Annotated in this window: 48 protein-coding genes, 1 pseudogene and 1 riboswitch (2 of these 50 only partly in view); of the genes and pseudogenes, 17 read left to right on the top strand and 32 right to left on the bottom strand. The window is 67.6% G+C overall.

Annotation, left to right across the window (positions count from 1 at the left end; genetic code table 11):
- The 4 genes in view from FB600_RS00670 to FB600_RS00655 are tightly spaced (at most 59 nt apart) and all read right to left on the bottom strand, a layout consistent with a single transcriptional unit that may run on beyond the window.
- Positions 1-1,340: the 5' portion of an acetyl/propionyl/methylcrotonyl-CoA carboxylase subunit alpha gene (locus FB600_RS00670; protein WP_145756052.1), read on the bottom strand. 706 nt of this gene lie to the left of the window's left edge; the window shows 1,340 of its 2,046 coding nt (coding positions 1-1,340); its start codon is at positions 1,338-1,340; its stop codon lies beyond the left edge, outside the window.
- A 59-nt stretch (positions 1,341-1,399) separates the two neighbouring features.
- Positions 1,400-2,185: an enoyl-CoA hydratase/isomerase family protein gene (locus tag FB600_RS00665; protein ID WP_103692122.1), complete on the bottom strand. Its 786-nt coding sequence runs from the start codon at positions 2,183-2,185 to the stop codon at positions 1,400-1,402.
- A 10-nt stretch (positions 2,186-2,195) separates the two neighbouring features.
- Positions 2,196-3,803, bottom strand: coding sequence for a carboxyl transferase domain-containing protein (locus FB600_RS00660; RefSeq protein ID WP_145756051.1), 1,608 nt, complete (start codon positions 3,801-3,803; stop codon positions 2,196-2,198).
- Between the two features lie 23 nt (positions 3,804-3,826).
- Positions 3,827-5,008, bottom strand: coding sequence for an isovaleryl-CoA dehydrogenase (locus FB600_RS00655; RefSeq protein ID WP_098152363.1), 1,182 nt, complete (start codon positions 5,006-5,008; stop codon positions 3,827-3,829).
- A gap of 238 nt (positions 5,009-5,246) precedes the next feature.
- Between FB600_RS00655 and FB600_RS00650 the strand changes: the two genes are divergently transcribed.
- Positions 5,247-5,972 carry a TetR/AcrR family transcriptional regulator gene (locus FB600_RS00650; RefSeq protein ID WP_013690310.1) on the top strand — a complete coding sequence of 242 codons (726 nt, stop codon included), beginning with the start codon at positions 5,247-5,249 and terminating at the stop codon, positions 5,970-5,972.
- A 100-nt stretch (positions 5,973-6,072) separates the two neighbouring features.
- The gene (locus FB600_RS00645; protein WP_098182942.1) at positions 6,073-6,465 is read left to right on the top strand and encodes a hypothetical protein; all 393 of its coding nucleotides are present in this window, start codon (positions 6,073-6,075) and stop codon (positions 6,463-6,465) included.
- 25 nt (positions 6,466-6,490) lie between these two features.
- On the opposite strand, the gene FB600_RS00640 is transcribed toward FB600_RS00645, so the two are convergent.
- The 8 genes from FB600_RS00640 to FB600_RS00610 all read right to left on the bottom strand — a co-directional run bounded on the left by FB600_RS00640 (position 6,491) and on the right by FB600_RS00610 (position 11,340).
- Positions 6,491-6,733 (bottom strand): hypothetical protein, encoded by a 243-nt coding sequence (locus FB600_RS00640; protein ID WP_046582762.1) that lies wholly within the window; start codon positions 6,731-6,733, stop codon positions 6,491-6,493.
- A gap of 61 nt (positions 6,734-6,794) precedes the next feature.
- Positions 6,795-7,064 carry a DUF3325 family protein gene (locus tag FB600_RS00635; RefSeq protein WP_409995280.1) on the bottom strand — a complete coding sequence of 90 codons (270 nt, stop codon included), beginning with the start codon at positions 7,062-7,064 and terminating at the stop codon, positions 6,795-6,797.
- Between the two features lie 11 nt (positions 7,065-7,075).
- A complete protein-coding gene (locus FB600_RS00630; protein WP_145756050.1) occupies positions 7,076-8,797 on the bottom strand; it encodes a PepSY-associated TM helix domain-containing protein in 1,722 nt (573 codons plus the stop codon).
- Positions 8,794-9,093, bottom strand: a complete 300-nt coding sequence (locus tag FB600_RS00625; protein WP_036056242.1) for a DUF3649 domain-containing protein — start codon at positions 9,091-9,093, stop codon at positions 8,794-8,796. Before FB600_RS00625 ends, FB600_RS00630 begins: the two co-directional genes overlap by 4 nt.
- A complete protein-coding gene (locus FB600_RS37030; RefSeq protein WP_155296513.1) occupies positions 9,090-9,251 on the bottom strand; it encodes a hypothetical protein in 162 nt (53 codons plus the stop codon). Before FB600_RS37030 ends, FB600_RS00625 begins: the two co-directional genes overlap by 4 nt.
- A 221-nt stretch (positions 9,252-9,472) precedes the next feature.
- Entirely contained in the window at positions 9,473-10,159 is a 687-nt protein-coding gene (locus tag FB600_RS00620) for a DUF799 domain-containing protein (RefSeq protein WP_145756049.1), read from the bottom strand.
- A 12-nt stretch (positions 10,160-10,171) separates the two neighbouring features.
- Positions 10,172-10,642, bottom strand: a complete 471-nt coding sequence (locus FB600_RS00615) for a DUF4810 domain-containing protein (RefSeq protein ID WP_145756048.1) — start codon at positions 10,640-10,642, stop codon at positions 10,172-10,174.
- 50 nt (positions 10,643-10,692) lie between these two features.
- A complete protein-coding gene (locus tag FB600_RS00610; RefSeq protein ID WP_373421855.1) occupies positions 10,693-11,340 on the bottom strand; it encodes a CsgG/HfaB family protein in 648 nt (215 codons plus the stop codon).
- Positions 11,341-11,562: 222 nt separating this feature from the next.
- On the opposite strand from FB600_RS00610, the gene FB600_RS00605 reads away from it, so the two are divergent.
- Together FB600_RS00605 and FB600_RS00600 are read left to right on the top strand one after the other, a co-directional pair.
- Complete coding sequence (locus FB600_RS00605; RefSeq protein WP_124076752.1) at positions 11,563-11,847, top strand: hypothetical protein; 285 nt, start codon at positions 11,563-11,565, stop codon at positions 11,845-11,847.
- A gap of 198 nt (positions 11,848-12,045) precedes the next feature.
- Complete coding sequence (locus tag FB600_RS00600; protein ID WP_096751136.1) at positions 12,046-13,425, top strand: amino acid permease; 1,380 nt, start codon at positions 12,046-12,048, stop codon at positions 13,423-13,425.
- A 67-nt stretch (positions 13,426-13,492) separates the two neighbouring features.
- Here FB600_RS00600 and FB600_RS00595 read toward each other — a convergent pair whose 3' ends face one another.
- The 6 genes from FB600_RS00595 to FB600_RS00570 all read right to left on the bottom strand — a co-directional run bounded on the left by FB600_RS00595 (position 13,493) and on the right by FB600_RS00570 (position 19,484).
- The gene (locus FB600_RS00595; RefSeq protein WP_013690304.1) at positions 13,493-14,005 is read right to left on the bottom strand and encodes a 6,7-dimethyl-8-ribityllumazine synthase; all 513 of its coding nucleotides are present in this window, start codon (positions 14,003-14,005) and stop codon (positions 13,493-13,495) included.
- A gap of 70 nt (positions 14,006-14,075) precedes the next feature.
- Positions 14,076-14,232, bottom strand: a riboswitch (FMN riboswitch).
- Positions 14,233-14,324: 92 nt separating this feature from the next.
- The gene (locus tag FB600_RS00590) at positions 14,325-15,206 is read right to left on the bottom strand and encodes an ABC transporter permease (RefSeq protein ID WP_025100323.1); all 882 of its coding nucleotides are present in this window, start codon (positions 15,204-15,206) and stop codon (positions 14,325-14,327) included.
- Positions 15,203-16,126, bottom strand: coding sequence for an ABC transporter ATP-binding protein (locus tag FB600_RS00585; protein WP_096751134.1), 924 nt, complete (start codon positions 16,124-16,126; stop codon positions 15,203-15,205). The genes FB600_RS00590 and FB600_RS00585 overlap by 4 nt, the downstream gene beginning before the upstream one ends.
- A 126-nt stretch (positions 16,127-16,252) precedes the next feature.
- Positions 16,253-17,308, bottom strand: coding sequence for an ABC transporter substrate-binding protein (locus FB600_RS00580; RefSeq protein WP_098152353.1), 1,056 nt, complete (start codon positions 17,306-17,308; stop codon positions 16,253-16,255).
- Between the two features lie 128 nt (positions 17,309-17,436).
- Positions 17,437-18,276, bottom strand: a complete 840-nt coding sequence (locus FB600_RS00575) for a TauD/TfdA dioxygenase family protein (protein ID WP_223997854.1) — start codon at positions 18,274-18,276, stop codon at positions 17,437-17,439.
- Positions 18,277-18,563: 287 nt separating this feature from the next.
- Positions 18,564-19,484 carry an NAD(P)/FAD-dependent oxidoreductase gene (locus FB600_RS00570; RefSeq protein WP_145756047.1) on the bottom strand — a complete coding sequence of 307 codons (921 nt, stop codon included), beginning with the start codon at positions 19,482-19,484 and terminating at the stop codon, positions 18,564-18,566.
- Between the two features lie 118 nt (positions 19,485-19,602).
- On the opposite strand from FB600_RS00570, the gene FB600_RS00565 reads away from it, so the two are divergent.
- The gene (locus tag FB600_RS00565; protein ID WP_096751130.1) at positions 19,603-20,049 is read left to right on the top strand and encodes an Rrf2 family transcriptional regulator; all 447 of its coding nucleotides are present in this window, start codon (positions 19,603-19,605) and stop codon (positions 20,047-20,049) included.
- Between the two features lie 120 nt (positions 20,050-20,169).
- On the opposite strand, the gene FB600_RS00560 is transcribed toward FB600_RS00565, so the two are convergent.
- The 5 genes from FB600_RS00560 to FB600_RS00540 all read right to left on the bottom strand — a co-directional run bounded on the left by FB600_RS00560 (position 20,170) and on the right by FB600_RS00540 (position 26,120).
- Complete coding sequence (locus FB600_RS00560; RefSeq protein WP_145756046.1) at positions 20,170-21,174, bottom strand: flagellin N-methylase; 1,005 nt, start codon at positions 21,172-21,174, stop codon at positions 20,170-20,172.
- Positions 21,174-22,001 (bottom strand): MetQ/NlpA family lipoprotein, encoded by an 828-nt coding sequence (locus tag FB600_RS00555; RefSeq protein WP_409995209.1) that lies wholly within the window; start codon positions 21,999-22,001, stop codon positions 21,174-21,176. The genes FB600_RS00560 and FB600_RS00555 overlap by 1 nt, the downstream gene beginning before the upstream one ends.
- A gap of 32 nt (positions 22,002-22,033) precedes the next feature.
- A complete protein-coding gene (locus tag FB600_RS00550; RefSeq protein ID WP_145756044.1) occupies positions 22,034-23,083 on the bottom strand; it encodes a formylglycine-generating enzyme family protein in 1,050 nt (349 codons plus the stop codon).
- Positions 23,084-23,093: 10 nt separating this feature from the next.
- Complete coding sequence (locus tag FB600_RS00545) at positions 23,094-25,085, bottom strand: arylsulfatase (RefSeq protein WP_145756043.1); 1,992 nt, start codon at positions 25,083-25,085, stop codon at positions 23,094-23,096.
- A 129-nt stretch (positions 25,086-25,214) separates the two neighbouring features.
- On the bottom strand, positions 25,215-26,120 hold the full coding sequence (locus FB600_RS00540) for a LysR family transcriptional regulator (RefSeq protein WP_025101401.1): 906 nt from the start codon (positions 26,118-26,120) through the stop codon (positions 25,215-25,217).
- A gap of 209 nt (positions 26,121-26,329) precedes the next feature.
- Here FB600_RS00540 and FB600_RS00535 point away from each other — a divergent pair, with 209 nt between their 5' ends.
- The 4 genes from FB600_RS00535 to FB600_RS00520 all read left to right on the top strand — a co-directional run bounded on the left by FB600_RS00535 (position 26,330) and on the right by FB600_RS00520 (position 29,612).
- Positions 26,330-27,070, top strand: coding sequence for an SDR family oxidoreductase (locus tag FB600_RS00535; RefSeq protein WP_145756042.1), 741 nt, complete (start codon positions 26,330-26,332; stop codon positions 27,068-27,070).
- 102 nt (positions 27,071-27,172) lie between these two features.
- Complete coding sequence (locus FB600_RS00530) at positions 27,173-27,394, top strand: tautomerase family protein (protein ID WP_013690291.1); 222 nt, start codon at positions 27,173-27,175, stop codon at positions 27,392-27,394.
- A gap of 73 nt (positions 27,395-27,467) precedes the next feature.
- Complete coding sequence (locus tag FB600_RS00525) at positions 27,468-27,920, top strand: DoxX family protein (RefSeq protein ID WP_096751124.1); 453 nt, start codon at positions 27,468-27,470, stop codon at positions 27,918-27,920.
- 156 nt (positions 27,921-28,076) lie between these two features.
- Complete coding sequence (locus FB600_RS00520; RefSeq protein WP_096751123.1) at positions 28,077-29,612, top strand: methyl-accepting chemotaxis protein; 1,536 nt, start codon at positions 28,077-28,079, stop codon at positions 29,610-29,612.
- 64 nt (positions 29,613-29,676) lie between these two features.
- On the opposite strand, the gene FB600_RS00515 is transcribed toward FB600_RS00520, so the two are convergent.
- From FB600_RS00515 to bcpA, 6 genes and pseudogenes are all read right to left on the bottom strand, one after another.
- Entirely contained in the window at positions 29,677-30,447 is a 771-nt protein-coding gene (locus tag FB600_RS00515; protein WP_013690288.1) for a hypothetical protein, read from the bottom strand.
- Between the two features lie 215 nt (positions 30,448-30,662).
- A complete protein-coding gene (locus FB600_RS00510) occupies positions 30,663-31,586 on the bottom strand; it encodes a glycoside hydrolase family 19 protein (RefSeq protein ID WP_096751122.1) in 924 nt (307 codons plus the stop codon).
- 385 nt (positions 31,587-31,971) lie between these two features.
- Positions 31,972-32,966: pseudogene (locus tag FB600_RS00505) on the bottom strand (ShlB/FhaC/HecB family hemolysin secretion/activation protein); the annotation flags it as partial.
- 41 nt (positions 32,967-33,007) lie between these two features.
- Positions 33,008-33,190 (bottom strand): CDI system lipoprotein BcpO, encoded by a 183-nt coding sequence (gene bcpO, locus FB600_RS00500; RefSeq protein ID WP_226809489.1) that lies wholly within the window; start codon positions 33,188-33,190, stop codon positions 33,008-33,010.
- Between the two features lie 70 nt (positions 33,191-33,260).
- On the bottom strand, positions 33,261-34,070 hold the full coding sequence (locus FB600_RS00495) for an immunity 49 family protein (RefSeq protein WP_145756041.1): 810 nt from the start codon (positions 34,068-34,070) through the stop codon (positions 33,261-33,263).
- Between the two features lie 9 nt (positions 34,071-34,079).
- Entirely contained in the window at positions 34,080-43,490 is a 9,411-nt protein-coding gene (gene bcpA, locus FB600_RS00490; protein ID WP_145756040.1) for a contact-dependent inhibition toxin BcpA, read from the bottom strand.
- 423 nt (positions 43,491-43,913) lie between these two features.
- Between bcpA and FB600_RS00485 the strand changes: the two genes are divergently transcribed.
- On the top strand, positions 43,914-44,861 hold the full coding sequence (locus FB600_RS00485; RefSeq protein ID WP_013690282.1) for a phosphodiester glycosidase family protein: 948 nt from the start codon (positions 43,914-43,916) through the stop codon (positions 44,859-44,861).
- A 145-nt stretch (positions 44,862-45,006) separates the two neighbouring features.
- On the opposite strand, the gene FB600_RS00480 is transcribed toward FB600_RS00485, so the two are convergent.
- Complete coding sequence (locus FB600_RS00480) at positions 45,007-45,678, bottom strand: GntR family transcriptional regulator (RefSeq protein ID WP_223996628.1); 672 nt, start codon at positions 45,676-45,678, stop codon at positions 45,007-45,009.
- Positions 45,679-45,840: 162 nt separating this feature from the next.
- On the opposite strand from FB600_RS00480, the gene FB600_RS00475 reads away from it, so the two are divergent.
- The 5 genes from FB600_RS00475 to FB600_RS00455 all read left to right on the top strand — a co-directional run bounded on the left by FB600_RS00475 (position 45,841) and on the right by FB600_RS00455 (position 52,168).
- A complete protein-coding gene (locus tag FB600_RS00475) occupies positions 45,841-46,572 on the top strand; it encodes an enoyl-CoA hydratase/isomerase family protein (protein WP_145756039.1) in 732 nt (243 codons plus the stop codon).
- Between the two features lie 70 nt (positions 46,573-46,642).
- Positions 46,643-48,046, top strand: coding sequence for an MFS transporter (locus FB600_RS00470; protein WP_145756038.1), 1,404 nt, complete (start codon positions 46,643-46,645; stop codon positions 48,044-48,046).
- A gap of 23 nt (positions 48,047-48,069) precedes the next feature.
- Entirely contained in the window at positions 48,070-49,581 is a 1,512-nt protein-coding gene (locus FB600_RS00465; RefSeq protein WP_103693113.1) for an aldehyde dehydrogenase, read from the top strand.
- Positions 49,582-50,008: 427 nt separating this feature from the next.
- Positions 50,009-51,121, top strand: coding sequence for a porin (locus FB600_RS00460; protein WP_145756037.1), 1,113 nt, complete (start codon positions 50,009-50,011; stop codon positions 51,119-51,121).
- Positions 51,122-51,133: 12 nt separating this feature from the next.
- Positions 51,134-52,168, top strand: coding sequence for a nucleoside hydrolase (locus FB600_RS00455; protein ID WP_145756036.1), 1,035 nt, complete (start codon positions 51,134-51,136; stop codon positions 52,166-52,168).
- A gap of 115 nt (positions 52,169-52,283) precedes the next feature.
- Here the strand turns inward: FB600_RS00455 and FB600_RS00450 are convergent, their stop codons facing one another.
- Complete coding sequence (locus tag FB600_RS00450; RefSeq protein ID WP_047839380.1) at positions 52,284-53,195, bottom strand: LysR family transcriptional regulator; 912 nt, start codon at positions 53,193-53,195, stop codon at positions 52,284-52,286.
- A 97-nt stretch (positions 53,196-53,292) separates the two neighbouring features.
- Between FB600_RS00450 and FB600_RS00445 the strand changes: the two genes are divergently transcribed.
- Positions 53,293-54,642, top strand: coding sequence for an NCS2 family permease (locus tag FB600_RS00445; protein ID WP_145756035.1), 1,350 nt, complete (start codon positions 53,293-53,295; stop codon positions 54,640-54,642).
- A 79-nt stretch (positions 54,643-54,721) separates the two neighbouring features.
- Positions 54,722-55,822, top strand: a complete 1,101-nt coding sequence (add, locus tag FB600_RS00440; RefSeq protein ID WP_145756034.1) for an adenosine deaminase — start codon at positions 54,722-54,724, stop codon at positions 55,820-55,822.
- A 167-nt stretch (positions 55,823-55,989) separates the two neighbouring features.
- Here the strand turns inward: add and FB600_RS00435 are convergent, their stop codons facing one another.
- A protein-coding gene (locus FB600_RS00435) for a DUF2239 family protein (RefSeq protein WP_145756033.1) crosses the window boundary here: on the bottom strand, positions 55,990-56,445 show its 3' portion. 195 nt of this gene lie beyond the right edge of the window; the window shows 456 of its 651 coding nt (coding positions 196-651); its start codon lies off the right edge, out of view — the gene reads right to left on this strand; it ends in the stop codon at positions 55,990-55,992.

Here is a 56,445-nt window from a genome sequence, read left to right as displayed (position 1 = left end):
TCGATCAGCCCCGTATCGAGATCGGCCGTGGCGAAGGGCTCGCTGGCCACGATCCGCTGCAGGAAGTCCACGTTGGTCGACAGGCCGACCGCCTCGCAGTCGCGCAGCGCGCGCGCCATGCGCTTGAGCGCCTCGGCGCGGTCGGCGCCGTGCACGATCAGCTTGGCGATCATCGGGTCGTAGAACGGCGTGATCGCATCGCCCTCGCGCACGCCGCTGTCGACGCGCACGGCGGTGCCGATGGTGAATTCCGCGCCTCGCGGCAGCCGCAGATGGCGCAGCGTGCCCGTCGACGGCAGGAAGCCGCGCGCCGGATTCTCGGCGTAGAGACGCGCCTCGATGGCATGGCCGTTGACGCGCAATTCGTCCTGGCGCAGCGGCAGCGGCTCGCCCGAAGCCGCGCGCAGTTGCCACTCGACCAGGTCCAGCCCGCTGATCATCTCGGTGACCGGGTGCTCGACCTGCAGGCGCGTGTTCATCTCCATGAAGTAGAACTGCTCGCCGGTGACGATGAACTCGACCGTGCCGGCGCCCACGTAGCCCACCGCGCGCGCGGCGGCCACCGCCGCATCGCCCATCGCGCGCCGCTGCGCGTCCGACAGGCCCGGCGCCGGGGCCTCCTCGAGCACCTTCTGGTGGCGGCGCTGCACCGAGCAGTCGCGATCGAACAGGTAGACGATATTGCCCAGCGTGTCGCCGAACACCTGCACCTCGACGTGGCGCGGGCGCTGCAGGTATTTCTCGATCAGCACGCGGTCGTTGCCGAAGCTGCTGGCGGCCTCGCGCTGGCAGGACGCGAGCGCGGCCGGGAAATCGGCCGAGCGCTCGACCACCCGCATGCCCTTGCCGCCGCCGCCGGCGCTGGCCTTGAGCAACACCGGGTAGCCGATCGCGTCGGCCTCGCGATGCAGCAGCGCCGGGTCCTGGTCGTCGCCGTGGTAGCCGGGCACCAGCGGCACGCCGGCCTCGTGCATCAGCGCCTTGGCGGCGGCCTTCGAGCCCATCGCCGCGATCGCCGCGACCGGCGGCCCGATGAAGACGATGCCGGCGGCCGCGCAGGCCTCGGCGAAGTCCTCGTTCTCGGACAGGAAGCCGTAGCCGGGATGGATCGCCTGCGCGCCGGTGGCGCGCGCGGCCTCGATGATGCGCTCGTAGCGCAGGTAGCTGTCGGCGGCCGCGGCGCCGCCGATCGGCACGGCTTGGTCGCAGGCCTCGACGTGCTTGGCCCGCGCGTCGGCGTCCGAATAGACGGCGACGCTCGCGATGCCGAGCCGGCGGCAGGTCGCGGCCACGCGGCAGGCGATTTCGCCGCGATTGGCGATCAGGATCTTGTCGAACATGGTGGTCGGATGTCGGTAATCGGGTTCGGAAGCGCCTTGGCGCACGCGGCTCGGTCGGCTCACTCGCGCCAGGACGGCGAGCGCTTGTCGAGGAAGGCCGCGATGCCCTCGCGCGCCTCGGCGCCGGCGCGGGTGGCCGCGATCCAGTCGGCGGTCTGCTCGATCAGCGCGTCGTCGAGCGCGCGGCCGGCCACCTCGGCCGCGAGCCGCTTGCAGGCGCGCACCGCGTCGGGCCCGTTGTTGCGCAGCGTCTCGGCCAGTTGCGCGATGGTGGCGTCGAGCGCCTCGGCCGGCACGGCCTCGTGGATCAGGCCGAGTTGCGCGGCGCGCGTGCTGTCGAACACCTCGGCGGTGGTGAAGTAGCGGCGCGAGGCGCGTTCGCCGAGCGCGCGCACCACGTAGGGCGCGATGGTCGCCGGGATCAGCCCGAGCCGCGCCTCCGACAGGCAGAAGCGCGCCGGCACGGCCGCGACGGCGATATCGCAGGCGGCGACCAGGCCCACCCCGCCGGCATAGGCGTCGCCGTGCACGCGCGCGATCACCGGCTTGCCGCAGCGATACACGGCCTCCAGCATGCGCGCCAGCAGCCGCGCGTCGGCGCGGTTCTCGTCGTCGCTGTAGCCGGCCATCCGGCGCATCCAGTTCAGGTCGGCGCCGGCGCAGAACGACGGGCCTTCCGCGGCCAGCACCACGGCGCGCACCTGCGCCTGCGCGTCGAGTTCGACGAAGGCGGCCGTCAGCTCGGCGATCATGGTTTCGTTGAAGGCGTTGCGCACCTCGGGCCGCGCCAGCGTGACCGTCGCGATGCGCGCTTGCTCGGTGATCCGGATCGTCTCGTATCGCATCCCTGCCTCCTTACATGCGGAACACGCCGAAGCGCGTGTCCTCGATCGGCGCGTTCATGGCGGCGGCCAGGCCCAGGGCGAGCACGTCGCGGGTCTGCGCCGGCTCGATCACGCCGTCGTCCCACAGGCGCGCGCTGGCGTAATACGGGTGGCCCTGCTGCTCGTATTGCTCGCGGATCGGCGCCTTGAAGGCCGCTTCCTCCTCGGCCGACCAACTGCCGCCGCGCGACTCGATGCCGTCGCGGCGCACCGTGGCCAGCACCGAGGCGGCCTGGTCGCCGCCCATCACCGAGATGCGCGCGTTCGGCCACATCCACAGGAAGCGCGGCGAGTAGGCGCGCCCGCACATGCCGTAGTTGCCGGCGCCGAACGAGCCGCCGATGATCACCGTGAACTTGGGGACCTTGGCGGTGGCCACGGCCGTCACCATCTTCGCGCCGTGGCGCGCGATGCCTTCGTTCTCGTACTTGCGGCCGACCATGAAGCCGGTGATGTTCTGCAGGAACACCAGCGGGATCTTGCGCTGACAGCACAGCTCGATGAAGTGGGCGCCCTTCACCGCCGATTCCGAGAACAGGATGCCGTTGTTGGCGACGATCCCGACCGGGTGGCCCCAGATCCTGGCGAAGCCGGTCACCAGCGTGGTGCCGTAGCGCGCCTTGAATTCGTCGAAGGCCGAATCGTCGACGATGCGCGCGATCACCTCGCGGATGTCGAAGGGCTTGCGGGTGTCGCTGGGGATCACGCCCGACAGCTCGGCCGGGTCGTGGCGCGGCGGCAGCGGCTCGGCCAGGGCCAGCGGCGGCGGCGCCTTGCCGCCCAGGTTGCCGACGATCGAGCGCGCGATCGACAGCGCGTGCGCGTCGTTCTGCGCGAGATGGTCGGCCACGCCGGACAGGCGCGTGTGCACGTCCCCGCCGCCCAGGTCCTCGGCGCTGACTTCCTCGCCGGTGGCGGCCTTCACCAGCGGCGGGCCGCCCAGGAAGATGGTGCCCTGCTCCCTGACGATGATCGACTCGTCGCTCATGGCCGGCACGTAGGCGCCGCCGGCCGTGCAGGAGCCCATCACCACCGCGATCTGCGCGATGCCGGCCGCCGACAGGTTGGCCTGGTTGTAGAAGATCCGGCCGAAATGATCGCGATCGGGAAACACCTCGTCCTGGTTCGGCAGGTTCGCGCCGCCCGAATCGACCAGGTAGACGCAGGGCAGCCGGTTCTCGGCCGCGATCTCCTGGGCGCGCACGTGCTTCTTGACGGTCACCGGGTAGTAGGTGCCGCCCTTCACGGTGGCGTCGTTGCAGACGATCACGCATTCCCGGCCGGCGATCCGGCCGATGCCGGTGATGATGCCGGCGCCGGGCGCGTCGTCGTTGTACATGCCGTAGGCGGCCAGCTGCGAGAGCTCCAGGAACGGCGTGCCCGGATCGAGCAGCAAGGCGATGCGCTCGCGCGGCAGCAGCTTGCCGCGCGCCACGTGCTTGTCACGCGCGGCCTGGCCGCCGCCCTGGGCGAGCCGCTCGACCTTGTCGCGCAGGTCGGCCACCAGCGCGTCGAGCGCGGCCTGGTTGGCGCGGAATTCGTCCGAGCGGGGGTTCAGTTTCGATTCGAGGATCGGCATCGTGTGGGCTCCGTGGCGCGGGCTCAGGCCGTTTCGGCGAACAGTTCGCGGCCGATCAGCATGCGGCGGATCTCGCTGGTGCCGGCGCCGATCTCGTAGAGCTTGGCGTCGCGCCACAGCCGGCCGACCGGGTATTCGTTGATGTAGCCGTTGCCGCCGAGGATCTGGATCGCCTCGCCGGCCATCCAGGTGGCGCGCTCGGCGGTGTAGAGGATCACCCCGGCGCAGTCCTTGCGGACCTGGCGCACATGGCCGCTGCCGGCCGCGTCGAGATGGCGGCCGACCGCGTACAGATAGGCGCGGCAGGCCTGGAAGTTGGTGTACATGTCGGCCACCTTGCCCTGGATCAGTTGGAACTCGCCGATCGACTGGCCGAACTGCTTGCGATCGTGGATGTAGGGCACCACCGCGTCGAGGCAGGCCGCCATGATGCCGGTCGGGCCGCCCGCCAGCACCGCGCGCTCGTAGTCGAGGCCGCTCATCAGCACCTTCACGCCGCCGCCCACCTCGCCCAGCACGTTCTCCTCGGGCACCTCGACGTCCTGGAACACCAGCTCGCCCGTGTGCGAGCCGCGCATGCCGAGCTTGTCGAGCTTCTGCGCCACCGAGAAGCCCTTCATGCCCTTCTCGACGATGAAGGCCGTCATGCCGCGCGCACCCGCCTCCGGCTCGGTCTTGGCATAGACCACCAGGGTGTCGCAATCGGGGCCGTTGGTGATCCACATCTTGGTGCCGTTCAGCACGTAGTGGCCGCCGCGCTTGTCGGCGCGCAGCTTCATGCTGACCACGTCCGAGCCGGCGTTCGGCTCGCTCATCGCCAGCGCGCCGATGTGCTCGCCGGAGATCAGCTTGGGCAGGTAGCGGCGCTTCTGCGCCTCGCTGCCGTTGCGGTTGATCTGGTTGACGCAGAGATTGGAATGGGCGCCGTAGGACAGGCCGACCGAGGCCGAGGCGCGCGAGATCTCCTCCATCACCACCATGTGGGCGGTATAGCCGAGGTCGGTGCCGCCGTATTCCTCGCTCACCGTCATGCCGAGCACGCCGAGCTCGCCGAACTTGCGCCAGAGGTCCATCGGGAACTGGTCGCTGCGGTCGATCTCGGCCGCGCGCGGGGCGATCTCCTTGGCGGCGAACGCGGCCACCGCGTCGCGCAGCATCTCGATGTCCTCTCCAAGCATGAATTGCACGCCGGGCAGGTTGCTCATGTGTCCTCCGATTCCAGAAAGTGCGTTCGGCCGATCCGGTGGGGTGTCTCGATCTGAGTTGTGCTCAGAATTGTTCCCGGACGTCGATCGATCGAACCAGGTCATTTGATGTGGATTGATGGCGCATAGTGTCGCGCGGGCGTCGAGGGCGCGTCAACGATTTTTTGAGTGTCACTCAAATTTCATCGGAATCTCGGCTATCATCGGCGGCATCGTTCCGTTCTTGCCCGTTCACGCCATGACCGATACGCCCGTCAGACCCGATCGCGCCGAGGGCAGCCGCGCGCCCGCCGGCCGCAAGTCGCAGCAGCGCGTGCAGGACATCCTGCGCGCCGGCCGGGAGGTGTTCGCCGAGAAGGGGTATGAACACGCGACGGCGGCCGAGATCGCGCAGCGCGTGGGCGTGTCCGAGGCGACCGTGTTCAGCTATTTCCGCGGCAAGCGCGAGCTGTGCGCGCGCGTGATCGCCGATTGGTACGACGAGAACATCGCCGCCTTCGAGGCCGGGCTGCCGGCCGGCGCGCCGCTGCGCGAGCAGTTCGCCTTCATCGTGCGCACCCATTTGCGGCTGATGCTGGTGAACGGCACGGGCTTGTGCGCGCTGGTGCTGTCGGAGGGCCGCGCCAAGCAGCAGATGCTCGGCGACGAGCTGGGCGAGCTGCAGCGCCGCTACACGGCGCCGCTGATGGAGGTGCTGGCGCGCGGCCGCGAATCGGGCCAGGTGCGCCAGGACATGCCGCTGAGCCTGCTGCGCTCGCTGGTGTTCGGGCCGATCGAGCATGTGCTGTGGGATGCGATCCTGGGGCGGCGCACGCTCGATACCGAGCGCACCGCCGACCAGTTGATCGAGGTGCTGTGGGCGGCCCTGCAGCCGCCGGCGCCGGCCGCGCAGGCGCTGGCGCAGTTCCAGCGCGAGGTGCGCGAGGCGATGACGCGCATGGACCGCCAGCTCGGCGGCGATTGAGGGCGGCTCGGGATTCGCTCGGGCCGAGCGCCGGGACCCGAGCGCGCCGCGCGGTGAATCCGTCTACACTGGCGCTCCGCTCCCGATCCCCTGCCCGCTCATGACGAATCCCCTCCTCGACGCGAAGGCGCTGCGCGCCCTGGCCGAACTCGCCGAAGCCCGGCAGGCGGCAGCCTGCGATTGCAGCCGGACGCCGCTGGAGGGCTGGCAATCGCAGCCGCTCTCGCTCGACGAGAGCCGGCTGGAGCAGGTCGGCACCTTGCGCGCCGACGACGGCGCGGAACCGTCCTACGACGAATACCTGCCCGACGGCCTGCAATACTGGTCGCCCGAGGCGCCGATCGCGCCGCGCTACTTCCCGTACAACCAGTGCGATGTCTGGGCCTGCCGCGATTGCGGGAGGCTGATGCTGCGTTATGTGGAAGGCGGCGGGTATTTCGTGGATCGGCGGATTCGCGCGGTGCGGGCGGGATTGATCGTCGAGGCGGGCTGAGAGGGGCGGCTCGCCGGCCCTGAAATCAGTCGACGGAATCGCCTCGATTCCGCCAGCGGCGAACGCGCCGCACGTCGTGGACGGTTTTGCCGAGGTAGTACAGCAGCACGCCACCGACGCTGTTGATTATGGCTTTCGTCCCGCCATCCTCGATGTAGCTGCCGTATACGCCGCTCCAGGTCAGCACGAAATTGACCAAGAGATTGAGCGCCATGATGATCGCGATCGGCACGATGAACTCGATGAACAACCACTTCAGCCACTTCATGGCGCCCTCTCTCTTATCGACTTGTTGATTGGATGAATCCCGCGACGAGCCGGCGATCGACTCAACGCGCCGCGCCCCGCCGCTCGCGAACGATCAGCGCCCCGATCACGATTCCGGCGGCGAGGCTCGTCACCCCGCTGTAGGTCACCAGCCCCAGCGCCCAGCCGCGCGCCGCCACCGCCAGCCACAGCCCGGCGAGCAGGCCGAGCCAGCCAAGCCAGCGCAGCAGGCGAGTCGGCGCGGCGGCCAGCGCCCTGCCGAACACGGTTTCCTGGTGCCGCTCCATGGCCAGCGCGAGGCAGGCGAAGGCGGCAAGACAAACGATCAGCATCGCGGGCACCATCAGAGTCGCGCCTCGTCGGGTTTCGCGGCCGGGGCGCGGGAGCCCGTCTTGCCGCCCGCCCCGCCCTTGCCCGCGGCGCGTGCCCGGCCGCGATGGCGACTCACGCGGATCGCCAGCAGCGCATGCAGCGCCGCGAAGGCCCACATCATCAGGTCGAAGCCGGCGAATACCCAATCGCCTTCGGCCACGCTGCGCCAGAACGGCCGCGCGGTGGTCAGCGCGTTGAGCACCGGCAGCAGCGCCAGCAAACCGGCAGCCAGCCACAGCAGCTCGATCCAGGCACGCCGCGCCGGCCGCAGCAGCGCGTACAGCAGGGCCACGCCCCACACCGCGAAGAACAGCTTGATCTCGCCGTCCTGGCGATGCGGCAGGTCCAGCGGCAGCAGGCGGTTGCCCCACAGATAAGCCGTCATCGCGATCGACAGGCCGGCGATGCTGGCGATATTGAGCCGCTCGACCAGCCGGAAGCCGAAATACGGCCGCGTCGGATCCGGCAGTTGCTGGCGGCGCTTGACGGTCCACATCACCAGCCCGGTGCCGACCATCGCCGTGCCGGCCAGGCTGACGATGAAGTACAGCCAGCGCAGTTGCAGGTCGCTGAAGCGGCCCAGGTGCAGCGCGTAGAACACGCCGCGCGTCTCGGCCGCGCCGCCCACCCGGTCGTGCACCTCGGCCAGCTTGCCGGTGGCGCCGTCGAACACCAGGTATTGCGGGCTCGAGGACACGCGCCCGGCCTCGGCGCGCGCCACCGCCACGCGCGCGATCGCGTCGCCGGGATTGACCACCGTCACCATGCCCACCCCGTGCTCGCCCCAGCGCGCCTGCGCGACGCGCACCATCGCGTCGACCGGCGCGAGCGGCGCCGTCCTGCCGCTCGGCGCGGCCGGCTGGATGAAGGCGCTGATCTGCGCGTTCAACGCGGCCTGCTCGCCGGGCGTCTTCATCGCGAGCTGGTTGCCCCAGGGCATGTACAGGGTCATCAGCGTGACCAGGCCCGTGTAGGTGATCATCAGGTGGAACGGCAGGCCGAACACCGACAGCACGTTGTGCGCGTCGAGCCAGGAACGCTGGCCCTTGCCCCAGCGGAAGGTGAAGAAGTCGACGAAGATCTTCTTGTGCGTGATCACGCCGCTGACGATCGCCACCAGCATGAACATCGCGCAGAAGCCGGCGATCCAGCGGCCCCAGATCGGCGACATGTAATAGAACTGGAAATGGAAGCGGTAGAAGAATTCGCCGCCCAGCGTGTCGCGCGCGGCGGTGACGCGGCCGTTGCCCGGATCGAAGGCGGCCTCGCCGAAGAAGCGCCCCTTGCCCATCTCGGCCGGCGTGAGCCGCCAGAACGCGCTCGCCACGTTGCTGCGATCGGTCGGCAGCGTGATGCCCCATTGCGTGCTTTGCGGCGCCAGCGTGGCCATGGTGCCGACCACGCGCCTGGCCACCTCGGCCGGGTCGGGCGTGTGCTGCTGGTGCGCCAGTTCGGGGCGCATCCATTGCGAGATCTCGTCCTTGAAGTAGCTGACCGTGCCGGTCAGGAACATCGCGTAGAGAATCCAGCCGCACAGCAGCCCGGCCCAGGTATGCAGGTCCGACATGCTCTGGCGCACGCCGCGCGGCTTGGGGGCGGCGCGCTTCGCGCCCGGTTTCGCTTCCGGCTTCATGTCCGATTTCGCGCCCTGGTTCGCGGCGTGTTGCGTCGTCGGGTTCGGTGCCATGCTCATCGGGCGATCACTCCCGCGCCGACGCAGGCGGCCGCCACCGCGAGCGGCAAGGCCGCCGCGAGCAACCCCGCCCAGGCGCGGGTCGCGCTGCGCGCCAGGAACACCCAGATCACCGCACCGGTGTAGAACGCGAAACTGGCCAGCATGCCGGTCAGCACCGCCTGGGGCGCCGCGATCGGCAAGGCCAGCGCGGCCACGCTGGCCAGCGCGCCGAGCGCGTAACCGCCGCCGATCGCGCAGACGATCCGCGACACCAGCGGCGCCAGCCGCCGCCAGCGCTCGAGGCCGGCGCTCATGCCGTCAGCGCCGCGGGCGCGGCGATCGAGGTCGGGTAAGGCTTCAACAGCTTGTCCATCCAGGTTCCGAAAGTCACGTGATACGCCGCGCCGCCGCGAATCCTCCAGGAATTTGCGGCAGTGCGGCACGCGGACGAAGCCGCGATCATACCGCCCATCCACAGCGGTCCTTGCAGCCATGACCCGCGAGAACGGAAAACGGGACAGCCGGGGACGGGAAAGTTTGTAACAGCCGTGGGAGCCGCTGCCGGCGGTACCGTGAACGACACCGTCAACGATAAAAACCCGTCGGGCGCTCCGGAAAACCGGATCCGTCCGACGGGTCGTGGCAAGGCGGCGCCACGGCGGCCCGAGCCGAAACCCGGGCCGCCGCGCGGGCTCAGTCGGTGCCGTACTTCGGCGAGCGCGGCCCGTACAACAGACCGTTGGGCGGCCCGGCCGACAGCAGCTTGGCATTGGTCAGCCCGGCCACGTCGACGCTCTCGTCGGTCACCGTCTTCGCGATCTGCTTGACGGCCGCCTGGGCCAGGTTGACGAACAGACCGACCATGCCGCCGCCCTGCACGCCACCGTGCATGCCGCCCAGTTCCTTGTCGGTGGCGCTCTGCGAACCGGTCCAGAGCACGTCGCCGGTGCGCAGGTCGACAAGCTTGGCGCTCACCGAGACGACGGTGACGCTGTCGATCACCTGGTAGGTGGTGCCGTAACGGGTGACCGTCATGTAGAGCGCCGAGTCGGCGCCGAAGATCTCACGCAGCTTGGCGGGCGACACCTCGGCGATGTCGTTGGGCGTGGTCAGGCCGTTGTACTTGAAGGTCTCCTCCATCGGGCCGACCGGCACCACGTAGTAGCCCGACTCCGCCAGCGGCAGGGTGACCCGCGACAGCACGCCGAAGCTCGCCTTCACCTCGTTGGTGTTGTTGACGGGCGGCAGCACCAGGATCGACTTCGGCTGGCTGCGCTTGAAGGCCGTGTAGTCGGGGTGCTGGACGGGGCCCGCGCAGGCAGCCAGCATGGCCAGCAGCGCGACGGCCGACAGCAGCTTGATCGAAATGCGTTGCAACATGGGGAGCTCCGGTCAGTGGTTCGCGGCCTGCGCGGTGGTGTCGGGATGGGCCGCCGAAGCGGCGGCGGGCGCCGTGGCGGGCTGGACGGCCGGCTTGGGATCGGGCCCGGCATCCTTGCCGCCGGCCTTCTTCTTCATCAGGAAGTCCATGTACGAGGCCGATTCCGGGAACGCGTCCTTCTCGGCCTGGAAGGCCTGCATCGCCTGCTCGTCGTTGCCGACGGTGGCGTAGAGCACGCCCAGCTGCGCCTCGAAACCCGGCGGCGGGCGATGGCCCTGCGCGCGGATCTTCTGCAGCGACTTCTCGAGCGCGTCGATCTGCTCCTGCGGCGACTTCTCGGCCTTGAAGTAGTCGTAGACGCCGCGCTGGTAGCCGTCCCATTGGTAGAGCGGCGGCGTGCCCGGGGCGGCGCAGCCGGTCAGCAGCGCGCTGGCGACGGCGAGCGACAGCCCGGCGCCGCGGATGAACGTGATGGTCTTCATCGTGGTCGTGTGGTCGAGGGTGAAACGCGGGATGGCCGTTTATGCACGGCTCACTTGGTGGCGCCCAGGGCGCCGGCGTCGACTTGCGCGACGAGGCGCTCGACGGCTTCCTGGATCGCCAGGTCGAGCACCTTGCCGTTGAGCGTCGAGTCGTAGCTGGCGGTGCCGCCGAAGCCGATCACCTGGCGGCTCGACAGGCTGAACTCGCCGGCGCCCTGGCTCGACAGCACCACCTCGGAGGTGGCGGTATCGACGATGTTCAGGTTCACCTTGGCATAGGCCACCTGCTGCTTGCCGCTGCCGAGGATGCCGAACAGCTCGTGATCGCCGACTTCCTTGCGGCCGAACTCGGTCACGTCGCCGGTCACCACGTAGCGCGCGCCCTTCACGGCCTGCTGCTGTTTCAGGAAGGCCGATTCCTGGCGGATCTCGTCGAGGTTGTCGCGATCGAGCACGCTGAAGCGGCGGCTCTGCTGCAGGTGCGTGATCAGGATCGTCTTGGCCTGGCCGCCGAGGCGGTCGATGCCGTCGGAGAAGATGCCGCGCATGTAGCTGGAGCGGTTGTCGAACTTGCCGACCGAGATCGCCACCGGCTTGCCGGCGAACGGCACCTGGGCGCTCGGGGTCGGCGCCACCGGCAGGCTGCGCGAGGATTCGGTCGCGCAGGCGCCGAGGCCGAGCGCGAGCGCGGCGGCCATGGCCGCCACGCAGGCGCGGGAACGAATGGGTTGAGTCATCGAGGGGCTCCTCATCGGTTGAAAAACATCGGTGGAACGGTTGGCCGGCGCCGGATCCGGCCGGCACGGCCGCGCGCACGCGCGGACCCCGGCATTGGCCGGTGCGCACGCGATTCGCGCGAATCAGATTGGGGAGGAAACGGCTTCGGCAGCGCCCCGCTGGAGGCGGATAACTAGCCCGAAGTGGCGGCGCTGGCGATCGAGGCCGGCGGCCGGGATCGGCGCGCGGCGGCATCGGCGATGCGGCACGGTATGAAGATGTCTGCGATGGACACGCTGACGCGCGTCATTTCGCGCATCACCCCGGTTTGGCGGCTGGTCTGGTCGTTCGTCATTATCATTCTTACGAATTTTTCTCTCGTGGCGAACGGTAGCATCAAACGCGAATCATCAGGGGCCGGATGCGGGGATCTTGCAACAATTAAAGAAAATCAGAATCCTCCAATTGTTTGTTCAAGTGATTTGTGACTAAGCCGATTGGCCTGATCGGTGCGCCTCGACATGATTCGAGCGTCCGAAAGGACGCGGCATTCTTGCTTCCCCAGCCCCTTTTTCCGTGCGCCGAGCATTGGTATGATGATCCCCGCTCGATTCAACTTGACTAGACAACTTCGGGCGCTGCGGCCGGCCGTGATGCCGGCCCGCCAATCCAATCACGGAGACACGATGAAGCACTTGCAACGCCATCTCGGCGCGCGTCACATCCGTTTTCTCGCACTCGGCTCGGCCATCGGCACGGGCCTGTTCTATGGTTCCGCTTCCGCCATCCGCCTGGCCGGCCCGGCCGTGATCCTGGCCTATATCGTCGGCGGCGCGGCGGTCTACATGGTGATGCGCGCGCTCGGCGAAATGGCGGTGCGCGAGCCGGTGGCCGGCTCCTTCGGCCAGTACGCCAGCGACAACCTCGGCCCCTTCGCGGGCTTCGTGACGGGCTGGACCTACACGCTCGAGATGGTGATCGTGGCGATCGCCGACGTGACCGCCTTCGGCATCTACATGGGCTTCTGGTTTCCGGGCGTGCCGCAATGGATCTGGGTGCTGGCGATCGTGGCCATCATCTGCGGGCTCAACCTCTGCCAGGTCAAGGTGTTCGGCGAGCTCGAATTCTGGCTGTCGATCATCAAGGTGGTGGCGATCGGCGCGATGATCGTCGGCGGCATCGCGATCCTCGTGGTCGGCATGCACCTGGGCAGCGCCGACGCGGCCGCGCCCTCGCTCGCCAACCTCTGGTCGCACGGCGGTTTCCTGCCGAACGGCTTCGGCGGGCTGGTGGCATCGCTGTCGGTGGTGATCTTCGCCTATGGCGGCATCGAGGTGATCGGCATGAGCGCCGGCGAGGCGAAGAACCCCGAGCAGGTGATCCCGCGCGCGATCAACGCGGTGCCGGTGCGCATCCTGCTGTTCTACGTGCTGACCATGATCGTGCTGATGTCGATCTTCCCCTGGACCGGCGTGGGCACCAGCGGCAGCCCCTTCGTCGAGATCTTCTCGGCGCTCGGCGTGAAGTCGGCCGCCAGCATCCTCAACGTGGTGGTGATCAGCGCCGCCATCTCGGCGATCAACAGCGACATCTTCGGCGCGGGCCGCATGATGTACGGCATGGCCCGGCAGGGCCAGGCGCCGCGCCTGCTGGCCGCCACCTCGAAACAGGGCGTGCCCTACATGACGGTGCTGGTGATGGCCGGCGCGCTGCTGGTGGGCGTGGTGCTCAACTACCTGACGCCGAAGGACGTGTTCCAGACCGTGGCGGCGATCGCCACCTTCGCGACGGTCTGGGTCTGGCTGATGATCCTGCTCTCGCAGGTGGCGATGCGGCGCCGGCTGGCGCGCGCCGAGGTCGAGGCGCTGAAGTTCCGCGTGCCGCTGTGGCCGCTCGGCCCGGCGCTGGCGATCGCCTTCATGCTGTTCGTGGTGGCGATGATCGGCTGGTTCGAGGACACGCGCGTTGCCCTCTATGCCGGGATGGGCTGGCTGGTGTGGCTGTGGCTGGTCTATCAGGTGCGCCGCCGCGGGACGCCCTTGCGCTGGCGGGCCGGCGAGCGCTGAGCGGCGCTCGCGAACCACGGGCGGCCGAAAGGCCGCCTTTTTCATTGCCGCCGGGTCGAGTGTCGGCTTACGCCGCCTGCTTGATGGTCGTGGCCTCTGCCGCGCCGCGCAGCGCGGCGACCTTCGCCACCGTATCGGCGCAGGCGTGCGCCAGTTCCTTGCCCTTCACCACGAAGTGCTCGTGGAAGAAGCTGGTGTGCTCGTGCGAGCCGTGATGGAAATGATGCGGCGTCAGCACCGCGCTGAGCACCACCGTCTCGGTCTCGAGGCCGACCTGCATCAGGCCGGAGATCACCGCCTGCGCGACGAACTCGTGGCGGTAGATGCCGCCGTCCACCACCAGGCCGGCGCAGGCGATGGCCGCGTACTTGCCGGTCTTCGCCAGCAGCTTGGCGTGCAGCGGGATCTCGAAGGCGCCGGCCACCTCGAAGAAGTCGATCTCCGACTCGGCGATGCCCGCGGCCGCCAGCGAGGCGACGAACGAGGTCTTGCACTGGTCGACGATGTCCTTGTGCCAGCAGGACTGGATAAAGGCGATACGGCGGGGGGAAGTTTGGGAAACGGAATACGGCTGAGTCATCGACGGGTCCTGTGTTTGAGTTGAATGGGCGCACAGGGCCACACCGCACGCCTTGCGCGTGCGGCAAAAACCCCGCTCTCTCTCATCCGGACTATGACCGTCGGCCCCGGGATCGCACCGGGTCGGCAGGCATCGCGCAGGTGAGCCTGGCGCGAGCTGTTCGCGGGCTACGTGCACGAGGCACGATTACCGCCGGTGGGGAATTTCGCCCCGCCCTGAGAACGTTGCGACGCACCGAAGTGCGCCGCGGCGAAAATCTATCACAATCGCCGAAAACGCGTGCACGACCGCCGCGACCCGCCGGCGGACGGTTTCGCCCTCACGCGTGCCAGCGCCGGATCGACAGGCGTTCGAGCGTATCGAACACCAGATGCTCGACCAGCAGGCCGATCACGATCACCGCCGCGAGGCCGGCGAAGACGCGATCGGTGTACAGCTCGTTGCGGTTCTGGAAGATGTACCAGCCCAGGCCGCCCTGCCCCGCGCTCGCGCCGAACACCAGCTCGGCCGCGATCAGCGTGCGCCAGGCGAAGGCCCAGCCCACCCGCAGCCCCGACAGGATCGAGGGCAGCGCGGCCGGCACCAGGATCAGCCAGACGAAGCGCAGCCCGCGCAGGCCGTAGTTGCGGCCCGCCATGCGCAGCGTGGCCGGCACGCCGAGGAAGCCGGTGTACATGCTCAGCGCCAGCGGCCAGAGCACCGAATGGACCAGCACGAACAGCAGACTGCCGGTGCCGAGCCCGAACCAGAGCAGCGCGATCGGCAGCAAGGCGATCGAGGGTAGCGGATTGAACATGGCGGTCAGCATCGACAGCAGGTCGCGGCCGATGCGGGTGGACACCGCCACCGAGGTCAGCGCGAAGGCCAGCACCGCGCCGATCGCGTAGCCGCGCAGCAGCACCGACAGCGAGATGCCGGTCTTCACCAGCAGTTCGCCCGAGGCGATGCCCTCCACGAAGGCGCGCAGCGTGGCGACGAAGGTCGGCACCAGCAGGTCGTTGTCGACCAGGCGCGCAACGATCTCCCAGGCCGCGATCAGCACCGCGCCGATCAACACGCGGCGCAGCGCGCTCGAGCCGAGCACGCGCGAGGCCAGCGAGGCGCGCACGCTGTCGGTGCCGGCATCGGCCGGCTCCAGCGGCAGCTCGTATTCGGGGCGGGCCGGCGCGCCGGCGCCGGGATGCGGGAATGGCGTGCTCATGCGGGTTGCTCCTGGGCCGGTGCCGCGTCCTCGGCCGTCGCGTCGGGCGCGTCGAACAGCAGGTGATGGATGCGCGCCACGCTCTGCTGGAAATCGTCGCTGCCGATGCTGTCGAGCGCGAAACGCCCGCTGTTCAGCTCGGCGCGCACGCGGCCCGGATGCGGCGACAGCAGCAGGATGCGGTTGCCGATCACCAGCGCCTCCTCGATCGAATGCGTGACGAACAGCAGCGTGAAGCGGGCCTCGTCCCACAGCCGCAGCAGTTCCTCCTGCATCTTGCGGCGCGTGAGCGCGTCGAGCGCGGCGAAGGGTTCGTCCATCAGCAGCACGCGCGGCTGCATCGCCAGCGCGCGGGCGATCGCCACGCGCTGCTTCATGCCGCCCGACAGCGTATGCGGATAGGCGCTCGCGAACGAGGACAGGCCGACCTTGTCGAGATAGTGGCCGGCGCGTTCGCGAGCCTCGGCGCGCGACAGCTTGCGCGCCACGCGCAGCGGGAACGCGATGTTCTCGAGCACGGTCTTCCAGGGCGGAAGCTGGTCGAACTCCTGGAACACCGCGACCCGATCGGCGCCCGGGCCGTCGATGCGCCGGCCGTCGAGCGAGATGCCGCCGGAGGCCGGCTCGACGAAGCCGGCCACCGCCTTCAGCAAGGTCGACTTCCCGCAGCCGGAAGGCCCGAGCAGCACGAAGCGATCGCCGTGATCGACCTCGAAGCTCACGCGCTGGGTGGCACGCACGATGCGCTGGCCGCTGCGATATTCCAGCGTGACGCGATCGACCGACAACAGCGGCGCCTCGCCGGCTCCCGGCTCGGCAGCGGCGCCGGCCTCACCGCGCCGGGCGGCGCGCGGCGCGGCTTGCGCGTCATTTCCGGCGCGCGCGACATGCGGCGCGGACCAGGCGTTCGACAGACTCATGCTCGACCTCGACGGTGCAACGGATAAAACATCAACATACCGGCGGCGCCCGGCGATCCCAACCAATCATTGCGGCTATGCAAATGCCGGCGGCGGGTAAGCGCGATGCCGGCCGCCTCGCGCGGATCAGCTGCCGCCCTGCGTGGCGGGATCGTCGAAGAAGTAGTCGTGCACCGTCTTCGGCTCGTTGCGGATCGCGCCGACGCGATGCATGAACTGCGCGAGCCCCAGCGTGTTCTGCGGCGCGGTCTTGAACTGCACCTGCGGGTCGCGCAGGATCTTCAGCAGCAGCGCGCGATCGATCTTCGACTGGTTGACGCGGATATAGATGTCGGCCGCGCGCTCGGGATCGGCGGCGATCAGCCTGGCCGCGTCGTTCAGCGCGGCCACGAAGGCGCGATAGGTCTTCGGGTTGGCGTCGCGGAACTTCTCGGTGGCGTACAGCACGGTGGCCGAGCTCGGGCCGCCCAGCACGTCGTAGGAATTGAGCACGATGTGCGCCTTCGGGTTGCCGGCCAGTTCCTGCTGCTGGAACGGCGGGTTGCCGAAATGGCCGGTGATCACGCTGCTGTTGGCGATGATGGCGGCCGCCGCGTCGGGATGCGGGATCGCCTGGGTGAGCTTGTCGAGACGGTCGTAGGACTTGTCGCCCCACTGCCTGGCGGCCGCGTACTGCAGCACGCGCGACTGCACCGAGACGCCCACGGCCGGCACCGCGATGCGGTCCTTGTCGGTGAAATCGGCGATGGTCTTCACGCCCGGGTTGTTGCTGACGAGGTAGTACGGCAGGTTGCCGAGCGAGGCCACGCCCTTCACGTTCTGCCGGCCGTGGGTGCGATCCCAGACGGTCAGCAGCGGCCCCACGCCGGCCCCGGCGATGTCCACCGCGCCCGACAGCAGCGCATCGTTGACGGCCGCGCCGCCCGACAGCTTGACCCAGTCGACCTGGATGTCGAGCCCCGCCTTCTTGCCTTCCTGCTCGATCAGGTGCTGGTCGCGCGCCACGTTCAGCATCAGGTAGACGATGCCGAACTGCTCGGCGATGCGGATCCTGCCCTCGGCATGGGCCGGCGCGGCGGCGCCGAAGCCGGCGACGGCCAGCGTCGCGGCCAGCAGCGAGGCGCCGGCGCGGCGCGCGGAAAAACGGGGGCGCGCGAACGCGGCGCGAAACGGAGACGGCATCGGGAACCTCTTGGCGGGAAAGGAAAACGGGAAGCGGGCGCACGACGGGCCATCGCGGCGCGAAGCACGCCGCGACGACATCGATGCGAACGGCGCGGCGCGGTGCGCCGCCGGGATCGGCCAGCGCCTCAGCGCGGCGCGTCGCCCTCGATCGTGGTGCGATAGAGCTTGCGGCGCAGGTGATCGGGCGTGCCGGCCGCCAGGTGCATCAGCGAGCGGTTGTCCCAGAACACCAGGTCGTGCTCGCGCCATTGATGGCGGTACACGAACTCGTCGCGCACGCTGTGCGCGAACAGCTCGTCGAGCAGCGCGCGGCTCTCGTCCTCGGGCAGGCCGACGATGCGCGTGGTGAAGTGCTCGCTGACGAACAGCGCGCGGCGCCCCGTCTCGGGATGGGTGCGCACGATCGGATGATCGACGGCCTTCACCTGGGCGATCTGCTCGGGCGTCAGGTTCGGGCGCCACGGGCTGCGCGCCTGCAGCTCGGCGTAACGCGCCAGGTAGGTATGTTCGGCGCGACGCCCTTCCACCTCGCGCTTGAGCGCCTCGGGCAGCGCGTCCCAGGCCAGGTGCATGTTGGCGAACAGCGTGTCGCCGCCCTCGGCGGGCAGCTCCTGCGCGTGCAGCAGTGAGCCCAGGCTCGGCTTTTCCTTGTAGGACAGGTCGGAATGCCAGAAATGGCCGGCGTCGCCGAGCCCGATCGGCTGGCCGTTCTCGAGGATGTTCGAGACGATCAGCACCTCGGGATGGCCGGGCAGCGCGAACTGCGCCAGCACATGCCGCTGCAGCGGGCCGAAGCGCGCGCTGAAGGCGACGTGCTCGTCGGGCGTGATGCGCTGGTCGCGAAACACCACCACGTGATGGTCGAGGTGGGCGCGGTGGATGCGGGCGAAATCGTCCTCGCCGATCGGCCGTGACAGGTCGAGGCCGACGATCTCGGCGCCGAGCGCGCCGTCGAACGGCAGGATCTCGAAATGCTGGGGCGCGACCGCGTGCGCGGCCGGGGCGGATACGGGGGAAGCAACAGCGGCGGAAACGGACACGTTCGACGATTCCTGGCTAACAAAAACCAGAATCTACGGCCGCGCGCGCCGCAAAACAACGAAGCAAATCGGATACGAATATGAGTGGCGGTCATAACGAGGCCAGGGACGCGGCAACCGCGATCCTTGCCGCCGCTGGCATCGAATCCGACGCGATCGCGACGCGGGCAGGCGGCGAAGCCGGTCGAATTTGCCGGATCGCCACCCGGCCCTCACTGTGCTTCCGGAAAAACCAGCGAGCGATGCGCGGCGACGCCGGCCATCACGCCCGAGGCCGAGGCGAAGGTGGCATTGGTCATTGCGTTCGAGGCGTCGCCGGCGGCGAACACGCCGGGCACGCTGGTCTGCTTCATCGCGTCGACGCGCACGATCTCGCCGAACGGCGTGGTCTCGATCTCGCAGCCGAGCTGCCTGGCCAGGTCGCTGGCCATCTGCGTGCGGGTGCCGACGAACAGGGCCTTGAGCGGGAATTCGCGCCCGTCGGCCAGGCGCAGCCCGTCGAGCGCGGGGGCCGCGCCGAGCAGCTCGGCCACCGGGCTCGTCTCTATCCTCACGCCGCGCGCCGCGAGCTGGGCGATCTCCTCGGCGGCGGGCTCGATGGCGCCCTGCGTGAACCAGGTGGTCGGGCCCCAGTCGGACACGAGCATCGCCTGATGGAAGGACATCGGGTGCGTGGCCAGCACGCCGAGCTGCCCCTCGCCGATCTCGTAGCCATGGCAATACGGACAATGCAGCACGCTCACGCCCCAGCGCTCGGCCAGCCCCGCCACCTCCGGCAGCTCGTCGCGCACGCCGGTGGCGAGGATCAGGCGCTCGGCCGTGACCGTGGCGCCGTCGTCGAGCGTGACCACGAAGCCGCCCTCGCCGCCCTCGTCAAGCTTCGCCCGATGCGCCTCGCCGAGCCGGATCTCGACGCTCGGGTACTCGGCCAGTTGGGCGGTGGCGTCGCCGATGATGTCGGCCGGCGCGCGCCGATCCTGCCCGAAAAAGCCGTGCGAATGCGCGGCGAAGCGGTTGCGCGGCCGCCGGCCGTCGATCACGAGCACGCGACGACGCGCCCGCGCCAGTTGCATGGCGGCCGACAGGCCCGCGAAACTGCCGCCGATCACGACGACTTCATGGTGTGACTGCATGGGTCCTCCGGTTGCCGCCGACGTGGGCGGCCATTTCATGGAACATCAAGAGTTGCATGATAGGCGTGTACCATCCGTCTTGCAACTCGCCATGTTGCGTGATCGAACCCGGAGAACCATGAGAACCGATAGCCGCCTGTCACGGATGCTGCACGCACTGATCCACATGAACCGCGCCGAGGGGCCGCTGACCTCCGAGGCGATCGCCGCGATGCTCTGCACCAATGCGGTGGTGGTGCGGCGCCTGCTTGGCGGCCTGCGCGATGCGGGTTACGTGCAATCGGAAAAGGGACATGGCGGCGGCTGGACGCTGGCGGTCTCGCTCGATGCGATCACCCTGCTCGACGTCTATCGCGCGGTGGGCGAGCCGCCGCTGTTCTCGGAGCTGGTGTCCGAGGATCACCCGCAATGCCTGGTGGAGCGCGCCGTCAACGCGCATCTGCGCGCGACGCTGGCGGAGGCCGAGGCGGCCTTGCTGGCCAAGCTGGGCCAGGTCACGCTGGGGGCGCTGGCCGGCGATTTCGAACGCGCCATGCCGGAGCACGCGCAAGGGGAACGAGGCTGAGCGACGCGTGATCCGCTGCCTGCCGGGCGTGCTTGGTTCGATCGATCACGAACGTGTTTTCCGCTTTCTTCGTCACGACGCTCGCCAGCCGCCGTGAATCCTGCCGAGACCGTGGGCACGTCAGGCGAGGCCGAGCCACGCCTCCACCGCCGCGCTGTCGATAGCTGGTGGCACCGGCGCGGCGTCTATCGATGCCAGTTCACGCCGCGCCTTCTCACAGGCTTCGGCATGAGCGCGCAGTTCGCGCGTGGTGGCGCGATCCTCGGGCAGGCGCCGTTCGAGTGCCGCTTCGACCATGCTGCCGATCAGGCGGCGCTGGCAGTCGAGCACCTCGATCGTTGCCTCGCGGCAGCGCGATGAAATTCGCGCGATCGCCAGCAAGGCGGGAACGGCGGGGATCGTCAGGTGCGCGCCCGGGGGCAGTTGCGCCCAACTTCTCGCCCATTCCGGGCCGCTCGCGATCAATTGCGCGGCGATCGCATCGCGCCAGATCGCGCGCTCCACTTCCAGTGCCTCCCGACAAGCCGCCAGCGCCGCGCCGGCCAGCACGCGCCCTGCTTCGACCAAGGGCTCGGCAGCATCCGTCACATCGGGTTCGCCCCTCTCGCTCAAGCACCCGGCGCCGATCCATTCGGCCTGCTCGCGCCGAGCGCCCAGCACGAAGGCCTGCAGGCGATCGGGCGCCAGCGGATCGAGCGGCACCGCCTCGCAGATCGCCGGCTTGCCCGCCGCATGCAGGCTGCAATGGCCGTCGTCGGACAGCGCGGGGCATCGTTCGCGCGAGGCATAGTCGTGGCCGCGCAAGCTCAGCGACAAGCAATCGCCGCCGGGCGCGATACGCGGATAGAGACGATCGGCCAACGCATCGTGCGCGGCGAGGTCCTCGGCATCGAGTTCGTGGCCGAGTTCGCCGATCCGGATCCGCTCGCCGAGCCGGCGCCGCGGCACGCGCGCGATCGCGATGCTGGCGACGAAACGCTCGCGATGCCGGAACAGCTCGCGCATCGACAGCGACGGCGGGCTGTTGCAGCAGCGCCCGCAGGCATGACAGGCCAGCGCGAACGAGGCGCCGCGCGGCACCAGCCGGATCGGCGCGGACGAGGATCGCGCGGGCAAGCCGGACATCACCACGGCCGCCGCACCGAATCCTGGTAGCGCACCAGCAGGAAGTGCGCGAGAGGTTCGGCGTGATAGGCGGCGACCAGTTCGCCGACCCAGGGCTGGCCGCGATCGGCATCGCGGATCGTCAGCACGCTCGCATAGGGCGAGCGCGCGTCCTCGGTGCCGATGCTGTCGCGCCCCGGCTGCAGGCCGGCGCGCTGCGCGGTCTCGCGATCCATCGCCACCAGGTCGGCATGATCGAGCGCGGCATACAGCTCGCCGGCGGGCCGCTCGACCAGGCGCAGCCCGAGCCGGTTGCCGAGCACGTCGCGCCGCGTGGCATCGAGCCCGGCCGCCTCGCGCAGCCTCAGCAGGTTCTCGTTCTGCAGCAGCACCAGCGCGCGCGAAGCGCCGCGCCGGTCGGCCGGGATCGCCACGGTCGCGCCGGGGCGCAACTGGCTCAGGCCTTGCAGCCGTCGCGAATAGAGCGCGAGCGGCAAGGTCACGGTGGGGGCGACGCTGCTCAGCGCGTAACCGTGCGCGCGGCGCGCGGCCTCGAGCTGGCGCGCGTCCTCGAAACTCGCCGCATCGAGCCGGCCGGCCGCGAGGGCCGCGTCGATACGCGCCGGATCGTCGAAGCGCCGCACCTCGATGGCCAGCCCGCGAGCGGCCGCGATGCGGCGCACCTCCTCGGCGATCTCGGCATGCGGGCCCGGTGTCACGCCGATACGCAGCGGTGCCGCCGAGCGCGTCGCCCCGTGCGTGGCGGAAGCGACGGCCGGCACCGGCGGCAAGGACCAGGCCGCGCTCCAGCCGCAGCACAAGGCGATGCCGAGCACGCGCGCCGCCATTCGCCGGCGCGAGGCCGGCTTGTCGAGGCCGCTCACGAGGCGTCCCTCAGGATGGTCCGGAAGCCGATATGCGAGGCGGCCAGGTCGGCTTCCTGGCTCTCGCGCGACGAGGCGCGGTAACGCACGCAGTAATCGCGCGCGCAGAGGAAGGAGCCGCCCTTGATCACCATCGGCGTGTCGTGCGGTCGCGAGGTCGGCGCGACGGCGGCGGTGTCGCCGTTGGTATGCGACTGATGCGGGCCGCCGTAGGCATCGCGGGTCCATTCCCAGGCGTTGCCGATCATGTCGTAGAGCCGGAAATCGTTGGCGGCATAACAGCCTACCGGCGCGAGCCCGGCATGGCCGTCCTCGGCCGTGTCGATCACTGGAAACACACCTTGCCAGTAGTTCGCCGCGGGTTTGCCGTCGCTGCCCACCGGCGCGGCATCGAGATCGGCGCCGTCGCGGCCTGCCTTGCCCGCGTATTCCCATTCCGCCTCGGTCGGCAAATCGCGGCCGAGCCAGCGCGCATAGGCGAGCGCGTCGTGCAGCGTGACCAGCGTCACCGGCAGGTTGCCGCGCCCGTCCACGCTGCTGCCGGGGCCGGTCGGGTGCCGCCACGAGGCGCCCTTCACCCAGCTCCACCAGGCCAGGTCGCGCGCGGCCAGTTCCTCGCGCGAGGGCACGTGGAACACTGCCGCGCCGCCCTGCCGCTCGGCCTCGGTCAGGTAGCCGGTGGCCCGCACGAAGCTGTCGAACTGGGCCACCGTGACATCGGTCTGGTCGATCCAGAAACCGCCGACGCGGGTGCGCCCGTCGCCGGCCGGCCGCTCGTCCGGGTAGCCGCGCGGGCTGCCGAACACGAAGGCGCCGGCATGCAGGTGGACCATGCCCGCCTTGGGATCCTCGCGCCAGCCTGCGGGAATCCCGCCATAACGCTCGCAGCGCGACTCGCTGCCGAGCGGCGCCAGCGGCCGGCCGCGATTGGCCGCGTCGAACGCGGCATCGGGCGCGGCCTGCCAGCCCGCGGCCGCATACGAGAGCGCGAAGGCGGCGGCGAACAGCGCAACGCCGGCCAGCGCGGTTTTCGTCACGAAACGCATCGATCGCGGCTCAGTAGTAACCGACCGGGCGCAGCGGCTCCACGCCGCCCACGCTGGCCATGTAGGCGTTCCACTGATCGAACAGGGTTTGCACGATCGACGGGTTCTGCGCCGAGACGTCGTTGGTCTCGCCGCGGTCGGCCTTCAGGTCGTAGAGCTGCCAGTGGCCGTCGGCCGGCCCCAGCGGCGGCTCGGTCCACAGCGCCTTCCAGCGGCCGTCGGCGCTGCGCAGGTAGGCGCGGCCATAGGCTTCGTCGCCGAACGGCGCGGTATGCACCTCGCCGGTGGCGGTGCCGGCCAGCACCGGCAACAGCGACTTGCCGCTGACCGGGTAGACGTAGCGATCGCCGTAGATCACCTTGCCGCGATTCGCGTCGACGCCGGTCAGCGTGTTGATCAGCGGCGGCGCCGGCTGCGAGGGCGGCGCGACGCCGGCCACGTCGAGGAAGGTGGCGGTGTCGTCGGTGACGTGTGTAAACAGGTTCAGCGTCGGCAAGGCACGCGTCTGCCCCGGCAGGTGCACGATGGCCGGCACCGACACGCCGCCCTCGGCCGAATACCCCTTGCTGAGGCGCAGCGGCGTGGCGCTGACCTCGGCCCAGCGCAGCCCGTATTGCAGGCGCTGCGCGTTCTGCTGGCCGTTGTCGGTGCCGAGCGCCGAATACACCGGGTCCTGCGCGTTGGCGGTATCGGTGGCGGTGGGATCGGCGCCCGAGTCGATCGGCCAGCCCTCGGCGCCGTTGTCCGACTGGAACATGACGAAGGTGTTGTCGTATTCGCCGATGTCCTTCAGGTGCTGGATCAGCAGGCCGATGTTGTAGTCGAGGTTCTCGACCATCCCGGCGTAGATCTCCATGTAGCGCGCCTGCGCGCGGCGCTCGGCCGGCGACAGGCTGGCCCAGGCCTTGTCCACCTTGCCCTGGCCGTAGTCGCTGTAGCCGGCCGCGGCGGGATGCACGGCGCTGATGTACCGCGCGGCCGGCGTGCCGTTGTTGGCGGTGGCGGGCGAGCGCGTGAGCGTCTCCGGCAACCCGCCGAACGGCTGGAAGTCGGCCGGGATCAGGCCCAGCGCCTTCTGCCGCGCGATGCGCGCGTTGCGGATCGCGTCGTAGCCGGCGTCGTAGACGCCCGCGTACTTGTGCAGCCACGGGTCCGGCACCTGCAGCGGCCAATGCGGCGAGGTATAGGCGGCGTAGGCGAAGAAGGGCTTGCCGTCTCCGTGGTTCGCATCGATATCGGCGATCAGCTTCTGCGTGTAGAAGTCGGTCGAGTAGAACACCGCGGGACTGCCGCCGGCGCCGCCCGGTTGGCCGGGCTGGCCCGGCTGCACGTAGCGGCCGTCTTCCGTGTAGTTTTTCGAACCGGCCGGCTCGTGCGCGAAGTGATTGGTGGCGGCGCCGCCGAGCAGCGCGTAGCTGCGCTCGAAGCCCCATTGGTCGGGCGTCTGCCCGCCGCCGCTGGCGCTGCCGACGATGCCCGAGCCGAGGTGCCACTTGCCGGCCATGTAGGTGTGATAGCCGGCATCCTTGAGCAGTTGCGCGATCGACAGCGAGCGGTCGTTCAGGTAACCCTCGTAGCCGGGCAGGCCGCGACGTTCGTCGGTCGGCGCGCCCATCGTGCCCTCGCCGACCAGGTGGTGGTCGGTGCCCGAGATCAGCATCGAGCGCGTGATCGCGCAGACCGTGCCGGCATGATGGTTGGCGAGGATGCGGCCCGAGCCCACCAGCGCGTCGAGGTTCGGCGTGTTGATCTCGCCGCCGAAGGCGTGGATGTCGGAATAGCCGAGATCGTCGGCCGTGATGTACAGGATGTTGGCGCGCTTGTGCGCGGCCGGCGGCGGTGTCGAAGGCGCGCTCGGGCCGCTCGCCACCTCGCTGTCGCTGCCGCCGCAGGAGGCCAGCGCCACCGCCCCGGCGATGGCCGCGGCGAGCAGTGGGAGACGAACACGGGAACGCGGGCTGGACGAGGATGCGGGGGATGTCGAGGCGGCGGATCGATTCATTATTGTCGTGCGCGGAACGCTCAGGCTGCGGGAGCCGCGATCTTATCCGCGCGACCGGGGCCGCCAAAGTCCGATTCTTTCGATGCTAAAACGCGCCGGGAATAAGGCCGCCGCCGGCCCGCCGCGCCCTCAGGCCGGGCCGAACAGCTCGGTGTAGATCTCGCGCAGCCAGTCGACGAACACGCGCACGCGCGGCGAGAGCTGCCGCCGATACGGGTACAGCGCCGTGAGCGGCAGGTCCGGGCTGCGCCACCCGGGCAGCACCTCCACCAGCCGCCCGTCGCGCAAGGCGCCCTCGAGGTGGAAGCGCGGCACCTGGATCAACCCGCAGCCACGCTCGGCGGCGACCACGTAGTTCTCCGCGTCGTTGACCGAGATCCAGCCGCCGATGTCGTAGTCGCGCACCTCGCCGTCCACCACCAGCGAGAACGGGTAGTCGATGTTGCCGTTGCTCGAGAAGAAGCGCACCGCGCGGTGCCCGGGCAGTTCGTCGGGATGTTTCGGCATGCCGAATTCCGCCAGGTAGGCCGGGCTCGCGCAGATCACCTGCGGCATCATTGCGAGCCGCCGCGCGACCAGCGAGGAATCGTGCGGGCGGCCGCCGCGCACCACGCAGTCGACACCCTCGCGCACCAGGTCGACCAGCCGGTCGCCGCTGCTGACCACCAGCTCGATCTCGGGATAGCGGCGATGGAAGTCGTCGATGCGCGGGATCACGATCGTGGTGGCGTGCGTGCCGTGCATGTCCACGCGCAGCACCCCGCGCGGATTCGAGGCCACTTGCCGTAGCGAGGCTTCGGCATCGTCGAGCTCGGTGAGCACCAGCACGCAGCGCTCGTAGAACGCGCTGCCGTCCGGCGTGGGCCGCACCTGGCGCGTGGTGCGCTCCAGCAGGCGCGTGCCGAGCCGCGCCTCCAACTGCTTGATCGCGTGGGTCGCGCTGGCGCGGGGAATCCCGAGCATGTCGGCCGAGCGGCTGAAGCTGCCCGTCTCCACGATCCGGGTGAACAACTGCAGGGTATCGAGACGGTCCATGGGCGCGATTGTTGATTCAGGTTGAATATGAGCGTCACTTTATCAGCATCGTCATCCAGGAATTGCCGCAGTTTTCCCCAATCGACAATGCAATTATTGACGCCGGTTGAATTGTGTTCGCAAGCCACGTGGATTTATCGGGGCGCGGGAAAGGCGAAGAATGCGTTCCTGACGGGCAAGCCAGCCCTCTCGAACCCAGGAGCCCAAGCATGAATGCATCCCCCATCCGCGCCGCGATCGTGACCGGCGGCTCGCGCGGCATCGGCCGCGCCATCGCCACCCGCCTGGCCGCCGACGGCTTCGCCGTGGTCGTCAATTACGCCGGCAACGCGGTGGCGGCGCAGGAAACCGTCGGCGCGATCGTCGAGGCCGGCGGCACCGCCATCGCCGTGCAGGGCGACGTGGCCAGCGAGGCCGATGTCGCGCGCCTGTTCGACACCACCATCGAGCGTTTCGGCAACGTCGACGTGGTGGTCAACAGCGCCGGCGTGATGTCGATGGCGGCCATCGACACCGAGCAGCTCGAGGCCTTCGATCGCACCATCGCCACCAACCTGCGCGGCAGCTTCCTGGTGCTGGCGCAGGCGGCCAGGCGCATGCAGCGCGGCGGCCGGATCATCGCGCTGTCCACCAGCGTGATCGCGCTCTCGTTCCCCGGCTACGGGCCGTATATCGCCAGCAAGGCCGGCGTCGAGGGCCTGGTGCGCGTGCTCGCCAACGAGCTGCGCGGACGCGGCATCACCGCCAACGTGGTGTCGCCGGGGCCGGTGGCCACCGAGCTGTTCTTCAATGGCAAGACCGACGAGCAGGTCGCCAAGCTGGCCAAGCTCGCGCCGCTCGAGCGGCTCGGCGAACCGGAGGACATTGCCTCGGCGGTGTCCTTCCTGGCCGGCCCCGACGGCGCCTGGGTCAATGCCCAGGTGCTGCGCGTGAACGGCGGCTACGCCTGATTCGACTGTCTCGACGCGCGGCGACCCGATCCGCCGCGCGTTTTCCAAGCCGCGCGCGGCATCCCGGCCGATGCCATCGGCCAAATAACCCGGACTTCCACCATGCCATTCGCCAATTTCAAGTTTCCCGAAGGAATCCTCGATGCCGCCACCAAGGAGGAGATCATTCACCGCACCACCGCGATGTTCGTCGAATACTTCGGCGAGGGCGTGCGACCGTATTCGATGGTGCTCGTCGACGAGGTCGTCGATGGCGGCTGGGGCCGCGCCGACGAGACGCTGACGCTGGCGAAGATGGGCATCCCGCCCAAGCAGCCCGCCTGAGCATTCCGAGCAGCAAACCGTCACGGCGGGCGCGCTGTCCCGGCGCGCCCGCCACGCTCGCCTGGAGCCGCCAATGCCGACCGCCACCTCCCCTTCCCTGTCCTCCGACGGCGCGCGCGCCGTGCTGCGCATCTCGCTCGGCGCGATCCTGCTCACCCACGGCCTGCCGAAGCTGCTGCACACCGCGCACGGCGCGATGGCCGATCCGATGGCGAATTCGATCCGCCTGATCCGCGACGGCGCCGGCCTGCCCTTCGCCGAGCAACTCGCCGTGCTGGTGATGCTGATCGAGACCGCGGGCGCGGTGCTGCTGATGCTCGGGCTCGGCACGCGCGCCGTGGCCTGCGCGATCTGCGCCGAGATGATCGGCATCGCCTGGGTGCTCGGCCCCACCTGGCCCTGGCTCGAACGCGGCATCGAATATCCGGTGCTGATGGGCGCCGTGGCGCTGTCGATCGCCTTGTCGGGCGGCGGCGCCTGGTCGCTCGACGCGCGCTGGATACAGCGCCGGCAAGCCGCGGCCTGAGACTGGACAAACCGGTCCATCTTCGTCATACGTCTAAGGAGAAATCGCCATTTCCCGCGCCCAGTGCGGGTTTACATAGGATCGCCAAGTCTCAAGGCGCCTCGCCTCCGGGTCGTTATAGAAGCTGACCACATCATCCAGGCGAGGCGTGAACGCATGAAGCTGTCCACCAAACTGTCGATACTCGTGATCACGGCGCTGGCCGGGATCCTCCTGATGGCCGCCACCGCGCTGAGCGTGATGCGCGAGGCCATGATCGACAGCCGCGGCGAGCAGATCGTGATCCTGCTGAGCAAGGCCGAGCATCTGGTCGACAGTTACCGCGAGCGGCAGGCGCGCGGCCAACTCAGTGCCGAGCAGGCACGGCAAGGCGCGCTCGACGCGCTGGCCGCGCTGAACGTCAACCAGAAGAGCTACTACTGGGTGAAGGATGCCGACAACATCAACCTGGTCCACATCAACCCCGACTTCGTCGGCAAGCGCACCACCGACAATCACACCGCCAGCGGCCTGAGCGATCGCGAGGCCTATGCCGCCGCGCTGGCGAAGTCGCATTTCGCGCTGGTCGACCTGCTGATCAAGCGCAACGCCAACACCGAACCGGAGCCGAAGCTGCAAGGCGTGGTGCGGATTCCCGAGTGGAACTGGCTGGTCGGCACCGGCTTCTTCTATGACGACATCGATCGGGCCTACTACCGGATCGCCGGCCTGCTCGCCGCGATCACGGTGCTGATCGCCCTGCTCGTCTCGGCGATCGCCTACATGATGGTGCGCAGCGTGCGCCGCACGCTCGGCGGCGAGCCGGCCCATGCCACCGAGATCGCCAGCCACATCGCCAACGGCCAGTTGCAGCTCGAGTTCGACGTCTCTCGCGCCGCGCCGGGCAGCCTGATCGCCACGCTGGCCGGGATGCGCGAGCGTCTGGCGGCGATGATCGCCGAGATCCACACCGCCAGCCAGGCGATCGCGCATGGCGCCGGCGAGATCGCCCAGGGCAATCTCGACCTTTCCCAGCGCACCGAGCAGCAGGCCGCCTCGCTGCAGGAAACCGCGGCCAGCATGGAGCAGATCACCGGCACGGTGAAGCAGAACGCCGACAACGCGCGGCATGCCAACGGTCTGGTGGGCAGCGCCACCGAGGCGACCTCGCTCGGCGGCGAGGCGGTGCGCCAGGTGGTCGATACGATGTCGAGCATCGCCGAGCAGTCCGCGCGGATCGCCGACATCACCTCGGTGATCGAGAGCATCGCGTTCCAGACCAACATCCTCGCGCTCAACGCGGCCGTCGAGGCGGCGCGCGCCGGCGAGGAAGGTCGCGGCTTCGCGGTGGTGGCCGCCGAGGTGCGCTCGCTGGCGCAACGCAGCGCCTCGGCCGCCAAGGACATCAAGGAACTGATCCAGGTGTCGGTCGACAAGGTGGGCGACGGCAACCGGCTGGTGCAACTGGCCGGCGAACGGATGAACGAGATCGACCGTTCGATCGGGCAAGTGGCCGACATCATCGGCGAGATCTCGGCGGCCTCCGCCGAGCAGAGCACGGGCATCGACCAGGTGGGCCGCGCGGTCACGCAGATGGACGAGGTCACGCAGCAGAACGCGGCCCTGGTCGAGCAGGCGGCGGCCGCGGCCACCTCGCTGGACGAGCAGGCCGGCAGGCTGCGTTCGGCGGTATCGGTGTTCCGGCTCGCCTGAGTCTGGCGCGAGCCGGGCTCGCCGTCCGGCGCGGCAGGCACGATCGGCCTGCGCGAACCCCGCCTCAGAGACTCCCGAGCAGCGCCGGCAGGTCGCCGTCGAACGCGTAGCTGCCGGTATGCGTGGTGTGGAACCAGGGGCAGGCATAGATCGCCCCGCCCAGGTCGCGCCATTTCCGGCAGAACGACAGGTCCTCGGACAAGGGGCGCCCGTCGTCGGGCGCATGCAGGAATTCGAAGTGCTCGTGCAGGTGCGTCGAATGCGGCAGGAGATGCCGGTAGTTCGAGGGGATCACGACACGCTTGTCGGGATAGGCGCTGGCGAGCCGGCCGAACACGGCGCGCTCGATCATCATCATGCCGGCGCCGCCCGCCGATACCTCGACCGGCTGCTCGCCCTGGCTCAAGGCACCCTCGCCGATCGCGAAGACGGTGTGCCGATAATCGGCCGCCACCCGCGCGACCTGCTGCGCCGACAGTTCGGGACGGCGCCGCGCCGTCTCCACCACCGCCTCCCAGTTGATCTGCTTGGCCGGATACGGGCCGATCGCGATCTCGGCCCCCAGCTCGAACATGCGCAGCACGTCGCGGCCCTCGAAGCCGACGTCGGCATCGACGAAGAGCAGGTGCGAGAGCGTCGATTCGCCGAGGAAGCGCTGGATCAGCACGTTGCGCTGCTCGTGCAGCAGCGCGGTCCCGCTCACGTAGAAGAATTCGAAGGCGATGCCGGCTTCCAGGCAGGCACGCTGCAGCGACAGCAGGCCGCTCACGTAAGGCATGAAGCAGCTCGAACCATAAGCGGGTGTCGCGACGAAGATGCCTCGAGTCGTTGTCATGGTGGCCCGGTGGAAAATGGACACGGTGGCTTCAGCGATCCCTTTTTATTGAAAATCGGCGCGACCGTCAACGACTTGTCACGAACCGCAAGATCGCCGCGGCGCGCCATGACGGACGAAGGGCCGGCGCTGCAGGCAGCCCGGCCCTGTATCTGCCATCCGTAACCGGCTGGCGGGCGCCGCGCGAATGCGGCGCCGCTCGCCGGAGATTCGCCTCAGCAGCCGGTCGGGCCGCTGCCGGTGGTCGTGCCGAGCAGGCCGACGAAGCGCTTGTAGGCATCGACCCGGCTCTGCACCTGGGCCGGATTGCGCCCGTTGCACTCGAGCGAGCCATTGATCGAGCGGATCGTCTCGCCGAAGCCGCGGCCGCTGGCCATGGCCTGGTGCGGTGTCATGGTGCCGGCGCCCGATTGCGTCATCCAGAACCAGATCGCGGTGGCCCAGGAGATCGTCGCGTCGGTGGCCACCCAATCCGGGTTGCCGAGCAGATTCAGGCCCAGCGCATCGCCGGCGGCCTTGTAGTTGTAGTCCCAGCTCAGCTGCATCGGGCCGCGGCCGTAATACTGCTTGCCGCCGCAATTGCCGCTGCTGCAGTAGCTGTTCCAGTTCGCCTGGTTCGATTCGCGGATGTACACCAGGCCGCCCGTTTCATGCGAAACGTTTGCCAGGAAAGCCGCGATTTCCTGCTTGCGGACGTCCTGGCTGGCCTCGCCGGCGAAATCGGGATAGCTCTTCAGCGCGCCGATCAGCCCGTCGTAGGTATAGAAGCTGTTGCGGGTCGGGAACATCTGCTCGAAGGTCGCGCGGCTCAGCGGGAAATCGGTGCCGTTGCCGGGCGAACTGCCGCCGTCGCAAGTGGTGGGCGCCCAGTACCAGGTGCTGATGGTCGGATCGGTGCCGTCGCTGCCGTTGGTGCCCACGTTGACGAGCTTGTAGTACTGTCCGTTGGCCTGGTACAGCACGATGTCGCCCTTCTGGTAATTGACGCCGCGGCTCCAGACCTTGAAATTGCAGGCCGCCGCCGCTTTCAGGATCGGGGCGCCGGTGGCGGCTTGCGCGTGCGCCTGATTGGCGATCAGGCAAACACCGACGGAAGCCAGGATGCAGACGATTGCTTTCAGAGACCGTGATTTTTTCATGATTTATTCGAAATGCGGAGTCGATGAAAAACGGATGATTCGCGAATGCGCGCGAATTGCCGACATGGGCCACCCGGCAGCCGCCCGACGCGGCCGGCACGGCGTCCGCGAGCTATCCATTTCGTTATCACGGAAATAATCGCGGCCAGATGACGGGTTCAGATTGAGTGATTAGAAAGCTTTCCGTCAACTGCGCACTGGCATTCCTGATAGCTATCATTTCCCCCAATATTTGATTCGATAAAGCGAATGCCGGATTGGATTGATTTTCATTTTTCGGAATCGAACAAAATGATGGGAATAACAAAATCAGACCGCGGGCGGCGGCCGGCTCGGTGCAGCCGGGCAGGCGCGATCTTGAACGATGGGAGCGCTCGCCGTCAGATCAGAACTGCGCCGTCGCCTGGAAACCGACCGTGATCCGCGCCGTACGGAAGCCGGACGGCTTGTAGACCGGCGTACCAGCGAACAGGTCGTAGCCGTAGGTGCCGAAGCGTGTCGCGACGCTGCCCTTGACGCCGATCACCGCGCCCGCGAGCTGCGTGCCCACCTGCACGATCGGCTGCGGCCCCACACGCGACCGTAGTCGAGGCCCACGTAGATCGCCTGTCCGCTCTGCCCGATCGGCGCCTGCAGCTCGTTGCGCCAATAGAAGCCGCGCGACGCCGCCAGCATCGTTTCGCCGTCGAATCCTCGCACCGTGTAGCGGCTGCCGATCGTCAGGTCGTCGATGTAGTACAGCGTGTTGCTGGTGTATTGGCCGTGGAACGTCGTCACGTACCGGAACGGCTGCCGCGCGATCGCGAACGGCACCGACAGGTTGGCGTCGAGCACGGTCATCCGGTAGCGGTAGGTCGGGCCGCCATCGGCTGCGAGACTGTCGTCCCGTGCGCCGAATGCGCCAATACCCTGCCGGTACGCGAGCGTGCCGTCGAACTGTGCATGACTGAAGTAGTGTCGATCGGTCAGGCCGAATTCGACGAACGTGTTGTTGCGGCGCTGCTGCGGAATTTCCGTATCTTCGATGAAGCTTTGCCCGAACCGGCGCGACAAGCGAAACTGCGCGCCGAATACATCGTTCTGGCTGCGTGACAGCACACGGTTCAGCTTGAAATCGATCGTCTTCGAATTGCCGCTCGCGATGAAGGTCTGGTTTACGCCGGCGATCTGCTGATAGTAGGTGTTCGTGTAAGTGGACAGCGCCGCGGTCCAGTAGCCCCACGGGATCGAATAGAAACCGTTCCAGCCGTGCGAGCCCAGGCGCTTGTCGCCAAACTCCAGATCCTGGCTCACGCCGATGTTGAAGATGTCGTTCAGGCCCAGGGGATTGTCGATGCCGAGCGACAGGTTGCCCTGCAGGCGGCCGACAGCAACGCGACCGGGATACGGATTGTCATAAATGTGGTCTTGTCTGTTCGATTTTATGGCTTGGGTGCTAAATGCCCCGGAATCCAAACCCATTCGGTACCGCTCCATTTCCAGAAGCCCATAACCCAGATCGTGCTGGACCACGACGGCAACACGGGCTCCATTTCCGGTTTCGGCGGAGGACGCGGCGGAGCATCAGGTGGCACGGTCTCGCATGCCGCGAGAAGCGCTGACATAGCAAACATCAGAGCCGCCGACCATTTGGCTTTCTTCATCATTACCTCAGCGTCACGGGACGTCGATCGATCATGTCTTAAACCACCGGGAAACGCGGCCGATCAGTCCTTGCGGAGGAGGCACCCAACCGGGTTTCAGAAAGTCGTAGACGTCATCGTAGTGATCGAGAGGCTTCACCGGCATCAGTTCCATTGGCACCAGCGGATGATCGACTTCGACAAAAACACCTCGGCGCCAGCACAGTTTCGCCTCCAGTACAGCCAAGAATGAAAAATAATCCTCTGTATACACGTGCTCCGACTTGCGTGAAGCGTCAGTGCGAATGATTTGCTCAAGCCCTTCTTTATCGCCACGAATCAACCTCGAGAAAAAATCCTCACCACGCTCGCATTTAGTTCTCAGTGGCTTCCGCCCGTTCTTCGCCATTCGGCGAATCTTGTCAGCTAGAGAAACATCGTCGCCCGTCATAGCCAACTGAAGCATGTGAACATAGAACTGATTATTTAATGGATCTTCTCTTGCACTCACGAACCCATGAGGTGAGACGACCGAGAACGCCTGGACCATCGCATTGGAGTCGGACATCATCGCGTACAATAAGTAATCTGGTGTTTGCAGCTCAAAGCGATCCTCGCTTATGGCGAGGGAAGTCAACTTGAGAACACACGAGACGTATAAATTATTTTTGAGCGATGGCATATCGCCATTGACAAAATAATCATAAAGTCCGACCACAGAGTGATCTCTCGAAAGTCCATCATAACAGCGCTTCAAATCAATAGGCTTGATCCGATTGCGGATCTTGCCTGAAACCTCCGGAATATGCAGCATGGCCGCATCAAATCCAAAAGATTTTCGCTTAATCGCCTCTGCATCCATTTCGACACCTTATTTTATCTTCACAAGTGTTGCGCCATTCGAATTAACACCCGTAACGACCTTTACGAGTTTGCCACTATCAATTGCCTTCTGGATCAGGTCGGCAGTTACCCTTTGATTTGTATCTCCGCTTCGAAGACGGGCAACTGCGCTATCAATCCATCCATCAGTCATTTGCGTCGGCAAGCTACCGGATGGGCCATTAAGTTGGACCGATCCGTTCGCGTTCAATGGCTTGACTTCGTTGATATATACAGTGTCCCCCTTGATGTAGACGCCGTCGAAGCAATTGACGCCACACTTACCATCCAATGGAGTAAAGCCGTTGCGTACGAAGTAGTTGTTCGCCACATATTCACGGGCCTGCCCCTGCAAATCCTTCGACGGAAGCTGGTCGAGTTGTGACAGCACGCCTTGTTCCGCAGTATTCAATTTCACCGGCATGCTCTCCATCGTTACCTTGCCAGTGCTGATGAACCCTTTGCCTGTCGGATTCACTGGTCCCGCCAACCAAACATCAATCGACTCACCTGCGCGCGCTACCGTTGACGCGATCTTGCTGGTAAGAATACCGCCGATGACCGTTTCTTCGATCGTGTAATCGGGCCTCACTGAACCATTTTGCGTGGCGAAGTTACTCAACCGATCCTGATCACGCTGGCTTGCGCCTGGCGCGATCGAGCCTGGGAGCGTACCCAGTACAGAGTTCAAATACTGGTCAGAACGCTGCGCGGGTGTCGCACTGAAATACGTCTGTGCCGACCCATCGGAGATCATCGGCGAACCGCGCACCAGAATCGGCTTGCCCATATACTGCGACAACATGTCTTGCGCCGTCTGAAGGTTCATCAGGTAGGAGCTGAGGCCGCCCATTGCGCCTTCGCTGGTCGGATTGTTCGCCGTCTGGATCAGCGTCTGCAGATAGGCCATGTTCTCCTTGTTCGCCGTGTCGTCGACCATGCCCTTCGCCGCGCGCTCGAGCATGTCGGTCCAGTAGGTCGTCGCCTGCGTCACGCAGCTTGAGTCGCCGCGGCATACCGCTTGCGCTTTCTCCTTCGCGAGTTGTTCGACGACCTTCACCTCTTTTACGTGAAGCTGCCGATTGTAAAGCTCGTTGTTGATGGCTGACCCTGCACCGGCCAACGCACTGGATGAACCGCCACCCGCGACAGCACCAGCCGCCGCACCACCGGCAGTCGCCACGATCTCGTTCAGTGCATTGCGCGCGGCGGCTTGTGCGCTAAGCGGCAACTGGCTCACTGTCTGATCGATGATCGGCTGCGCCAGGGACTGCAGCACATCGCCCGCCAACGAACCAGCAACCGCTCCGCCAATGTTGCCACCCGACAGCGCCGCGCCGATCGCCGCCACGGCTACATGCAGCGCGTCGCGCCCCGCCCCGTCTTCGCCGAACAGCGCCTTCATCTGCGGATTACTGTTTTCCAACTGCGTCGCCGCTTCCGCCACCGCGAAAGTCGCGACCTTGCCGAACGCCTGCGCAAACGCCAGGTTGTTCTGGACCTTCTGCAGGTTGAAGGTGTTTTCCACCGTCTGGTTCGCGTTCGCGGTGTCGCGCGACAGGCCAGCCGTGCTATCCGTGCCGTTCTGTTCGTCCGACTTCACAACGATCTGCGCCGGACTTACCGCCGCGTGCGTGACGCCGCTCGCGCTGTCACCCGTCTGTGCGAAAGTCAGCCCTCCCGAGGTCGAAAAACCCTCCGATGATCCGGAATACGACATCTTGTTCTGGATGTCGGTAAATCCGAGACTGCCGGTCGTCAGCGTGTTGCTATCGGCCGGCGCGGCGCTCGCGATCTGCGCGCCGTTGAGTTGCGTGTGGCCCGCCACGTTGACATCGAACCCTCCCTTGCCTGCCACGATGCCGGATTGCTGGTTCGCCGACGCATAGTTCGCGTCGATACTGGTATGGCCGATCGATGCGTCGACACCGCCACCTGAGCCGAACGTAAAACTACCGCTCGCCCCCGTGTTGTGCTGGTTGCTGCTGTAGTTCGATGTATCCTGAAGACTCGTCATCGTCAAATCGCCGCCGACGTCGACCTTGACCTTATCACCCGAGACCCGTGCGCCGGTAAGCGTGGTGTCACCGCCCGAGGTCATCGTCAGATTGTTGCCGGCCGCCACCGTGGTGTTGGTTTGCGTGACGCCATCGCCATTGCCTTGGCCATGTGCGTTGGAGCCATTCGCGAAGACGCTGATGCCGGTGTTCTTGCCCACGCCGATCGCCACGCCCGCATTCCAGCCGGTCGAACTGTTCGAGCTGGTGCTCTGCTCGGTACTCTGCGCGCTCTGCAACGTAATCGCGTTGTTGGCATCAAGTACGACGTTCTTGCCGAGTACCGACGCTCCGGTCATCGCAATGTTGCCGGTACCTGCTTGGGCATTTCCGTTCGCGTCCGGGGTGCCGGTCGCGACAATGGAGACGTTGCCATTGCCGATGATCGACGCCCCCTTCGCATCCGAAAGCGATGTCGTCGAATTGCTGCTGCTATGGCTCGACCCGATGCTGAGTTGTACCTGAACGCCCTTGGCGGCCTCGCTGACGTTACCGTTCGACAGGGCATTGGCGGCACTCTTGATCCCGCCGCGGTTCTGGTATGCCTGCTCGGCTGCCGCCACGCCTTGTACCGCCGCGAGGCGCGAATCGCCCGACTGCTGGCCTTGGCGGACGGCGCCTGCCATCGACTGACCGAGTCCGACCAGGCCGCCGCCCAATCCGACGCTCAAACCCGACTGGCTGAACTGCTGCGACTGCGCGTCCTTGTAGGTGTCGTACGCGGCATTCACGGTCACGTTCTGCGCGGCGACTCCGACATCCTGGCCCGCCACAATCGTGCTCCCCGTCATCGTCGCGTCCTTTCCAGCCTGGATCGTGACATTGCCCTCAGATGATCCGATCACACTCCCTTTGTTCGTCACGGAACTGCTTTGGTCCTGCTGCGCGGCCGAGCGCGAACCCACCGTCACCGACAGACCGCCGTTCGTGAGGAGGCCCGATTCCTTCTTGTCGAAATAGCTCGACGATTGAGTCGTGTCTTGTGAGGTCGTGATGTTGACGTCGCGCTTGGCTTGCAACGTGACGTCGTTCGTGCCCACCACGTTGCTGCCCGTCACGTTGATGTCGCGGTTGCTAACGACGTTGATGCCGTCGGCCGACACCGTGCTGCCCTGGCTATAAGTCGCCGTCTGGTCGATCCCGCTCGCGATCTTCACACCGCTCACCACATTGCTATGGCTATGCGTTTCGCGCGAGTTCAGCTCGTGCGTTTCGGTTGCCGCGCCGATATTCACGTCGCCGCTCGCCATCAGATTCGCATTACCTGTACTCAAGCTGAGCGTGCTGCCACTGATCGTGAGATCCTTGCCCGATGCAAGCGTGACCGTATCGCCCCCCTTCAGCGTCGTGCCGGTCAGTGCTTGATCTGAGGTGTGCAGTGTTTCCGCGTAGCTGCCATGGCTATCGCTGCCCGAACTGTTGCTGTTCACGGTCGAGGTTGCACTCGCCGTGCCGAGCGTCACGTTGCCCTTGGCCGCGATCGTCCCACCTTGGCCCAGGTCGATCTGCGCGCCGCGTGCGGTCAAATCGCCGCCGACACCGATGCTCGATTGCCCACCGACGCTGACCGAACTACCGGTGACCTTGTTGATGTCAGTATTCGACACACCATGGGCCCGCTGCACGATCTTGTGCTCGCCCGTCTGCACGGCACCGAGATCCCAGTTGCCGCCGACATTCATGCCGAGATTACCGCCGACGGACAGATCGCCCGCGCTCTGCTGGAAGTTGCCGCCGGTCGTGATCGATGCATCGCCCGCAACGTCGAGTTTGGCAGTCGGCCCGAGCGTGGTGACCACGCTCGTCGCGCCGTCCCGGCTCACGCGCGTGTTCGTCTTCGTCGCCGTGTCGAGAATCAGGTCCTTGCCCGCGTCCAACTGCAGGCTGCCGGCCTTCACGTTCGCCGACGTCAGATCGATGTTGTTCTCGGTCGAAAGCGCCATCAGTCCGCCGCCTTGCAGCGCGCCGAATGCGTTGTCGATCTGCTTGCCCTGGATCGCCAGCGTGTTGTCCGCCGTGATCGTGCCGCTGTTCGTGAACGACTGCGCGTTCTGGAGATCGATGTTGGTTGCGGCGATCAGCGGGCCATTCATGTTCTGCTGGCTGGCCTGCGCCAGATACACGACCGGCACCAGCACCGACTGGCCGTCGACCACGCGCGTTTCCATCAGGATCACGTTGCTGGTCAGCTTCGCTACCTGGTCGGCCGACAGGCTCGCGCCGATCGGTAAATCGAGCGACTTCGACAGATCGGCGCCGGCCGCCATCAGCGACTCATACATCGCCTGCAGGTCCGCATATGGTCCGAGCACTGCCCTGCCCGTCAGCGATGTCACCTGATTGCGTACCAGTTGCTGCTCGTAGAAGCCGTCTCCCAGGCGCTTCGGGATATGCGTGAGGTCGACACCGATCTGACTGAAGAAGTAGTCGCTCGAGATGAAGTTCTTCTGGTTCGTGAACGCCGGGTTCGTCTCGATCACATAGCTCGCGTTCGGCGCGGCGGTCGGCTTGAACAAGCCGCCTTGCGGAATGGTGAGGTTGTTTAGGACGTTCAGTGCCGTCGCGCTGGGAAGGATCGGATCGACCGGCGCGGACGGCCCGCCGTGTACCGACGACGCCCCCAATTTCGCGCCGCTCGCGTTTCCGCTCAGCTTGGTCGGCGTGAGTCCCGGCACCGATTGCCCCGGCAGCAGGCCGAGCGGCGGAATCGATGCGTTACCGGCCGTGTTATTGACGCTGACGCCCGTGCCCGAGATCGTGCCGTTCGAACTCAGCGTCGAAAAATAGCCCGGCAGCGTGTAATCCTTGAGGGAGGCTGGCGCCGCCTGCGTATAGCCGCCCGGGCGCCCCGTGACGAACGGCGCGTTGCCGAACGGCAGTTGCCAGTCGTGCTCGGTGTTGTCGTAGTTGTTGTAGTGGTATTGCCCCGAGTAGGAGACCGTCACGCCCGGCAGTTTCTGGCCGGAGGCCGCCCAGCCGTCGGCGTCGTAGCGGGCCGGCATCTTGACGTCGCCGACCGCCGCGATGTCGCTCCAGTAGTTTTGCAGCGTACCGACCGACGACGCATCGATCTTGCCGCCCGACACGATTTGGGCGGCCGGGCTGAGGTCCGTCACGGTTGTCGCTGTCGCGCTGTCCGCATAATAGGTCGTGAACTGATAATCGCTGTTCCACTGACCGCCATGGGGCGGCTCGGTGTAGACGCCGCCGATGTTGTCCGGATCCTTCACATTGATCTGGCCTGTGCGACCGCTGATCGGAATGCCGAACTGGGCAAGCGATGCGGGGTCGATCTGGCTGGTGGACGTCTTCACCTCGCGGCGCGTGTTCGTCACCTTGTCCGCGTGCAGTTCCATGTCGCCGCCGGACTGGATCAGGGCCGACACGTTATTGACGAGCGCGGCGTTCGTATAGCTGCCGCTCGCGTCCTTGCCGCCCGCCAGCACGACCTTGCCCATGCCGAAGATGGCCGCCGTCGCCATCGAGTCGGTCGCGGTCGTGTCGTCGCGGTTCTCGATGTCGCGCGCGAGGATGTCGAGCGTGCCGTTGCTGTCCGATGCACCGATCAACGCGGTCGACCCGAGGTTCACGATCATATTCGTCGCGTTCAGCGAGGCGCTGGCGCCCACCAGCGCGCCGGTATTGATCAGGTTGGTCGACTGCGTGTGCAGCAAGCCGCCGGCCGTCAAGGTGCCCGCGTTGACGATGTTGCCTGCGTCGACGCTCAATGTGTTGACCGACTGCAGGCTCGCGTTGTTCGTGAAGGTGCCGGGCAAGGTGAAAGCGAGGTCGTGACCGACATTGAACTGGGTATCGGACGCCGCCGTGTAGTCGCCTTGGAGATGCACTTTGGTGTCATGCGTCGTGCTGTAGGTGCTGCCGCCTTGCAGCGTGGCCGCGGCGATCGATAAGTCGTGCGTCGAGCTGATCTGGCCGTTCGTATTCGTGACCGCGCCGGTTGTGGTGACGTTCACGTCGCCGCTCGAATTCGCGACGTTGCCAACGATGTTGCCAATGCGGCCGCCGCTATTGTCCAAGGCGCCGCCCTGGACATGAAGCGATGCGCCGCTCAGCTGGCCACCTTGCCTGTTGCTGATCGACGCCGCACTGACCGTCACATCGCCGTTGCCGGTGATGGCGCCCATGCCCGCCACGCCGCCAGCATGGCTGTTGGCAATCTGGCTGTCGCCCTGCACTGTCATCTTGCCGGTGCCGAGGTCGACGATGGCGCCATCCGCGTTGTCGATCGATGCCGATTGAACGGCGAGCGTGCTGATGTCGCCCGCGCTCGATTGCCCGGCCTGGACGTGCCCGCCTTGGTTCGACAGGGCACCGCCATTCGTCAGCGACAGCGACGTGTCAGAGCGGAGTAAACCCTGTGCGTTGTTCACGTCGCCCGAAATGGTCGCCTCGATGCCGCGTTGCGCGGCGAGGATACCGCCCGCGTTGTTCCAACTGCCAGCGTTGACGACCGCTTGCCCCTTCGTCACGATGGTGCCCAAGGCGTTGTTCAGCGCATTGGCTCCATTGCCCGGTGCGATCGTCAACGTCCCGGTCCCGGCGTGCGTGATGGTACCGCCCGCGTTGTCCAGCTCGGCCGGCGTGAGCGTCAGGTCGGTGGCGTTGGTCTGGATCACGCCGGACGCCGAGTTATCGAGCGTGCCGCTGACGTTCATCGCCATCGCCGACGATCCATACTGCGTGATCGTACCGCCGTGGTTCACGAGATTGGCGGCCGTCAGCGCCATCTGATTGGCCTCGAGCCTGCCGCCTCTGTTGTTGAGCCTCGAATCGGCGGTGACCGACAGGTTCGGCGCGACGATCGAGCCACCCTGATTCGTCATCGAACCGGTGTGGATTGTTGCGCTCGTGCCCGCACCGACCTGGCCGCCGTCGTTCGCCAGCGTACCGCTCGCGACGTTCAGATCTGTGTTCGACAACAGCTTGCCGCTCGCATTGTTCAGCGTGCCGGCGACGCTTGCCATCAGCCCGTTCTGCGCATTGATCGAGCCCGACGTGTTGTCCAACGCGGCGGTTTGCGCGACGACGCGCCCGTTGCTCGCGATCGAGCCGCCGACGTTCGACATCGAGCCTGTCCCGCTTCCCAGCGTCAACTTGCCGGTGCCGGCATGCGTGATCGTGCCACCGTCGTTCACCAGCGAGGCCGGGGCGAGCATGACGTCGGTGCTGTTGGTTTGCAGCGTGCCCTTGGCATTGTCGAGCGTGCCCGAAACGCTCACGCGCATCGCGCCGGTGCCGGTTTGCGTGATCGTGCCGCCGTGGTTCGCGAGATCGACCGCGGTGAGCGAAACCTGATCGGCTTGTACCGTGCCGGCGCTGTTGTCGAGCGTGGTTGCGCTGACCGTTGCCACCTGGGCGCCGATCGAGCCGCCGTTGTTCGTGAGATGCGCGCCGGCATCGACTGCGATGCTCCGCGCAGCTCGTAGCGCGCCAGCGCCATTGTCGATCGACTGGCCCGCGACACGCAGATTCGTGTTGGACGTGATCGTCCCGTGGTTCGCGATGTTGCCGCCTTGCACGCTAACGTCGCCATTGGCGCCGATGACACCGCCTTGCGCGCCGTTCGCCGTCGTGCCCGCTGCGTTGGTCAATTGACCGCTGGTCGTCAGCGACAGGCCATCGCCATTGAGCGACGTGATCCGACCTGCCGTGTTGTCCAGCGACGCGCCAATCACCGTCATGCCGGCCGCGCTTTGCAGGGTGCCCTGGTTGTTCGCGATGGCGCCGCCACGAATACCCGCCGTGCTCTCGGAAATCAGCTCGCCGGATTGGTTGGCGATCTGGCCGGTGACGTTGACCGATAGCGGGCCTTGCGACGTGACCTTGCCGCCCTGGTTCGACAAGGCACCGCCGCTCAGCATCGTGCCCGCGCCGCTCGACACGCTGCCGTGTTCGTTGATCACCGTGCCGGAAGCCTTCGCGTTGACCGTACCTTGTGCGCTGGTCGTCGCACTCGACAGGTTCACTTCGCCGGCTGTCGCGTTCAGCGACAGATTGCCGTTTGCTGTCGTCTGGCTGCCGGCGAGATTCACACTGGCACCGGTCAACGACGCATTGCCACCAGCAGCATTCTGGCCGGTTGCGCTGAACTGACCGGAGGCCGTCAGGTTCAGGTCGCCGCCATGGCCGACCGCCCCATCGTTGTTCACGCCCGCACCGAGCGTGCCGGTTGAATTGACGCTGCCGGCAGTCACGCTCGTATCCTGCTGTGCCGCCAGTGTCCCGCTGTTCGTGAGATCGGTGCCGATGCTGGCCGACAGCGACTGCTGCGCGTAAGTCGTACCGCTGTTCTGTATCCCGTTCGCGGCCGACAACGCGAGGTTGCCGCTCGCCGTCGTCTTGCCCGTGAGCACCAGACGGCCATTCGATTGCAGCGTCAGATCGCCGGCCTGCGCCGCGATCGTCCCTGCGTTCGCGACACCGACGCCTGCCGAGTTGCCAACCAAAAACACCCTGTTGGCATACATGCCACCCAACTGGGCCACATCGATCGCGACAGCGGGAACAGGACCGTCACCGGCGATCGGCGTCGCGGCAAGCGTGTCGTGATTCACCTGGTTCGCGCCGGCGATCACGTTCAGATTCTTCGCGTAGATCGCCGCATTGGCCTGCACGGCGCGGGAAATGATGTCGACCTGATCGAGATTCGAGGCATTGAGGCCCGCCCCGGCAACGGTCACGAGGCCGCGGCTGACGTTGTAGCCAGCCAGCGAACCGTCTGGTCCGTAGAACGGCAGGCCCGTGGTCAGGGTCGCGCGGCTGGTATTGATGAAGCCCGCGCCATCCAGGTAGATGCCGGACGGGTTGGCCAGGACAAGTTCGGCGCGGGCGCCTGCGATCTCCAGCGCGCCGCGGATCTGGGAGGGGTTCGGGCTGTTGACCTGGTTGACGATGATGCGCGCCGCATCGTTCGGCCCGAAGTTCGGGTTGCCGTTGATCCATCCGCCAAGCTGGGTCTGGACCATCGTGGCCGAGTTGTTCAGGATCGCGCCGGCCTTCTGCACGTCGAACTGGTTGTAGGTGTTGACCGACACACCGCTGCCGCCTGGCTTGTTGATATTGACTTGCGGCAGCCCGTTCGGCGTCTGGATCACCGTCGGCGCGCTCGGTCCCGCTCCAACGATTTGCGCCTGGACCGGCGTCGACAGAGCACTGGCCACCGCCGAAGTGGCCAGTACCGCGGCAGCGCGCATGCCTGACGATCGCTTGACCCGCCGCGCCTCGCCGCTTGCGGATTTGCCCTCGGCCGTGGTCGTCTCGGCGACGGCCATCACCATACCCCGAAGCCTGGAATACACCAGGCGATGCGCATTCTTGTTCATGCTCTTTGACGTGGCCTGCGTCCATTTCGTTAGTTATGGGACGCGAGCTTACCGAAGCAATGAAAGATAACTGTCAACAATTGCCAAGTTCTTGACGCAAAATCGCTCAAGTTCTGAATTTCAGATGAGTCTGATTGATTCGTCTGATTGAGTTTCCAAAACAGGTCAAATCCTGGTCGACTTGCCGTGTCGGCTGCATCTCGTTACTACGCAGATAAGTTTTCTTATCTCAACGACTCGATTGATAGAACAAACTCACTCGCCCGAGATCGCCCCTCGCTTCGCATTACCCGACATGCGCGTCGATTCCGAAAGCCGAATGATCGGAAGAAATCACATCGCAGTAATGCCGCGCCGTTAAGGTCTGGGGCACGGCAAGCGGCGGCACGCTCGTCGCCGCTGCCGTCCATGGAGAGTAACGACATGCCCCGTGTTCGATTCCCCGTTTCGATGACCCTCAAGTCGCTCGCCGCCGCGGCCCTGCTCGGCCTGGCTTCGGCCGGCGCGCAGGCCGCCCTGCCGGATCCCACCACCCAGATCACCCAAAGCGGTTATTCGACCGTCTATCTCGGCGTCGACGCCGAAACCGCGACGGTGCCCTCGAACCCCGCCACGGCAGGCGGCAAGCCGACCCTCAGCCGCGCCTACGTGATGCGCATCGACCTGCGCGCGCCGGGCGTGAGCGTGGAGACCACCGGCCATAGCGGCCCGCTGATGACCACCGCGGAAACCATTTCGCAATTCGCGGCCCGCACCGGCGTGCGCCTTGCGATCAACGCGAACTTCTTCGCGCCCTGCTGCGCCGCCACGCCCGAGCCGAAGACGGTGATCGGCCTGCTGGTCTCGCACGGCCAGGTGGTGAGCCCGCTCACCAGCGATCCGACCCAGAGCGAGGCGGTGCTGGCGATCACGCGCCAGGGCCGCGCCTATATCGCGCAGGCGCCGCAGATCTCGGCGCAGGACCTGAAGCTGATCGACACGGCGGTGGCCGGCTCGGCGATCCTGCTGAAGAACGGCGAGGACCTCAGCGCGCAAAGCCCGAACGAAGGCGACCCGCTCAATCCGAACCCGCGCACCCTGGTCGGCCTCTCGCACCAAGGCCGCTATCTGTACTTCGTGGTGATCGACGGGCGCCTGCCCGGTTATTCGACCGGCACCACCAATGCGCAATCGGCCCAGCTGATGAAGGCGATCGGCGCGGACGACGCGATCAACCTCGACGGCGGCGGCTCGACGGAACTGGTGCGCGCCGACCAGACCGGCGTGCCCTTCATCGTCAACACGCCGAGCGGTGGTGCCGAGCGCTACGACGCCTCGGCGATCGGCGTGCACGCGATCAAGCTGCCGAGCCTGCCGGCCCTGCCGTTCTGATCGCGAAAAAGATGGGGATGAAGCCGATCCGGCTTCCTTGACCAGGCCGGGCGCCAAGGCGCCCGGGTTTTTTGAGGCGAACCCGGCTGTCGCCGGTCCGCCGAACAGAACGTCATCGATGAATCGCGTCGCGCGGCGCGCATCCTCAGCCCAGCTCGGCCGAATCTCCCTGACCGAGCACCTCGAGCGCGGCCGCGCAGGCGCCGCGCAACTGCTCGCGCATCAGCGCGGGCCCTTCCGGCGAACGCGCGACGATCGCCTCGCGGATCCTCAGCGCCATCTCGAACGAAGCGCGCATGCGCCCGCCGCGCGCCATCGCGATGCGCCGCAGGCGCCGCACCGGTCCGATCAGGGCCGCGTGGTTGGCCTGCAAGGTGCGGTTGTCGGCGATGGTCATGACGATCGCGTAGAAACGATCGAGCGCGTCCACATAGGCGCCGGCGTCATCCGCCTCGACGCTGGCCCGCATCGCCGCGATCACCTCGTCGAGCTGGGCGCCGCCCAGCGCCGTGATGCGCTCCGCGGCCAGTTGCACCGCCAGGCATTCGAGCGCCGCGCGCACCGTGTAGATCTCCTCCACGTCGCGCGGCGTCACGTTGCGCACATAGGCGCCCACGCGCGGCACGATCGTCACCAACCCCTCGCGCTCCAGTTGCGCGAAAGCCTCGCGCATCGGCGTGCGGCTCACGTCGAGCTGCTTGGCGACCTGGACTTCGGACAAACGGCTGCCCGGCGCGAGCACGCCCTCCACGATCGCCTCGCGCAAGGCCGGCACCACCAGGCCCTCGCTGAGGGAATCGCCGGAGGCTTCGATCATGCGCAGGCGCGCATGGTGACGCTTCGCGATCGAGCCGAGCGAGTTGGCCGCCGCTTCGGATTCACCGCTCGCAGACGGCTTTCGGACGCTTTTGGGATTGGGCATTGACACCTCGAGGGTTTACTGAATACGCTGTATACAGATTATACACATGGAGACGAGATGGACCGAAACCCTTTGTCCGAGCCGGTTCTGATCGAACGGCAGGCGGACGTGCTGAGCTTCACGCTGAACCGCCCCGAGCACGGCAACGAGATTTCCGCGGCGATGTTCGAGGCGATGTCGGCGGCCCTGCGCGCCGAGGCGCTCGAGCCGTGCGCGCGCGTGCTGCGGATCCGCGCCAGCGGCGAGCCGTTCTGCCTCGGCCGCGAACGCGCCGGCACCGATGCCGTGTCGATCCGCCGGGAAGTGGCGCGGCTGATCGAGATGAAGCGCCTGTTGCGGGCCAGTTCGCTGATCTCGATCGCCGAGGTGCAGGGCGATGCGATGGGTTTCGGCCTGGGCCTGGCGATGCTGTGCGACTTCACCCTGGTGGCGGCGGGCGCCAGGCTCGCCTTCCCCGAGATGCGCAAGGGCCTGCCGCCCGCCGCGATCATGGCCTACGCGGGCCGCTACGCGCTGCCCAAGGCGCTGTTCCCGATGCTGCTGTTCGGCGATGCGATCACGCCCGAGGAAGCCCTGCGCGCCGGGCTGGTCACGCACGTGTGCGAACGCGAGGCGCTGGCGGCCGAAGCCGAGCGGCTGGTCGAACGCGTGCGCGCGCTCGACGACACCGGCGCGCGCCAGTGCAAGGCCTTCTTCCACGGCGCGCTGGAGAGCAGCATCGAGGAGAACTTCCGGGCCGCCACCGACATGCTGACGGTCAGCAGCCTGCGACTGATGCAGTCCCGCTGAGCCGCCCGCGCGAGGTTCGCCGCAACGAAACAGGCGCGGGCCGCTGGCACCGCGCCGGATGGAGACAAGCATGATCGTCAATGCAGGCCCCAGGCTCGACCGCTTGCCGATGTCGCCGTTTCATCGCCGCATCATGTGGCTGATCGGCATCGGCATGTTCTTCGATGGTTTCGATATCTATGTCGCCTCGACCGTGCTCGGCGCGACGCTGCAATCCGGTTTCTCGACGCTGACGCAGAACGCGCTGTTCGTCTCGCTGACCTTCCTCGGCATGATGCTCGGCTCGCTCGTCACCGGCTTCCTGGGCGACCGCTTCGGGCGGCGCTTCACCTACCAGGCCAACCTGGCGATCTTCGGGATCGCCTCGCTGGGCGCGGCGCTCGCGCCGAACATGACGCTGCTGATCGCCTGCCGCTTCGTGATGGGGCTGGGGCTGGGCGCCGAGAACGTGGTCGGCTATTCGACGCTGGCCGAATTCGTGCCGCCGGCAAAGCGCGGCCGTCTGCAGGGCCTGATGGCCGTGTTCGTGGTGAGCGGCCTGCCGGTGGCGGGCCTGATCGGCCTGCTGCTGATCCCCTCGCTGGGCTGGCGCGCGATGTTCGTGGTGGGCGGCCTGGGCGCGCTCGGCGTCTGGTACGCGCGCAAGTCGCTGCCGGAATCGCCGCGCTGGCTCGAGTCGGTCGGCCGCGACGAGGAGGCCGAGGCGATCATGACGCGCATCGAGACCGAGGTGGCCGCCTCGCGCGGCGGCCAGCCGCTGCCGATGCCGGTCGCCGCGCGCGCCGCGGCACCCTCGCCCGCCTCGTTCCGCTCGCTGTTCGCCGGCTCGCTGCTGCCGCGCATGATCGTCGGCTGCGTGACCCTGGTGGTGATCAACACGCTGCTCTACGGCTTCGTGACCTGGCTGCCGACCTTCTTCGTGCACCAGGGCATGAGCATCGCGAAATCGTTCGGCTTCGCGCTGGTGATGTCGGTCGGCGCGCCGATCGGCAGCGCGATCGGCGCGTTCACGGCCGATGCCTGGGGCCGCAAGCCGACCATCATCGGCGCCTCGCTGGCGGCCATCCTGTTCGGCGCGATCTACCCCTTCGTCGCCAGCCCCACGCTGCTGCCGGTGATCGGCCTGCTGCTTACCATCCCGATCTACGTGCTGGTGGCCCTGCTGTTCGCCGTCTACGTGCCCGAGCTGTTTCCCACCGCGGTGCGGCTGCGCGCCTCCGGCTTGTGCAACACGCTCGGACGCGGCGCCACCATCGTCACGCCCTTCATCGTGGTGGCGCTGTTCTCGCGCTACGGCATCGTCGGCGTGCTGGCCCTGATGATCGGCCTGCTCGCGATCCAGATCGTGGTGGTCGCCTGGCTCGGCGTCGAGCCGAGCGGCGAACGCCTCGAGGACCTTCTGCCCGATGCGCCGGACATGCCCGACGCGCCCGGCGCGCAGCACGTCGAGGCGCGCGCCGCCTCCCTGAAATGAATCGTTTTGCCCCAAGGACACTCATGGACACCTCCAACCCGAATTCGCTCGACGCGCCGCTGTTCATCGACGGCCAATGGACCACCGCCGAAGGCGGCCGCACCCTGCCGATCCTCAATCCCGCCACGGGCGCCGAGATCGGCGTGCTGGCCGCGGCCAGCGCGCGCGACGTCGATCGCGCGGTGCAGGCCGGGCATCGCGCCTTCGAGGGCGGCGCCTGGCGCGACCTGCCGATCCAGCAGCGCGCGCGCATCCTGAACCGTTTCGCCGACCTGTTCGAGGCCGATCTCGAGCAGTTCTACAAGCTGGAGACGCTCAACAACGGCCGGCCGATCACCGAGACGCGCGCGCAGATCTCGCGGCTGCCGCAGTTCTATCGCTACTTCGCCGCGCTCGCGCTGACGCGCCGTAGCGACGTGATCCCGATCGAGGGCCCCTACCTCTGCTACACGCAGCGCGTGCCGCTCGGCACGGTGGCGCTGATGACTTCCTTCAATCACCCGCTGATGATCCTCTCCAAGAGCCTGGCGCCCGCGCTGGCCACCGGCAACAGCGTGGTGATCAAGGCCTCCGAGCAGACCCCGCTGACCACCGTGCGGCTGGTGCGCCTGCTGCAGGAAGCCGGCGTGCCGCCGGGCGTGGTCAACGTGGTGAACGGCGAGGGCCGCGAGGCCGGCGCCGCGCTCGCCAATCACTCGCTGATCCGCAAGGTGGTGTTCACCGGCGGTACCGAGGTGGGCCGCTCGATCGGCGAGGCGGCCGCGCGCAACTTCGCGCTGACCACGCTCGAGCTGGGCGGCAAGGGCGCGGTGATGCTGTTCGACGATTTCGACCTGGAGCGCGCGGTGAACGGCGCGGCCTTCGCGTCCTTCATCGGCGCGGGGCAGACCTGCGTGTGCGGCGCGCGCATCCTGGTGCAGAAATCGATCTACACGGCCTTCCTGGAGCGCTTCCGCGCCAAGGCGGCCGGCATTCGCGTGGGCGACCCGGCCGAGCTGAAGACTCAGCTCGGGCCGGTGATCTCCGAGCGCTCGCGCCAGCGCATCCTGGCGATGCTGGAGCGCGCGCAGCAAGCCGGCGCGAAGCTGCTGACGGGCGGCGGCAAGCCGGCCGGGCTCGACGCCGGCTTCTTCATCGAGCCGACCGTGCTGTACGACGTCGACCCGTATTCGGAGATCGGCCAGGAGGAAGTGTTCGGGCCGGTGACCGTGGTGATGCCCTTCGACGACGAGGCCGACGCGCTGCGCATCGCCAACGCCACCCAGTTCGGCCTCGCCGCCTCGGTGTGGACGCAGGACGTCGCGCGGGCGCACCGGGTCGCCTCGAAGCTCGAGTTCGGCATGGTGTGGATCAACGACCACCACCGGCTCGACCCGGCCTCGCCCTGGGGCGGCTTCAAGAACAGCGGCGTGGGCCGCGAGACCGGCATCGAGTCCTTCGACCAGTTCAGCGAGCCGCGCGCGGTGACCGTCAATACCAGCGGCAAGACCGTCGACTGGTATGCCGACGACGGCGAACTCAAGCGCCTGAACTGATCGCGACGGCGAGGCGGCGCCCACTGCCTCGCTCCGGCATCGACGAAGATCGTGCATGCCCGCCGCCGGCGGGCGTTGTCATCGAACCACAGTCGGGCACCCTGGCCCGACACGTCTGGCTGCGCCATCCACGTGCGCCGCGCACCATCCTCGGGCGCCCGCCAGCGGCCAAGCCGTCGGCGCGCTCGCTTCCCCTTCTCCCCGCGAACCGCCTCGCCGCCCGCAAGCCCTCACCGGGCCTCGCTCGGGCCGCCCGTCGCCAGCACGACGTCGCCATGCCCGGCACCGTGCATCCTCCGCCATTCCCATAAATCGAATTGATGGATTCATAAAAATCACAAACTTTTTTTATTCACCCCGGCTTCGTATAGTCGAGCCCGTTCCCAAGCAATCCCAATCATTCGAACGACTCGCACCCACCACACGCATGAAGACCTCTCTCAAACTCGCCCCGCTCGCGGTGCTCGGCGCGGTCGCGATCCAGGCATCGGCGCAGAGCAGCGTGACGCTGTACGGCCTGATCTCGGCCGGCGTCGGCTACGCCACCAACCAGGGCGGCAAGAACGCCTGGCAAGCCCTGTCCGGCACCAACCAGAATCCGCGCTGGGGCCTGAAGGGCAAGGAGGATCTGGGCGGTGGGCTGAGCGCGATCTTCCAGCTCGAGAACGGCTTCAACGTGATGACCGGCACCGCCTCGCAGAACGGCCGCATGTTCGGGCGCACCGCGCTGGTGGGACTGGCGGACAAGCGCTACGGCACCCTCACCTTCGGCCGCCAGTACGACGCGATCCACGACTACATCGGCCCGATCATCATCGCCAGCAACGGCGTGAACATCGGCGACAACGACAACGGCTACAACGACATCCGCGTGCAGAACTCGGTGAAGTACGTGAGCCCGGAATGGTTCGGCCTGAAGGGCACCGCGCAATACGGCTTCAGCAACGCCACCGGTTTCGCGAACAACAACGCCTACAGCTTCGGGCTCGGCTACGAGCATGGCCCGCTGCGCTGGAGCGCCGTCTACGCGCAGTACAACAACCCGTTCAGCCCGAGCAACCCGGACGGCGCGATCTCGAACGACTACGCCTCGCCGATCCTGATCTTCGACAAGAGCGCGACCAACCCGTCTGTCTATGCCAAGCGCCAGCGCATCGCCGGCACCGGCGGCTTCTACACGATCGGCCACGCGCAGTTCGCGGCGCTGTTCACCGACGTGCACTACGACTACCTGGATAATTCGCACCTGCATCTGCAGAACATGGGCGTGAACGTGGTCTACACCATGACGCCCTCGCTGTTCCTGGGCGCGGCCTATGGCTTCACGCGCGGCACCTACGACGTGATCAACCAGAAGCCCAAGTGGCACCAGGTCAACCTGCAGGCCGACTATTTCCTGTCGAAGGCCACCGACATCGCGTTGACGGTGATCGTGCAGCAGGCCGCGGGCGACGCGGCCCATGCGCAGATCTTCGCCTTCGCGCGCTCGACCACCAATCGCCAGATGGTGGCCACGCTCGGCATCCGTCACGTCTTCTAACTCCGGAAAACCATGTCCAACACCAGCAGGCGCTCCTTCCTCAAGACCGGCACCGCGCTCGCGGCCGGCACCTTGCTGCCGCTCGCCGGCTTTGCCGCCGGCGAACGGCGCAGCGTGATCATCGACTGCGATCCGGGCCAGGACGATGCCATCGCGATCCTGTTCGCGCTCGGCGCCAGCGACCGGCTCGACGTGCGCGCGCTGACGGCGGTGGCCGGCAACGTGCCGCTCGAGCTGACCGAACGCAACGCGCGCATCATCCGCGACTGGGCGGGCCGCACCCGGACGCTGCCGGTCTACGCCGGCTGCCCGCGGCCGCTGATGCGCGAGCTGATCACGGCCGCCAACGTGCACGGCAAGACCGGCCTGGAAGGCGTCGAGCTGCCCGAGCCGCAGGCGCCGGTCGCGCCGCAGCACGCGGTGCAGTACCTGGTCGAGACGCTGCGCGCGGCGCCGAGACAGAGCGTGACGATCTGCGCGCTGGGCCCGCTGACCAATCTCGCCACCGCGCTGACCGAGGCGCCCGAGATCCGCGACGCGCTGCGCGAGATCGTGCTGATGGGCGGCGCCTTCTTCGAGCGCGGCAACATCACGCCGGCCGCCGAGTTCAATGTCTATGTCGACCCGGACGCGGCCCGCATCGTGCTGGCCTCGGGCGTGCCGATCGTGGTGCTGCCGCGCGACGTGGCGGTCAAGGCGCCGATCACGCCGGCGCGCATCGAGCCGTTCCGCGCGCTCGGCAATCGCTGCGGCAAGGTCGTGGCCGACATCATGGCGGCCGAGGTGGCCTACCAGAACAAGCGGCGCGGCGTCGAATCGGCACCGATGTACGACCCGAGCGCGACCGGCTACCTGGTCGATCCCTCGCTGTTCAAGGGCAAGCTGGTCAATGTCGAGGTGGAGACCACCGGCCAGTGGACGCTCGGCGAGACGGTGGTGGACTGGAGCGGGCACAGCGGCCGCAAGCCGAACGCGACCTGGATCACCGAGGTCGATGCGGATCGCTTCTACGCGACGCTGCGCGAGAAGATCGCGACGCTGCCCTGAGGGCGCGTCGCGCGGAACGTGGGGGCGTTGCGTGGAACGCGAGCCCCGCTCGGCGACGGCCGGGGGGACCGGCACGGTTCCCCATGCGGATCACCGCGACGCCCCGGCCAACGCGCTACAAGCCGCGCCGCAGCCACTCGCGGCACAGCCGCACGTGCGGGCCGCGATCGTCGCCGGGCAGGGAGATCAGCGAGATCGCACGCGTCACGCGCGGCTTGTCCAGGCGCAGCGCGACCAGCTCGGGATCGTGCAGGTGCAGGGTGTAGAGGCTCGGCAGGATGGCGACCGCCAGGCCGTTGCGCGCGAGCGCATACAGCGGCTCGGTGTATTCCATCCGGTAGGCCAGCTCCAGCGGCAGCTTCTGCGCGCCGCCGGTGCGGGCCAGCGCGTCGATCACGCTGCCGCGCACGAAGCCGCCCAGCTCGCGATCGGCCAGCCGCGCCCAGGGCACCGACTTGCGGCGCGCCAGCGGATCGTCGCGACGCAGCACGGCCACCAGTTCGTCCTCGAACAGGTCCTCGTAGCGCAGCGTCTCGTCGCTGTCCTCGGGCTCGCGCACGCCGATGCCGAGATCGGCCGAGCCGTCGCGCACGGCGGCCGTCAGCGCCGGGTTCGGGCTGTCGGTCAGCGCGAAGCGCAGCTCGGGATGGCGCGAGCGCAAGGCCTTGAGCGCGGGCAGCAGGCGCCCCGCCACGGAAGGAATGAAGGAGATGCGCACGGTCTTGGTGCGCTCGCTGAAGGTGCGCGCCATGTCGTCGAAGCTGCCGCGAGCCTGGTTCAGCAGGCGCTCGGCCAGCGGCAGGATGCTCGCGCCGGCGGCCGTCAGCGTGAGCCCCTGCGAGGACCGCGCGAACAGCGGGCCGCCGAGCAGGAACTCGATCTGCCGGATCGCGGCGGTCAGCGCCGGCTGCGTCAGCGACAGCGACTGAGCGGCCTGCGTGAAGCTGCGCGCATGCGCGAGCACCACGAAGTACTGCACCTGGCGCAGGGTCAGCGCGGGCAGCAGCGGAGAACGGTTGGACGGCATCGTCGGGAAAGCGCGGCAGGCCGGCGGTTGAACGGGATGGGCCGCAGTATAGGCGGGATGGGCGATGCCAAATAATTCAGACAGGATGAAGACGAACATGGCAGCAAGCAAGGGCCCGCGGGCAGCGGCGCCGGACAACTGGCTCGAGCGGCGCTTCGCGCTGCGCGAGCGCCGCAGCAGCGTGCGCACCGAGGTGCTGGCGGGCCTCACCTCCTTCCTGGCGGCGGCCTACCTGCTGGTGGTGATCCCCTCGCTGCTGGCCAGCGGCGGGATGGACCGCGGCGCCGCCACCACCGCCACCATCATCGTGTTCGTGCTGGCCAGCGTGCTGATGGGGCTGTATGCGAACCTGCCGTTCCTGGTCGGGCCCGGCATCGGCGGCTCGGTGATCGTCGGCGTCACCCTGGCCGGCGCGGAGCACGTGCCCTGGCAGACCGGGCTGGGCATCGCCTGCGTGTCGGGGCTGCTGTTTCTGGCGCTGACCCTGGCCGGCGTGCGCAGCCTGGTGATGCGGCTGGTGCCGGCGCAGATCAAGCTCGGCCTGGGCGCCTCGATCGGCCTGTTCATCGCCGTGCTGGGCTTTCGCAACGCGGGCATGGTGATCGTCAACGCCAGGACCGATACCCTCGCGCTCGGCGATTTCACGCGCCCCGGCACCTGCGTGGCCCTGATCGGCCTGGCCGCCGCGGTGATCCTGCAGGGCCGCAAGGTGCCCGGCGCGATCCTGTGGGCGATCCTGATCGCCGCGGCGGCCGGCGTGCCGCTCGGCGTGACCCACCTGCCGGCGGCCTGGCTTTCCTGGCCGCACCCGATCGCCCCGGTGGCGTTCCAGCTCGACCTGCCCGGCGCGCTCACGCTCGCCTCGCTGCCCTACCTGTTCGCCTTCTTCGCCGCCGAGTTCTTCTCGACGCTGGGCACCACGCTGGCGGTGGGCGCCAAGGCCAACCTGCTCGACGAACACGCCAACCTGCCCAACATCAATCGCCCGTTCCTGGTCGACTCGATCGCGGCCACCCTGGGCCCGCTGCTCGGCATCCCGGCGCTGACGGCGCTGGTCGAATCGGCGGCCGGGGTCGAGGCCGGCGGGCGCAGCGGGCTGTCCTCGCTGGCGGCCGCCGCGATGTTCGCGCTGATGCTGCTGTTCGTGCCGGTCGCGCTGATGGTCACCAAGGAGGCCACCGCGCCGGCGTTGATCCTGATCGGCCTGTCGATGTTCGGCACCATCCGCCAGACCCGCTTCGACGACTTCACCGACGCGCTGCCGGTGCTGTCGATGGTGCTGCTCACGCTGATGGCCAACAGCTTCGGCACCGGCATCGCCGGCGGACTGCTCTGCTACGTGCTGGTCAAGCTGCTGGCCGGGCGTTTTCGCGAGGTGCCGCTGGGGCTGGTGCTGCTGGCGGTCCCGCTCGGCTACTACTTCTGGACCGTCGTGAAGCCGCATTGAGAGCTGCGGGTTCACGACCTTCATCACCCGCTGTTGCTGCAGGATCCAGGCAATACCGATAACGAGAAACGAGATTCCCATGAACGAGACACCCGGCAACGTGCCGGCCACGCGCACCGGCATCGTCCTGACGCCGGCCCATCGCACCTTCTTCCGCGCCCTGCCCAAGGTCGAGCTGCACTGCCACCTGCTGGGCGCGGTGCGGCGCGGGACCTTCATCGAGCTGGCCGAGCGCACCCGCGCGCCGATCGAGCGCGCCGAGATCGAGGCCTTCTACACGCGCGGCGAGAAGCCGGTGGGCGTGCTGCGCGTGCTGCGCGCGCTCGACCAGCACCTGCTCACGCGCGCCGACGACCTGCGCCGCCTCGCCTACGAATACCTGGAGGACGCGGCCGCGCACAACGTGCGCCACAGCGAGTTCTTCTGGAATCCGACCGGCACGGTGCGCGTGTCGGGCATCGCCTATGCCGACGCGCAGGCCGCGATCGTCACCGCGATCCGCGACGCCGCGCGCGATTTCGGGATCAGCGCCAGGCTGATCCCGAGCATCGACCGCGAGGCCGATCCCGACGAGGCGGTGCAGATGGTGGACTGGATGAAGGCCTGCCGCGCCGAGGAAGTGGCCGGGATCGGCATCGACTACCGCGAGAACGACCGCCCGCCCGAGCTGTTCTGGAAGGCCTATCGCGAGGCGCGCGAGGCCGGCTTCCGGACCACCGCGCATGCCGGCGAGTTCGGCATGCCCTGGCGCAACGTCGAGACCGCGCTCGAGCTGCTGCGGGTGGACCGGCTCGACCACGGCTACACGATCGTCGACAACCCGGCGCTGGCCGAGCGCCATGCGGCGCGCGGCACGGTGTTCACGGTGGTGCCCACCAACTCCTACTACCTGCGCACGCTGCCGCCCGAGCAGTGGGCCGAACGGCACCCGATCCGCCGAATGCCCGGGCTCGGATTGAAGATCCACCCGAATACCGACGACCCGACCTTGCACAAGGTCAACCCGAGCGAAGCCTGGGAGCTGATGCACAGCCATTTCGGCTTCGGCATCGAGGCCTTGCGCGAATTCATGCTCAACGGGATCGACGGCGCCTGGGTGGACGAGGCGACGCGGCAAGCCTGGCGCGCCGCCTGGGGCCCGGAATTCGACCGGCTCGCGGCCACGCTGGCGACCGCCTGAAGCCGAGGCCGCTGACGGCCGTCTGCACCGGCGCAAAGAACTGCTCGAAGTAGCGGCCGTCTGCGACAGCAATGGCGATTCGAAAACCAGGCCGTTGATCGATTCCGCCAGCTACGACGATTTCTTCAAGCTGGTCGGCGACGGCTGCGCCGCGCGCTCCTGAGGATTCAGCGCCATTGCGCCTCGGGCTCCGCGAGGCGCAGCAGATGCTCGCGCAGGTCGCGCGGCCAGGCCTCGATCCGATCACGAAAGCCCGCCATGTCGCCAGCGAACAGCGCGCGCGAGGCTTCCTCGAAGCCGGGCAGATCGCCGGCCAGCGCCGACATGAAGTGGTAGGCACGCTCGTTGGCGAGGCGCCGGCGATCGCGCTCGCCATGTTCGCGCCGCGCCTCGTCGACCAGCTTGCGCAAGGCCACCGACGCGCCGCCCGGCTGGGCGGCCAGCCAGTCCCAATGCCTCGGCAGCAAGGTGACCTCGCGCGCCACCACGCCGAGCCTTGGACGTCCGCGCCCGCGCGGTGCACTGCCGGCCTCGCCGCTATCGGGAGCCACCGCCTCACCCGGCGACGGCTCAGTCACGGGAATCGGTTCGGGTTGCTGGTCCGCCGTGGTGAAACGCGCGCG

Origin of the sequence: Burkholderia sp. SJZ089 (assembly GCF_007828315.1) — a bacterium.
Lineage (GTDB): Bacteria > Pseudomonadota > Gammaproteobacteria > Burkholderiales > Burkholderiaceae > Burkholderia > Burkholderia gladioli.
This window is presented reverse-complemented; position numbering and strand designations above follow the sequence as displayed.

Excerpts from the sequence above, each read along its gene's own strand:
- FB600_RS00665 (WP_103692122.1), bottom strand. The coding sequence starts at position 2,185 with ATGCGATACGAGACGATCCGGATCACCGAGCAAGCGCGCATCGCGACG.
- FB600_RS00660 (WP_145756051.1), bottom strand. The coding sequence starts at position 3,803 with ATGCCGATCCTCGAATCGAAACTGAACCCCCGCTCGGACGAATTCCGC.
- FB600_RS00655 (WP_098152363.1), bottom strand. The coding sequence starts at position 5,008 with ATGAGCAACCTGCCCGGCGTGCAATTCATGCTTGGAGAGGACATCGAG.
- FB600_RS00650 (WP_013690310.1), top strand. The coding sequence starts at position 5,247 with ATGACCGATACGCCCGTCAGACCCGATCGCGCCGAGGGCAGCCGCGCG.
- FB600_RS00645 (WP_098182942.1), top strand. The coding sequence starts at position 6,073 with ATGACGAATCCCCTCCTCGACGCGAAGGCGCTGCGCGCCCTGGCCGAA.
- FB600_RS00640 (WP_046582762.1), bottom strand. The coding sequence starts at position 6,733 with ATGAAGTGGCTGAAGTGGTTGTTCATCGAGTTCATCGTGCCGATCGCG.
- FB600_RS00635 (WP_409995280.1), bottom strand. The coding sequence starts at position 7,064 with ATGCTGATCGTTTGTCTTGCCGCCTTCGCCTGCCTCGCGCTGGCCATG.
- FB600_RS00630 (WP_145756050.1), bottom strand. The coding sequence starts at position 8,797 with ATGAGCATGGCACCGAACCCGACGACGCAACACGCCGCGAACCAGGGC.
- FB600_RS00625 (WP_036056242.1), bottom strand. The coding sequence starts at position 9,093 with ATGAGCGCCGGCCTCGAGCGCTGGCGGCGGCTGGCGCCGCTGGTGTCG.
- FB600_RS37030 (WP_155296513.1), bottom strand. The coding sequence starts at position 9,251 with ATGGGCGGTATGATCGCGGCTTCGTCCGCGTGCCGCACTGCCGCAAAT.
- FB600_RS00620 (WP_145756049.1), bottom strand. The coding sequence starts at position 10,159 with ATGTTGCAACGCATTTCGATCAAGCTGCTGTCGGCCGTCGCGCTGCTG.
- FB600_RS00615 (WP_145756048.1), bottom strand. The coding sequence starts at position 10,642 with ATGAAGACCATCACGTTCATCCGCGGCGCCGGGCTGTCGCTCGCCGTC.
- FB600_RS00610 (WP_373421855.1), bottom strand. The coding sequence starts at position 11,340 with ATGGCCGCCGCGCTCGCGCTCGGCCTCGGCGCCTGCGCGACCGAATCC.
- FB600_RS00600 (WP_096751136.1), top strand. The coding sequence starts at position 12,046 with ATGAAGCACTTGCAACGCCATCTCGGCGCGCGTCACATCCGTTTTCTC.
- FB600_RS00595 (WP_013690304.1), bottom strand. The coding sequence starts at position 14,005 with ATGACTCAGCCGTATTCCGTTTCCCAAACTTCCCCCCGCCGTATCGCC.
- FB600_RS00590 (WP_025100323.1), bottom strand. The coding sequence starts at position 15,206 with ATGAGCACGCCATTCCCGCATCCCGGCGCCGGCGCGCCGGCCCGCCCC.
- FB600_RS00585 (WP_096751134.1), bottom strand. The coding sequence starts at position 16,126 with ATGAGTCTGTCGAACGCCTGGTCCGCGCCGCATGTCGCGCGCGCCGGA.
- FB600_RS00580 (WP_098152353.1), bottom strand. The coding sequence starts at position 17,308 with ATGCCGTCTCCGTTTCGCGCCGCGTTCGCGCGCCCCCGTTTTTCCGCG.
- FB600_RS00570 (WP_145756047.1), bottom strand. The coding sequence starts at position 19,484 with ATGCAGTCACACCATGAAGTCGTCGTGATCGGCGGCAGTTTCGCGGGC.
- FB600_RS00565 (WP_096751130.1), top strand. The coding sequence starts at position 19,603 with ATGAGAACCGATAGCCGCCTGTCACGGATGCTGCACGCACTGATCCAC.
- FB600_RS00560 (WP_145756046.1), bottom strand. The coding sequence starts at position 21,174 with ATGTCCGGCTTGCCCGCGCGATCCTCGTCCGCGCCGATCCGGCTGGTG.
- FB600_RS00555 (WP_409995209.1), bottom strand. The coding sequence starts at position 22,001 with ATGGCGGCGCGCGTGCTCGGCATCGCCTTGTGCTGCGGCTGGAGCGCG.
- FB600_RS00550 (WP_145756044.1), bottom strand. The coding sequence starts at position 23,083 with ATGCGTTTCGTGACGAAAACCGCGCTGGCCGGCGTTGCGCTGTTCGCC.
- FB600_RS00545 (WP_145756043.1), bottom strand. The coding sequence starts at position 25,085 with ATGAATCGATCCGCCGCCTCGACATCCCCCGCATCCTCGTCCAGCCCG.
- FB600_RS00540 (WP_025101401.1), bottom strand. The coding sequence starts at position 26,120 with ATGGACCGTCTCGATACCCTGCAGTTGTTCACCCGGATCGTGGAGACG.
- FB600_RS00535 (WP_145756042.1), top strand. The coding sequence starts at position 26,330 with ATGAATGCATCCCCCATCCGCGCCGCGATCGTGACCGGCGGCTCGCGC.
- FB600_RS00530 (WP_013690291.1), top strand. The coding sequence starts at position 27,173 with ATGCCATTCGCCAATTTCAAGTTTCCCGAAGGAATCCTCGATGCCGCC.
- FB600_RS00525 (WP_096751124.1), top strand. The coding sequence starts at position 27,468 with ATGCCGACCGCCACCTCCCCTTCCCTGTCCTCCGACGGCGCGCGCGCC.
- FB600_RS00520 (WP_096751123.1), top strand. The coding sequence starts at position 28,077 with ATGAAGCTGTCCACCAAACTGTCGATACTCGTGATCACGGCGCTGGCC.
- FB600_RS00515 (WP_013690288.1), bottom strand. The coding sequence starts at position 30,447 with ATGACAACGACTCGAGGCATCTTCGTCGCGACACCCGCTTATGGTTCG.
- FB600_RS00510 (WP_096751122.1), bottom strand. The coding sequence starts at position 31,586 with ATGAAAAAATCACGGTCTCTGAAAGCAATCGTCTGCATCCTGGCTTCC.
- bcpO (WP_226809489.1), bottom strand. The coding sequence starts at position 33,190 with ATGTCAGCGCTTCTCGCGGCATGCGAGACCGTGCCACCTGATGCTCCG.
- FB600_RS00495 (WP_145756041.1), bottom strand. The coding sequence starts at position 34,070 with ATGGATGCAGAGGCGATTAAGCGAAAATCTTTTGGATTTGATGCGGCC.
- bcpA (WP_145756040.1), bottom strand. The coding sequence starts at position 43,490 with ATGAACAAGAATGCGCATCGCCTGGTGTATTCCAGGCTTCGGGGTATG.
- FB600_RS00485 (WP_013690282.1), top strand. The coding sequence starts at position 43,914 with ATGCCCCGTGTTCGATTCCCCGTTTCGATGACCCTCAAGTCGCTCGCC.
- FB600_RS00480 (WP_223996628.1), bottom strand. The coding sequence starts at position 45,678 with ATGATCGAAGCCTCCGGCGATTCCCTCAGCGAGGGCCTGGTGGTGCCG.
- FB600_RS00475 (WP_145756039.1), top strand. The coding sequence starts at position 45,841 with ATGGACCGAAACCCTTTGTCCGAGCCGGTTCTGATCGAACGGCAGGCG.
- FB600_RS00470 (WP_145756038.1), top strand. The coding sequence starts at position 46,643 with ATGATCGTCAATGCAGGCCCCAGGCTCGACCGCTTGCCGATGTCGCCG.
- FB600_RS00465 (WP_103693113.1), top strand. The coding sequence starts at position 48,070 with ATGGACACCTCCAACCCGAATTCGCTCGACGCGCCGCTGTTCATCGAC.
- FB600_RS00460 (WP_145756037.1), top strand. The coding sequence starts at position 50,009 with ATGAAGACCTCTCTCAAACTCGCCCCGCTCGCGGTGCTCGGCGCGGTC.
- FB600_RS00455 (WP_145756036.1), top strand. The coding sequence starts at position 51,134 with ATGTCCAACACCAGCAGGCGCTCCTTCCTCAAGACCGGCACCGCGCTC.
- FB600_RS00450 (WP_047839380.1), bottom strand. The coding sequence starts at position 53,195 with ATGCCGTCCAACCGTTCTCCGCTGCTGCCCGCGCTGACCCTGCGCCAG.
- FB600_RS00445 (WP_145756035.1), top strand. The coding sequence starts at position 53,293 with ATGGCAGCAAGCAAGGGCCCGCGGGCAGCGGCGCCGGACAACTGGCTC.
- add (WP_145756034.1), top strand. The coding sequence starts at position 54,722 with ATGAACGAGACACCCGGCAACGTGCCGGCCACGCGCACCGGCATCGTC.